The sequence below is a fragment of the Nocardia sp. NPDC057668 genome, from assembly GCF_042799795.1.
Lineage (GTDB): Bacteria > Actinomycetota > Actinomycetes > Mycobacteriales > Mycobacteriaceae > Nocardia.
In genome coordinates this window covers 689,193-746,262 of sequence record NZ_JBHVIC010000005.1, presented here as the reverse complement: position 1 = coordinate 746,262, position 57,070 = coordinate 689,193, and the positions used below count along the sequence as shown (strand labels likewise).

Sequence of the window (57,070 nt, the reverse complement as noted above, 5' to 3'; positions counted from 1 at the left end):
CGCCGTCCCGCGCTCGGAGGAGATCCGCTTCACCCAGATGCTCGACGCCCGCGAACTCCCGTGGGTGCGCATCGGCGTGGTCGACCAGGGCTCGGATTCGGTCGAGGTCCAGGGCCAGTTCAGCGTGCCCCTGACCGAGCTCCGCACCACCTTCGAAGGAACCCTCCCCGCCCTGTTCGGCGCCTTCGAACACTGAAAACCGCACTGACATAACGGAAACCACCCCGCCCGACCCGGACCCCTCGAACAACCGGGTAGAGCGGGGTGGTTCCGTTCTCCAGCGCGACAACCGATTTGGTTCCGGCCGGGGTAACTCCGGGGGACCCCCGAAATCGCGCCTCGCTCCCAACCGCACCACGCGTGCCCGGCCGGCGACGGCTCCTCAACAGTGCGCTGCGTATTCGGGGAGGCGGACCAGCGGGGTGGTGTCGTTCGCCAGCGCGACAACCGATTTGGTTCCGGTCGGGGTAACTCCGGGGGCACCCCCGAAATCGCGCCCCGCTCTCAACCGCACCACGCGTGCCCGGCCGGCGACGGCTCCCCAGCCGTGCGCTAGGAATTCGGTGAGGCGAAGCCGCTGCGGCGTGTCCATCGATGGCGCAGGGGGCCGGCGAACGGGCGCGCCTGGACCAGCGGGCCGATGAACTGGAACACCGGGGGCATCATCTGGAGCTGCTGGGTCAGCTGGACCATGGGAGGCCGTTCTCTCCGGCGCGCCGCTGGGCCTCGTGCATGTCGCGAATGACCTTCGCCAGGGTGAACGTGCTGCTCACCAGGAACAGGGCCGTCATCGCGAGGAACCCGCGCTGCCAGATGTCCAGGGGCAGCTTCACGATCCCGATGATGGTGGCGGTGAAGCTGACGACGAAGGCGATGGCGGCCTGGGCCAGAAATGCCATGGTGCTCTTGGTCTGTGGGCCGTTGGTGCTCATGGGAATCGAGTCTGCTGTGCGCCGCCGCCCGCGAACCCCGTACAACTACTCGAGTGCCGATGGGTAGATGCAACGGCTGGGGATAGCTGTGGATATCCCGGCGCGGGGCCGCGCGGGCGATACCCGGCGGGTTGCCGCGATGGTGGCTCTCACACGCGCAAGTCCCCGGATTCGGGCGGGCTGCGGCCATACTTGACGGGTGCTGGACTCCGCTCGTGCCTTGAGACGGCTGCGCATCAGGGGCGCGGCGCTGGTCAGGCACGGTTGGGGACGGCGGGTCGCGGTCGCGGCCCGGCGGGTCGAAGAGATCATCGACCTCAATCACACGGGGCTCGTGGTGGCGACGCTGTTCTTCGCGTGGTCGGTCACGCCGTCGCTGGTGCCGCGCGACTGGCTGTTCCAGGGCCTCATCTCCGGCATCAACGCCGCACTCGGCTACGGCGTCGGCTGCGTGCTGCAGTGGCTGTTCTTCCTGTGGATCCGGCCGCGGCTGAAGTTCGCCGGACCGCCGGAGTGGGTGCGCTACGCGGTCAAGGTCGCGATCGTGCTCACCTGCGCGCTCGTCGCCGCCTACATGCTCGTGCTCTCCGCCGACTGGCAGCGCGAGATCACCAGCCTGATGGGGATGGAAGGCACCACGCGCGCGGCCTATCTGCGCACCGGCGCACTGAGTTTCGCGGTCGGGGCGCTCGTGGTGGCGGTCTATCGCACACTGCGCGAACTCGTGCGCTACCTCGGCCGCCAGCTCAGCCGCTGGGTCCGGATCCCGGCCGGGCTCGCGCCCGCCACCGGGGCGCTGCTGCTCACGGTCCTCATCGTGACCCTGTTCAACGGCGTCGCCACCCGCGCCTTCTTCAGCGTCGCCAACTCCGCCTTCAGCGCGCGCAACGACAAAATGACGCCGTTCGCGGTGCAGCCCACGCTGCCCGAACGCTCGGGCAGCCCGGAATCGCTCGCCAAATGGGAGACCCTGGGCTCGGAGGGACGCTGGTTCGTCTCGCACGGACCCGACCCCATGTTGATCACCGCCGCCACCGGAAAGCCCGCGCGCCAGCCGATTCGGGTGTACGTCGGCCTGCAGTCCGCGACCCCGGAGGTCACCGAGGAACAGCTGGCGGTCGCCGAACTCGAGCGCACCGGGGCCTTCGACCGCAAGGTTCTGGTCATCGTCACCACCACCGGCACCGGGTGGGTCAACACCATGAGCGCGGCCGCGCTCGAGTACATGTACAACGGCGACACCGCGATTCTCGCCTCGCAGTACTCGTACCTGCCCAGCGTGCTGTCCTTCCTCGCGGACCGCGAGAAGGTGGCGGTCGCCGGGAAGAAGATGTTCGACGCGGTGTACGAGCGCTGGTCCGCGCGCCCGCCGGAGTCGCGGCCCAAACTGCTCGTCTACGGCGAGAGCCTGGGCTCGCAGGGGTCCGAGGCGGCCTTCACCGGGCTCGCCGACCTGCGCTCCAAGGTCGACGGCGCGCTCTGGGTCGGCCCGCCGAACTCCAATCGCCTGTGGGAGCAGTTCATTTCGCGCCGCGACCCGGGCACCCGCGAGGTGCAGCCGATCTACGCCGACGGGCTGGTGGTGCGCTTCGCCGCCGCCGCCGACGACCTCGCCCAGCCCTCGGACGATTGGCGCCGCCCCCGCATCGCCTACCTCATGCACCCGTCCGACCCGATCGTCTGGTGGTCCACCGATCTCCTGACGTCGCAACCGGATTGGCTCTCCGAACCGCGCGGCTCCGATGTCTCGTCCCAGATGCGCTGGTGGCCCTTCGTCACTTTCTGGCAGGTCGCCGCCGACCTCACCAATGCCCAGGGCGTCAGCGACGGCCACGGCCACCGCTACGGCTCCCTGGTCCTGGACGGCTGGGTGTCGATCGCCGCCCCACCCGACTGGACCCCCGAACTCGGCGAAAAGATCCGCACCCAAATCGAATTGGCGGAGATGTTCGAACGAACGGTGAAATAAGGTGCCCCGCCGCGCCGGTGCGGCCCGAACGGGCCGCGGACGGTCGCCGCACGGCCTGTCCGGGGTCGAGCCGCTCGCCTCGACGACCGTGTACGACAGCAGGTGGACCGGCGAGGTCCGGGCGAGCGCGCGGTGACGGCGCGGACGGGTGGGGCGATTCCCCGGTCGGGCACTGGTCGGGACGAACCGGCTTCGACGCCGGCGGCCGGGGTGAGACTTGCTGCGGCCGTGGGGCTTCCGGTGGTGTGGAGCAACGTCGTGCTGCCCGCGCTCGAGTTGAACGTGCGCGGGCGGACCACCGCCAACGCGGTGTTCGCCACCGCGTACGCGCTCGCGCTGGGCGGGCGGCCGCGGTGGGTGTCCCGGCGCGGGCTCGGCGCCGGGGCGGTCGCGGCGGGCGTGGTCGCGGGCGGTTACGGTGCGGCACTTGCCGTTCCGCGGGTGCGGCGGCACCTGGCCGAGCTGGCCGATCGCGGGCCGGACGTCTCCGCCGCCGAATGGACCGCCGTGCACATCCCGATCGGGACCGTCTACGCGGAGGAACTCGTCTTTCGCGCGACGCTGACGCCGCTGTTGCGCGAGCGGCTGGGCCGGCCCGGAAAATGGCTGGGGGCACTGACTTTCGGGCTGGCCCATATTCGGCCCGCACGGTCGGCGGGCGACCCGGTGGCCGGGACCGTCGGCGTCACCGCCCTGGCCGGGGTCGTCCTGGACCACCTCTACGAGCGGACCGGCAGCGCGCTCGCGCCCGCGCTGCTGCACACCGCGATCAACGCCGGGGGCGCGGCGCTGCCGATCGTGGCGCGGCTGCTCACCCCGCCGGTGCACTCGGACTCGACCCCGGTCGAGCCACCGGCGGACGCGGACACCACGCGCTCCGGCGAGGCCGATCTACTGCCCTGAGCGTGCCCCGGCCACGACCGCCGGGCTGGTGCGCACGCCGCGACCTTCGCCACCGCGCCGTGTCTTCGGCCGCGGTGACGTGGCGTTGCCCTGTGCGTCCCGCCGGGCGCGCGGCGCTGCCGATGCGCGATGGAACCGGCCGAACGCGTCGCACGGGCGCTACGCAGCCGCCCTGTCGGGCCGCGCCGGTAGCCTCTGGACCGTGGCAGCACGAGGGAAGGTCGATCCGGCGGAGGTCAGGGCCGCAGTCGAAGCGGTGGGGGAGTGGCTGCGGGACGAGACCGCGGCCGCGCCCGGACGCAAGGAGCTGGGCGCCGCCGTCCGGGGTACCGCGCGGGCTCTCGCGGCGGACGCACCCGGGGGCTCGGTCGAGGTGCGGGTGCCGCCGTACGTGGCGGTGCAGTGCATCGAAGGGCTGCGGCACACCCGGGGGACGCCACCCAATGTCGTCGAAACCGATGCTCGCACTTGGCTTCTGCTCGCCACCGGACTGCTGGCATTCGACGACGCACTCGACTCCGGCGCGCTCACCGCATCCGGCAGCCGGGCCGGCGACATCGCCCGCTGGCTGCCCATCGCCCCGCTCTGAGCCGGGCGCGCACCGGTGGCCGGACCCGGGCCGAGATCGTGCCGCCCATGCCGCCGCCCTTCCCGGAGCTGCCCGGGTCGCCGCGATCGGACCGTAAGTCCCGGGGAATCGGAAGCTCCTGCGCGCAGGTGACCACGATCGAGTGGGGAGCCCTTGTGCGTGAACCCGGCGAGTCGGGAGCCCCTGCGTGCGAACCCGGCGGGCCGGGAGCCCTTGTGCGTGAACCCGGCGAGTCGGGAGCCCCTGCTTGCGAACCCGGCGGGCCGGGAGCCCTCGCGCGTGAACCCGGCGGGTTGGGAGCCCTTGTGCGTGAACCCGGCGGGTCGATCAGGCCGGGGTCGCGGCCTCGGCGGAGGGCTTGCGCTCCAAGCCTTTGCGGTCGTAGTAGGCGGTGATTCCCAGACCGAACACCAGTCCGATGGCCAGCCCGAGCGCCGACATCCAGAACCCGCGCGCCAGCCCGGCCTGCGCGTTGCCCTCGAAATACAGGATCGAGCGGGTGCCCAGGAACACCTGGTGCATGGGCTCGAAATTGGCCAGCCACCCGAAGTACTTGGGCGTCGCCTCGATCGGCACCGTTCCGCCCGAGGACGGCAGGCCCAGGATGATGAAGATGATCAGGTTGATGATCAGGCCCGCCGTGCCCACCGCCGCGAGCGTCGAGGTGCACGTCACCCCGACCGCCGTGATCACGAACGCCCCGTAGATGAACAGCAGCAGCGGTTTGTCGATCGGCATGCCCAGGCCCTCGGCGATCGCCATCAGCGCCGCCGAGACCAATACCGCCATGGTCACCACCGCGGCCCATTTCAGCAGCAGCGTGCGCACCCGGGAGATCGGCGCCTTCGGGTAGTGCACGTACCAGGGTCCCCATTCGGTGGGCAGGAACCCGAGCGCGGAATCGATGAGCTGATGAATGATCATCGCGCCGACCATGCCGATCAGCAGCAACAGCAGGCTGTAGAAGAACGCAGTCAGGCCCTCTCCGGAACCGCCCGGCAGCGGCCGGAACTGGTCCACGACGATATCGAGCGGTTCGGCCAGCACCAGCGTCGTGGCCGCGGTGAGCTCCGGCGCGGGCGGACCGCCCGGCGCCGGCGCGAGCTCGGCCTTGACCTGCTCGGTGAGCTGCTTACCCACCTGCTCCTGCACCTGCGACAGCGCCTGCTCACCGAACTTCTGGGTGATGGCGGTCGCGAAAGCTCCGGTGCGCGGGTTGGTTTGCAAGGTGATGACGGGTTTGGAGATCTCGCCGGGCACCACACTGCCCACCCCGAGAATGCCGAGCCGCTTGGAGAAGTCGCTCGGAATGATGATGGTCCCGTACACCTGCGCCGACTGCATCTGCAGCTGCGCCTCGTTGATGCCGAGCACTCGAAGATCGATCTTGTCCGAGGGCACCGCGTCCTGCAGGCCCTTGGCGACCTGATCGCCGAAGTTCACCTTCTGCGGCTTCTCCGGCGTCCCCAGATCGTCCCCGTCGTCCTGATTCACCAGGGCGATCGGGAAGTCGTGGAGATTCTTCTCCGGATCGACGATGTAATCGAGGTACATCACGCCCAGCAGTGAGGCCAGCAGGGTGACCACCACGATCGGCAATGCCCACCGAATCGGGGTGAGATGCCGGGCCTTGGGACTCGATGCCGAATTCTCCGTGCTCGCCACCGTCGAACGCTAACAGCATTCGCGGTCTCGTTCCCGTTATCCCAGCGGTGGGTTGCGCGATGGTTACCCGTAGGATGGGTCCTGCCCCCCGCCCGCCTAACAGGGAGCAAACGGTGACCCAGCCCCCCGAAGCCACCACCCCCGATCAGCCCGAGAACGAACCTCGCGAAGAATGCGGTGTTTTCGGTGTCTGGGCTCCGGGCGAGGATGTGGCCAAGCTCACGTACTACGGACTCTACGCACTGCAGCATCGGGGCCAGGAGGCGGCGGGCATCGCTGTTTCCGACGGCTCCCAGATCCTGGTCTTCAAGGATCTGGGCCTGGTGAGCCAGGTCTTCGACGAACAGACCCTCGCGGCGATGCCCGGCCATGTGGCCGTTGGCCATTGCCGCTACTCCACCACCGGGTCCACCAGCTGGGAGAACGCCCAGCCGATCTTCCGCACCACCGCGGTCGGTACCGGACTTGCCTTGGGGCACAACGGAAATCTCGTGAACACCGCCGAATTGGCCACTCGCGCACGCGAACTCGGCCTCATCAGCGGACGGCTGGCCGGTCCGATCGCCGCCACCTCGGACTCCGACGTGATGACGGCGCTGCTCGCGCACGCCGCCGCCGACAAGAGCATCGAACAGGCGGCCATGGAGCTGCTGCCGACCGTGAAGGGCGCGTTCTGCCTCGCCTTCATGGACGAGCACACCCTCTACGCCGCGCGTGATCCGCACGGTGTCCGCCCGCTCTGCCTCGGCCGCCTGGACCGTGGCTGGGTGGTCGCCAGCGAGACCGCCGCCCTCGACATCGTCGGCGCCTCCTTCGTCCGCGAGATCGAACCGGGTGAACTCCTGGCGATCGACGCCGACGGTGTGCGCTCCTCGCGCTTCGCCAACCCGACGCCCAAGGGCTGCGTCTTCGAATTCGTGTACCTCGCTCGCCCGGACAGCACCATCTCCGGCCGCTCGGTGCACTCGACCCGCGTCGACATCGGCCGCCGCCTCGCCCTGGAACACCCCGTCGAGGCCGACCTCGTCATCCCCGTCCCCGAGTCGGGCACCCCGGCCGCGGTCGGCTACGCCCAGGGCTCGGGCGTGCCGTACGGGCAGGGCCTGATGAAGAACGCCTACGTGGGCCGCACCTTCATCCAGCCCAGCCAGACCATCCGCCAGCTCGGCATCCGGCTCAAGCTGAACCCGCTGCGCGAGGTCATCCGCGGCAAGCGGCTCATCGTGGTGGACGACTCGATCGTGCGCGGCAACACCCAGCGCGCCCTGATCCGCATGCTGCGGGAGGCGGGCGCCCTGGAGATCCACGTGCGGATCGCCTCGCCGCCGGTCAAGTGGCCCTGCTTCTACGGCATCGACTTCGCCTCGCGCGCGGAGCTGATCGCCAACGGCGCGGGCACCGGTGGCATCGCGGGCACCAGCGTCGACGACATGGTCGAGGGCGTGCGCCGCTCGATCGGCGCCGACAGCCTCGGCTACATCTCCATCGACGAGATGGTCGCCGCCACCGAACAGCCCCGCTCGCGCCTGTGCTGCGCCTGTTTCGACGGCCAGTACCCGATCGAGCTCCCCGCCGAGTCCGCGATCGGCAAGAACGTCCTGGAAAGCGTCCTCGGCGGCGCGAAGGAGTCGGAACTCTTGGCGGACAACGCAAACGCGAGCGCCCTGAGCCGCCCGTAAATTCGCATGAAGCCACCTCGTGCCCGCCCGCGGATACCGCGGGCGGGCACGAATACTCTGTGCGGCCCCGTTCGACGAGGCGATGGCTGATTTGGTTCCGGTCGCGGTAACTCGTGGGGCACGCCCAAAATGGATGCGGTTGCTATCGCAACTACGCGTGCTGGAAGGGTCGACGGCTCCAAGGCCGTGCGCTGAAGTAATCGGGGAGGCGGTACTGTGATCAGGCATCTATCCACCCCGATTCGGCTTGGAGCTCTCCCCGACAATGACTGAACAGACACCCAGTGGCGCCGGTGCTTCCTACGCGGCGGCCGGAGTGGACATCGAAGCCGGCGACCGCGCAGTAGAACTGTTCGCACCGCTGGCCAAGAAGGCCAGCCGGCCCGAGGTACAGGGTGGACTCGGCGGATTCGCCGGACTGTTCGCACTCAAGGGTGGCTACAAGGAGCCGCTGCTGGCCGCCTCCACGGACGGCGTCGGCACCAAGATCGCCATCGCGCAGGCCATGGACAAGCACGACACCGTCGGGCTCGACCTGGTCGCCATGGTGGTCGACGATCTGGTGGTGTGTGGCGCGGAGCCGCTGTTCCTGCAGGACTACATCGCCGTCGGCAAGGTCGTGCCCGAGCGCGTGGCGCAGATCGTCTCCGGCATCGCCGAGGGCTGCATCCAGGCAGGCTGCGCGCTGCTCGGCGGCGAGACCGCCGAACACCCGGGCCTCATGGGCGCGGACGACTACGACATCTCCGGCACCGGCGTCGGCGTGGTGGAAGCCGACGCCGTGCTCGGCCCCGACCGCGTGCGCGCGGGCGACGTCGTCATCGCCATGGGCTCCTCGGGCCTGCACTCCAACGGCTACAGCCTGGCCCGCAAGGTGCTGCTCGACATCGACCGCATGTCCCTGGCCGGGCACGTCGAAGAATTCGGCCGCACCCTCGGCGAGGAACTGCTCGAGCCGACCAAGATCTACGCCAAGGACTGCCTGGCCCTGATCGCCGAGACCGACGTGCGCACCTTCTCGCACGTCACCGGCGGCGGCCTGGCCCAGAACCTGGCCCGCGTGCTCCCGCCCGGCATGGTCGCCGAGCTCGACCGCGGCACCTGGAACCCGGCCCCGGTGTTCAAGCTCATCGCCCAGCGCGGCCGCGTCGAGCGCGCCGAGATGGAGAAGACCTTCAACATGGGCATCGGCATGGTCGCGATCGTGGCCCCCGAGGACGCCGACCGCGCCCTGGCCGTCCTGACGGCCCGCCACATCGACTGCTGGACCCTCGGCACGGTGAAGAAGGCCAAGGACGCCGACGCCGTCCGCGCCGTCCTGCTGGGCGAGCACCCGCGCTTCTGAGCCTCCCCCGCCTCTCCGGGAACTCGAGCCTGACTCGGGCGGTACTGCGGTTGCGTCGGCCGCCGGCGGTTGGGTGCGGGGCTCTCCCGCCTCTCCGCGAATTCGAGCCAGACTCGGGCGGTGGGACAAGTTGCGTCGGCCGCCGGCGGTTGGGCGCGGGGCCAATTAGCCCGTACCCCTGGAGTTACCCCGATCCTTGCGAGATCAGTGGCGCGGATGCGATGAAGACATCGGCGAGCAAGGCTTAGGCGAGCGAAGCTGGGCGACGAAGACATAGCAGAGGCCCCGAGCACTTTCGAGTGCTCGGGGCCTTGCTATTTGTCTGGAATGTCGAATTCCGGTGTGGGGGTAGTTGATCCGTTGCGGCTGGAGGCTCGCAGCGCGTCAGCTACCGAGAACACACGTCTGCGCCTCACCCTGGTGGGTGAGACGCGTGTGAATCGGCTATCCGGAAAGAATGTCGTCGAAGACTCGGGGCGACGTGCCGAAGGGGCAGACCGTACACGGGCCTGCCCCTTGGAACGTCGAGAAAATCCGAGTCAGCGGCGCCAGTCGTCGTAGTCGTCTTCGTCCCAGCGCGACTGCGAGTCCTTCGCGTCGTGCTCGTCGGAAAGCACTGGGCTCCGAGGCAAGTCCGCGGGACTTCCTGACAGCTCACTCCCCGACAGCTCGCGCTGAAGGTTCTTGAAGTCGGTAGGCGCCGAGCTGTACTTGAGCTCGCGCGCTACCTTGGTCTGCTTTGCCTTAGCCCGGCCACGGCCCATGGCTGACCCCCTCGCGTCACTGCGGGGCGGCCTGGGGTGGTTTGGCGGCCCCGTTCGAATTAATAATCTTCCTGACAGACACTTTAGCGTGTGTCAGGCGGTCTCGCTTCCAGGAGTGGGGCAGAAAGCGCCGAAGTGCCGCCCGGGACCGCCGCCGAGAGGCGTTCCGGGCTGTCGAACGAGAATCGGGCCGATGGGATTCCGGGGTCAGAGCACCCCCGGAATCGCGCGAATGACACCCACCCGGGCGCCGCCGCCGAGCACCGGGGTGGCCGCCAGCTCCACGTGCTCGTCGGTCCACTCGATACCCATACGCTGCAGAATGGCCGTGGTCAGCGGCAGTCGCGCGCGATCCGCGCCGTCGTCGATCTTGTAGGCGAAGGCCGAACCGTCGGGCAGCGCACCCGCGTGCACCCCGTCCGCGCCGATCTTGCAGAGCAGCCCGGGGGTCGCGGTCATGATCCGCAGATCGGGACCGTCCGTGCCGGAAATCACTCGCGGGTGCGCGCGAATCGCGTCCGCCACGGCGCGTTCCGGGCTACCTTCCGGCGCGGTGGTCAGCGTGGCGTAGGCCCGGGCCAGATTCACCAGCGATACCGGCACGATCGGCAGCCCGCAGCCGTCGATGCCCAGATCGGTCTCCGGCTCACCGGTGACATCGGCGATCGTCGCGAGCACCGACTGCTGCAGCGGATGCCCGAGCTCCATGTATCCGCTGGTCGGCCAGCCATTGAGCTTGCAGGTCGCGAGCATGGCGGCGTGTTTGCCGGAGCAGTTCATGAAGATCGGACGTGCCGCCTTGCTGCGCTCGCGCCCCGCCAGCACCGCCGCGCGCGAAAGCTCCTCCGACGGCAGGTCCGGCGGGCACTCCAGGTCGTCCTCGGTGAAGCCGAAGCGGTCCAGCAAACGCTGCACCAGCTCCACGTGATCGGGCTCGCCGAAGTGCGACGCGGTGGTGATGGCCAGCTCGGCCCGGTCCAGCGGCTCGAAACCGTTGCGCAGCAGGCCCAGTGCCTGCAGCGGCTTGTTGGTCGAGCGCGGGAAGATCGGGCCGTGCACGGCGCCCAGCTCGACCAGCGGCTCACCGTCGGGGCGCAGGATCACCAGCGACCCGCGGTGCACGCACTCGCGGAACCCCGAGCGCACGACCTCCACCAAATCCACGCTCACGCGTTCGCTCCCTCCGACGGCCGGGATGCCCGGGCCGCCGCGTTGTCGTGCCGCCGCCGATGGCGCTCGATCTGCATGCGCACATCGTCGGAGACGGTCGGCTCGGACCGGAGCAGCAGCTCCAGGCGCGCCATGTCGGCGCCGGTGAACAGATCGCGCACGGTGACCCCGTGCGCGGGCTCGGACAGCACTCGCACCGCGTCGCCCGCGCCGATCGTGCCCGCGGTGATCACCCGGAAGTAGGCGCCCGTATTCGCCTGTGCGGTGAACCTTTTCACCCACTGCTGCTCACCGCTCCAGCGCTGGAAGGTGGCGCACGGCACGCGCGGCGCCGACACCTCCAGCACGGTGTCGCCGATGGCCCAGCGCGCGCCCAGCACGGCGTCGCTCACCGGCAGGCCGGAGACGCGCAGATTCTCGCCGAACCAGCCGGCCGGCAGCTCCCGGCCCAGCTCCTGCGCCCAGCGCCGCGCGTCCTCCTCCGCGTAGGCGTAGACGGCCTGGTGCACACCACCGTGGTGCTCGACATCACAGACGTGGTCGCCCTCGAGACCGAGCGGGCGCACCGGAACCCGGTGCGGCACCGGCCGTTTGTCGATGGCGGTGCGGCCGACCCGGCCGGGGTTGTCCAGCTCCTCGAAGACCACGCACACCGCGAGCACCTGCCCGGCCGAGCCGGGCACGGGTGCGTTCATCGACCGCGCAGCTTCTCGACGGCGAGCCGGCCGGCCTGCGGTTCGTCATGGGCGGGAACCGAATCCGCGTCGATGGAGGCGGCGCTCGGGCCCACCGTCAGCGCGGTGTCGGCGGGGATGTTGCGTTTGATCAAAGCCAGTGCGACGGGGCCGAATTCGTAGTGATCGACGACGGTGCCCAGCACGCCCACCGCGCGGCCGCCGGCGGTCACGGCTTCGCCCGGCTCGGGGCGCGCGTCCGCCGAGCCGTCCAGGTGCAGCAGCACCAGGTGCCGGGGCGGCTTGCCGAGATTGTGGACCCGCGCCACCGTCTCCTGGCCGCGGTAGCAGCCCTTGTTCAGGTGCACCGCGCCGAACTGCTCGATGCCGCCGATCCAATTCGCCTCGTGCGGAATGGTGCGGTCGTCGGTGTCCAGGCCGATGCGCGGGCGCAGCGCCACCACGCGCAGCGCCTCGAAGGTCCAGCTGCCCGCGGCCTCGGCGCCCGCCTCGCGCAGGCGCGTCCACCAGGTGGCGAGCTGATCGCGCGGGATGATCAGGTCGAAGGAGTCCGCGGTGGGCCAGGGCATGCGGCGCAGGAAACCGCCGCCGGGCAGGGCCACCGCCCGGTACACCTCGGGCAGGGCGTCGATGCCCAGGGCGCCGGTCAGCTTCGCCGCGTCCGGGCCGATCAGGCTCAGCACCGCGTGATCGGGCGCGGCCACCGGCTTGGCGTCGGCCCAGAAGACCATCTTCTGCAGGAAGTTCAGGAGTTCGGGCCCGCGGTCGGCCTCGGTGTCGATCCACACCGTGCCGTCCAGCTCGGTGAGCACGAAGTGGTGCAGCACCCGGCCGTTGAGATCGAGATCGAGGTTCTCCGCGGACTGCCCGTCGCCCAGATCCGCCACGTGCTGGCTGGAGATGGTGTGCAGCCACGTCAAGCGCTCTTTACCGGTCATGGCCAGCACGAATCGGTGCGAGCGATCGATCACCGCCACCCGGTGCACCGCGGCGCGTTGCTCGCCCAGCGGATCCCCGTAATGCCACGCGACCGCCGCGTCGGGAGACCCGGGCGGCCCCGCGACAGCCCCCGGAAACTGCAGAATCGGACTGGGTGCTACCTCGAAGGACACCCCACCACATTAGCGGTGCTCGATCGCGGGCCTCCGGCCGCGTGTTGGATCGCACCCCGTCGACGGGCCGATCGCGGGCGTCGCGCGGGGGCGATGGCGGGGGTGACAGCGGGCCGGTCGGGGGTGTCGCGCGCGGGCCGGCGCGGCCCGCGCGACAGGTCCGGCCCGCGGTCCCGGCGACGCGGTTATCACTCCGTGACGCGCGCGCTGTCCTAGGCTCGGCTGCATGGTGGAACGGGTTCTGGTGACTCTTGACGGCGCGATCCGGGATCCGGACGCGCCGCTGTTGTATGCGGACGACATCGGTGCGCTGCGCGGTGACGGCATCTTCGAGACGGTGCTGGTGCGCGACGGCGTGGCCTGCGCGCTGGAGCTGCATCTGGCGCGCCTGCGGCGTTCGGCGCAGGCCCTCGAACTGCCCGCGCCCGACCTGGACGCCTGGCGCTTCGCGGTGGAGCTGGCGGCCGAGGAGTGGGGGCGCGAGCGCGAGGGCATGCTGCGCCTGACGCTGACTCGCGGCCGGGAGAGCGAACAGGGTTCAGGCAAACAATCAGCTAACAAGGCCGGTGGCATGTCCGCCGCCGAACCCCCAACCACCGGATACGTTTTGGTGCAGGCCGTGGCCGATCGGGTGAAAACAGCTCGCGCCGAGGGTGTTTCGGTAATCACACTCTCGCGCGGCATCTCGGTCGATCTGGCGCAGGCCGCACCCTGGCAGCTACTGGGCGCGAAAACCCTCTCCTACGCCACGAACATGGCCGCGCTGCGCTTCGCCCAGCGCATGGGCGCCGACGACGCCATCTTCACCAGCACCGAGCACCGGGTGCTGGAAGGCCCGCGCTCGACAGTGGTTGTGGCGCGCGACAACCAGCTCATCACCCCGCCCGCGCGCATCGGCGTCCTGCCGGGCACCACGCAGCGGGCGCTGTTCACCCAGGCCGAGAAGGCGGGGTGGGACTGCCGGTACGAGCCGCTGTTCACCGCGGATCTGATCACCGCCGACAGCGTCTGGATGCTCTCCAGCATCACCCTGGCCGCCCGGGTCAAATCCCTGGACGGGCTGCGCATGTCGGCCCCCGACAATGCCGCCGAGATCGCCGCGCTGGTGGACCGCGGCATCGCGCTGCCGGGGAGCGTCGCGGACTGGTAGTTCGAGCGGGAATGCGGAATCCGGCCGGGTCCACGTGACCGGCGCCATGCTCGCGCGGCGCTGAACAGGACTTCGGTCGGATCTGCTATCACACTCCAGCAAACTTTTGGCGCACTATGGCGCGGCACACGTTGATCTGACGACGGCAAGGCGTACTGTTCGGTACTACGTCATGTCGTAGATCGGCCTGGAGGTCGGATGAGCGTCGTGGATCTAGCGCGCTGGCAGTTCGGTATCACCACCGTGTATCACTTCATTTTCGTGCCGCTCACCATCGGTCTCGCCCCGGTCGTAGCCGGAATGCAGACCGCATGGGTGATCACGGGAAAGGAGCACTGGTTACGGCTCACGAAGTTCTTCGGGAAGCTCTTCCTGATCAACTTCGCACTCGGTGTTGCCACCGGCATCGTGCAGGAGTTCCAGTTCGGCATGAACTGGAGCGAATACTCCCGCTTCGTCGGTGACGTCTTCGGCGCACCCCTGGCCATGGAGGCGCTGGTCGCCTTCTTCCTGGAATCCACCTTCCTCGGACTGTGGATCTTCGGCTGGACCCGGTTGCCGAAGAAGGTGCATCTGGCAACCATCTGGCTGGTCGCCATCGGTGTGAACGCCTCGGCGTACTTCATCATCGCGGCCAACTCGTTCATGCAGCACCCGGTCGGGGCGAAGTTCAATCCCGAATCCGGTCGCGCCGAGCTCACCAGCATCTGGGCGCTCATCACCAACAACACCACCCTCGCCGCCTTCCCGCACGTGGTCGCCGGAGCGTTCCTCACCTCGGGCACCTTCGTCGCGGGCATCGCGGGGTGGTGGATGGTGCGAAAGGCGCGTCAGGCCAAGGCCGAAGGGTCCGAGGCCCCGCTGCACGAGGCCCGCACCATGTGGCGCTCGGCCTCCCGGGTCGGCGCCTGGATCGTGCTGATCGCCGCGGTCGCCCTCGTCTACACCGGCGACGTGCAGGGCAAGCTCATGTTCAAACAGCAGCCCATGAAGATGGCGTCGGCGGAATCGTTGTGCCACACCGAAACCGATCCCGACTTCTCGGTGCTGACCGTCGGCACGCACAACAACTGCGACAGCGTCGACCACCTCATCGAGGTGCCGTACGTGCTGCCGTGGCTGGCCGAGGGCCGGTTCAACGACGTCACCCTCGAAGGCGTCGTCGATCTGCAGCAGTCCTACAACGAGAAGTACGGCCCCGGCGACTACCGGCCCAACCTCTTCGTCACCTACTGGTCCTTCCGGGCGATGATCACCTGGATGGCCGGGTCGCTGCTGCTGGTGCTGGCCGGGTTCTGGGTCACCCGCCGCGGCCGCATCCCCGATCAGAAATGGTTCTCGTGGCTGTCGCTGCTCGCCATCGCGACACCGTTCCTGGGCAACATGTCCGGCTGGGTCTTCACCGAGATGGGCCGCCAGCCCTGGGTGGTCGCACCCAACCCGGACGGGGACCAGTCCATTCGAATGACCGTGCAGGAGGGCGTATCCGGCGTATCGGCCGGCACCGTAGTCACCTCGCTGGTGGTCTTCACGCTGCTGTACGGGCTGCTCGCGGTCGCCTGGTTCTATCTCATGCGCCGCTACGTCGTCGCCGGACCGGAAGCACCGGCCCCCGTCGACACCGGGCCGCGCATGACCGGGGATCCCGGGGATTCCGTCGACAAGCTTTCCTTCGCCTACTAGGAGCCCGGGATGAGTCTCCCTGAATTCTGGTTCTTGCTGATCGCGGTGCTCTTCACCGGCTACTTCGTGCTGGAGGGCTTCGACTTCGGCGTCGGAATGCTCATGCCGATCCTCGGGAAGGGCAACGAGACCCGAAAGCGTGTGGTGCTGAACACGATCGGGCCGGTGTGGGACGGCAACGAGGTGTGGCTGCTCACCGCCGGCGGTGCGATGTTCGCCGCCTTCCCGGAGTGGTACGCGAGCCTGTTCTCCGGGTTCTACCTCGCGCTGCTGCTGATCCTGGTCGGGTTGATCGTGCGCGCCTGCGCCATCGAATGGCGCGGCAAGATCAACGACGACCGGTGGCGGCGCTGGTGCGACATCGGCATCGGGCTCGGCTCCTGGATTCCCGCGCTCGCCTGGGGTCTGGCCTTCGCGAACATCGTGCGCGGGGTGAAGCTCAACGAGCGCAGGCACATCGAGGGCAATCTGCTCGATCTGCTGAACCCGTACGGGCTGCTCGGCGGGCTCACCACGCTGCTGCTGTTCCTGCTGCACGGCGCGGTGTTCATCACCCTCAAGACCGGCAACGAGATGCGGGACTCCGCACAGGCGATGGTGCGCAAGCTGTTCGTGCCCACCGCCGTGGTGGTCGCCGCCTTCGGCATCTGGACCCAGCTCGCCTACGGGAAGGGCTGGACCTGGATTCCGCTGGCGCTGGCCGTGATCGGACTGCTGGTCGCGGGTTTCGCGGCCACCCAGGGCCGGGACGGCTGGGCCTTCACCGGCACCGCGCTCACGATCGCCTCGGCGACCGCGCTGCTGTTCGGCGCACTGTTCCCGAACGTGCTGCCCTCCACCATCGACGCGGCCTTCAGCCTCACCGTCGACGGGCGGGACGGCACGGTCTCGGCCAGCTCGACCCACTACACGCTGGTGGTCATGAGCTGGGTGGCGGTGGCCATGGTGCCGGTGGTGCTGATCTACCAGGGCTGGACCTACTGGGTGTTCCGGCAGCGGCTGACCGTGGAGCAGATCCCGCCCTCGATCGGGCTGCCCGTGGAATCCACCTCGAAGTAACGACGACAGTACGGATTCGAACCGATGGCACGACCGGTAGACCCGCGCCTGTGGCGGTACGCCCGCTCGGCACGCATGTATCTGGCGCTGAGCGTGGCGTTGTCGCTGCTGACCACGGTGAGCATCGTGGCCGCGGCGCTCGCCCTGGCGCGGGTGCTCGCCGGGGTCATCACCGATCCGAGCCGGCGTGACATCGGTTCGTGGCGTGCCGAATTGGCGATCTTCACGATCGCCGTGCTGTGCCGGGTCGCCGCCACGTGGTGGCAGTCCCGGCTCGCGCACCGCGCGGGGGCGCGGGTGGTCGCCGAACTGGAGACCGCCGTGCTCACCGCCGGCGCGCAGCTGCCGCCGCGCGAATTGGAGTCGCGGCGCACCGAATTGGCGGTCGTGGTCGGCTCGGGACTGAGCGGGCTGCGCGCCTACCTCGCGGGATACCTGCCCGCCCTGCTGCTTTCACTACTGGTTCCGCCGATCGTGCTGGTGGTCATCGCCACCCACGACTGGATCTCCGGCGCGATCATCCTGGTCACCCTGCCCCTGATCCCGATCTTCATGATCCTGATCGGGCTGCTCACCAAGGGACGCGCAGAGCAAACCCTGACCGCCACCACCCGGCTCTCGGATCAACTGCTGGACCTGTTCGCCGGCATGCCGACCCTGCGCGCGCTCGGCCGCGAAGGCGGCCGCGACGGTGCGGCGGCAGTTCCTATCGCACCGCACCGCTACGGCGAGCCGGCTCCGATGCGCGCTCGCGCGACCGAATCGACGACCGGACCCGACGCCGAGACGCCGTCGGTCGCCGACCGCACCACCATGCAGCATCGCGTGCGCCGCCTCGGCGACGATCTGCACCGGCGCACCATGTCCGCGCTGCGCATCGCCTTCCTGTCCTCGATGGTCCTCGAGGCCCTCGCGACGCTGTCGGTCGCGCTCGTGGCGGTGTCGATCGGCCTGCGCCTGGTGTACGGCGAGATGGGTCTCTACGCGGGCCTGCTGGCGCTGATCCTGGCCCCCGAGGTGTACCTGCCGCTGCGCGCGGTCGGCGAGCGCTTCCACGCCGCCCAGGACGGAATGGCGGCCGCCGAGAAGGCTTTCGCCGTACTCGACCCGGACACGATCGGCCCCCGCACCGCCGTGCCGGAGGCCCGCACCCCCGGCGCTGCCGGAGCCGGGGTGGGGCAGGGCTCGGTCGATTCCCGAGAACAATCCGGTCACATAGAGATTCGCGGACTGTCCGTCGCGGCTCGGGACGGCATGGCCCCGCACGCGCTGTCGGGCACGATTCGCCGGGGTGCGGTCACCGTGCTGGCCGGAGCCAACGGCAGCGGCAAATCGACCGCCCTGCAGGCGATCCTGGGCCTGGTGCCGCCCGCCGCGGGCGCGATCACCATCGACGGCGTTCCCGTGGCCGAACTGGACCCCGACGCGTGGTGGTCGCGGGTGGCGTGGCTGCCGCAGCGCCCGGTGCTCGTCCCCGGAACCCTGCGCGACAACATCGAACTCCTCGGCCCGCCCGCCGCCGCCGATCTCCTGGACGCTGCCTGCCGCGCAACCGGTTTCGACGAGGTCCTGGCCGAACTCCCAGACGGCTGGAACACGCGGGTGGGCGCGAACGGCGCCGGTCTGTCCCTCGGTCAGCGCCAGCGCCTCGCCCTGACCCGCACCCTCGCCGCCGACCGCGCCGTCCTCCTCTTGGACGAGCCGACCGCCCACCTGGACCCCGACTCCGAGGCCCGCGTCCTGCGGGCGTTGCGCGCCCGCGCGGCGGCGGGCGCGACCGTCGTTCTGGTCGGCCACCGTCCAACCGTCCTCGCCATCGCGGACGAGATCTTGCCTGTCGACGCTATCCACGCCGTGTCCCCCGACTCGGCACCTGCGGCAGTACCGACCACGGATGTCGATTCGGCCCGGCCGGTCGCGCCCGGGCCCGGCCCGGCAGCCGGCGACAACGTTTTCGGATCCCGGCCGATGAGTTCGAACGCGGCCCGAGCGGGCGTCCACGTGTCGAACGCGATGGCGAGCGGCTCATCTCGCCACTTGATGGGTGATGCCGGCGCCATGACGACGAGTTCGACTGCTGGGCACGGGGATCGGTAGGCGGGAGCGCGATGAAGAGCATGCTGGCGGATTTTCGGGGGGTGCGGGAGCTGTTGGAGCTTTCGCGGTGGCGGATGGCCGTGTCCATCGGGTGGGGGACGGCCGCGCTCGGGAGCGGGTTCGCGCTGGCGGCGCTGGCGGCGTGGTTGATCGCGCGGGCCTGGGAGATGCCGCCGGTGCTGGACCTGACCATCGCGGTGGTCACCGTCCGGGCGCTGGGGATCGCGCGGGGACTGTGCCGGTACCTCGAGCGGCTGGCCACGCACGACGTCGCCCTGCGGTCCATGAGCCTGGCGCGGACCAAAACCTATCGGGCGCTGGCGGGAGCCGACATCTGGCGACCGCGGCGCAGCGGCATCGAAGCCGATGCGGGACAGGGCGATCCGGCGCGACTGCGCCGGGGTGAACTGCTGGGGCGGGTCGGGGCGGACATCGACGACCTCGGAGCCGTGGTCGTACGGGCCTTCGTGCCCATCGCGGTCGCGGCGGTGCTGTCCCTGGCCGCGGTGGGGCTGCTCGCCGTCATCTCCATCCCGGCGGCGCTGATTCTCGCGGCGGCACTGGCGATTTCCGGGATCCTCGCGCCGTGGCTCTCGGCGCACGCGGCCCGCGACGCCGAGATCGCGGTGCGCGCCGACCGGACCGCGTTCACCGCCGAAGCGCTCACCGTGCTCGACCACGCACCCGAACTCCGCGTCGCCGGAAGGCTTTCCGGCGCCATCGAGGCCGCACAGGCCGCGGGCGGACGCGCGGTGGACGCCGAGGACCGGGCCGCGGCACGCAGCGCCTGGGCGGCCGCCGTGCTACCGCTCTCCATCGGCGCCAGCGTGCTGGGCGCGCTGCTGATCGGTATCACCCTGTACGGCAACGGCTCCGGCGACCGCGTGCTCGGCTTCCAGACGGTGCAGCCGGGCGGCATCAGCCCGATGGCGCTCACCGTGCTCGTGCTGGTCCCGCTCTCGGCCTTCGAAGCGGTCGCGGTCCTGCCCGCCGCCGCCCAGGCCCTCACCAACGGCCGGGCCGCCCTGCGCCGGCTGCGCCGCCTGGAACGGTCCGAAACCGGCGCTCCGGCAACGGAACCGCCGCCGCTGCCGGACGGCCGCCGCATCGCGGTCACCGGCCCCAGCGGTGCGGGCAAGACCACCCTGCTCATGTCCTGGGCGGGCCTGTTCGGCACCCCGCGCCCCGGCGTCACCTTCTTCGCCGAGGACGCCCACCTGTTCGGCACCAGCGTGCTGGAGAACCTGCGCGCGGCCCGCGGCGACATCACCGCCGCCGAGGCCGAGCACACGCTGCGCGCGGTCGGCGCGGGGGAGTGGCTGGACGCCCTGCCCGATGGCCTGGACACCGATCTGGTCGGCGGCGCGGCCGCGGTCTCGGGCGGTCAGCGCCGCCGGCTGCTGCTGGCCCGGGCACTGCTCTCCCCGGCCACCGTGCTGCTGCTGGACGAGCCGACCGAACACCTCGAAGCCGAAGCCGGCGCGGAACTCCTGCGCCGCTTGCTGGACGCGGACAGCGGCCTGGCCGACCCCGCCCGCACGGTCGTGGTCGTCACCCATCAACTGCCCCCGGACCATCGCGCGGACACCCTCGTCGAAGTCGACCCGAATGGAACCGTGAACATCCGCCGGACTATTCCCGTATCCCGGTCCTGACCTGCCATTTCGCGGTCCGAGAAAATACGTTGCCGCCGGTCGATCACGCGACTAGTTTCGTGTGTACACAAGGAAGGAGGTGATTCGAGTAATGGTTTATTCGAGGACGCGTGAGGTGGCTGCCCGCTAGGCACCCATCGCTGCACACGGATTCACGTAGCGCGAAGTGCTGAGCGAATCCCAGGCAGCCACCCGGCCCCCGAGTCCCGGATCACGTCCTGATCCGGATCGCGTGAGTTGCATCCGCGATACGACTCGGGGGCCGTTCCTGTTCCGCCTCTCCGCGAATTCAAGCATGACTCAGGTGCGCCGAAGGTTGCGTCGGCCGCTCTCCGTTCCAGCGTTGAAGAGTCAGCCCGTACCCGGTGAGTTACCCCGATACTCGCGAGATCACGAGTTGCTTTGGGGGAAAGAACGATTACCTACCCGATGTAGCGCTGCAGGCGGGCCGACAGGCGGGGTTCCAGGACGCCGTCGGGGCCGATGCGCTCCTCGACGTAGCCGAGGTCGCCGCCCTCCACGATGCCGTAGAGGCGCTTGGCGCCGCCCACCACGATGCCGGACTGGCTGCGGATCACCACGTCGGTGGCGAGCTCCCAGGACGACTGGGTCAGGGCCTGGCCGTAGAACAGTTCGACGATGCCCGAGGAATGGGTGAGCAGCAGCTCCAGCACCTCGTCGTCACCGTCGATGCCGACCCGCCAGAAACCGCTCTCACGCAGATCCGGGCCGGTGTACGTGCCGTCGGTGTCGATGACCCACGAACGGGCCTCCCACGTCAGGTAGTCGCCGCCGTCGTGCGAGACGATGATCTGCTGACCGAAGCGATAGTCGCCGGTCTCGGGATCGTTGCCTTCGCCCTCGCCGCGCCAGACACCGACCAGCGGCAGCAGCGCGAGCATGGAGGAACTCAGGTCCGGACCCTGCCGCAGATTCGCGGTATCGATCGGTAGCGGGAGATCGGGGAGCGAGGGGATGTTCCGCGGCGCGGTCGACTTCGCCCGCTCGACCGCTTCGGCGACCGCTTGGTCACCGCTGCGGCGGGGCGACTCGTCCACACGCGCGGAAGCGTCGCGACCACCGGCGGACGCGTCCTGCGTCGTACCGTTGGCCACGTGTTCGGCGTTCTCGCTCGCCGACTCGCTCACGACTCGGTGAACAGCCGGTAGAGGACGTACAGACCGAACCAGGCGATCAGTAGCGATACGACGACCAGGAGGATCTCGAAGGCAAGCACCACGCCTCGGAGTCTAGCCGTCCGATTGCCGAGAACTGAAAACGACCCCGGGAAAATGAATCCCGGGGCCGTTCCCTGTATTTCACTTCTTACTTGGCGACCGTGACGTCCACGTTGTGGATGCCGTTGCCCTCGGGGGCAACCTCGGCGGTGCCGTTGCCCGACGCCGAGAGCGCGCGAATGGTCCACGCGCCCGGCGCGGCGAAGAAGCGGAAGTCGCCGGTGCCCGAGGCCACGACCTCGGCGGTGAAATCGCCATTGCCGTCCAGCAGGCGGACGAACGCGCCACCGACGGTCTGGCCGTCAGCGGTCAGGACGCGGCCGGTGATGACCGTCTCCTTCTCCACGTCGACGCCCGCCGGAATGGCCTGTCCCTGGGTAGGTGCTGCACACATATTTGATTACGCTCCCAACTCGATCGGTGCACCGACGAGGGAGCCGTACTCGGTCCAGCTCCCGTCGTAGTTCTTGACGTTCTTGTGGCCCAGCAGCTCCTGCAGCACGAACCAGGTGTGCGAGGAACGCTCGCCGATGCGGCAGTAGGCGATGGTCTCCTTCTCGCCGTCCAGGCCCGCTTCCTTGTAGATGGCGGCGAGCTCGTCGTCGGACTTGAAGGTGCCGTCCTCGTTCGCGGCCTTGGACCACGGCACGTTGATGGCGGTCGGGATGTGGCCCGGACGCTGCGACTGCTCCTGCGGCAGGTGGGCCGGGGCCAGGATCTTGCCGGAGAACTCGTCGGGCGAGCGCACGTCGACCAGGTTCTTGTTGCCGATGGCGTTGATGGCCTCGTCGCGGAAGGCGCGGATCGACAGATCCTGCTCCGACGCCTTGTAGGCGGTGGCCGGACGGGTCTTGATGTCCTTGACCAGCGGGCGGGCGTCGAGCTCCCACTTCTTGCGGCCGCCGTCGAGGAGCTTCACGTCCTGGTGGCCGTAGAGCTTGAAGTACCAGTACGCGTAGGCCGCGAACCAGTTGTTGTTGCCGCCGTAGAGCACCACGGTGTCATCGTTGCCGATGCCGCGGGCGGACAGCAGATCGGAGAACTGCTCGCGGTTGACGAAGTCACGCCGAACCTGATCCTGCAGGTCCTGCTTCCAGTCCAGACGGACGGCGCCCTCGATGTGGCCGAGGTCGTAGGACGAGGTGTCCTCGTCGACCTCGACGAGGACGACGCCGGGGGTGTTCAGGTTCTCTTCGACCCAGTCTGCGGAGACCAGGACCTCGGAGCGAGCCATGTTGTTCCTTTCGGTGGTGCCGGGGTCAGGCGGTAGTGATGCGTTGGTTGGGATACAGGGTGGTTCAGGGGTTCTGGGTCGCGGTGGCCGCGGACTTGGGCAGCAGGCGCGCGGCGACGGGATAGATCAAGCAGCCCAGGCAGATTCCGAAGGCGGCGTTGAGGAAGGCGGCGAAGAGCGCGAAACCGGTGAAGATCGAGCCCGCCACCGGACTGCCCGCGGCGAAGCCGATGACACCGAGCGCGGCGAAGACGAAGCCGACCAGCTGCGCGAACCGCAGCGGGGCAACGGGTTCGACCTCGGACGCGGGCCCGATGCGCGGCGCGACCAGGGCGGCGAAGATCCGCCCGTAGGGGCTGCGACGTGGACCGGAGAGCGCGCCGGCCGCGAAGACCACGGCCTGCACGGCCAGCAGGATCGCGGCGGCGGGAACGGAGAACACGGAGATCACGAGCACGAGCGCCAGGACGGCGGTGGTGATCCAGGCCGCGAAGCGCGGCCCGCGTACATCCACCTGACCATTGGGCGGTTTACCGGGATTGGGGTTCGACATGTGTGTGCTCCTGCGCTGAAGGGATTTCGGCCAGATCGCCGGAGGATCGAAACGACCTCATCTACGGCGGGGCATGTACCGGTCGGCGTCAGAAGTGAACGAAAGGCCGACCGGCTAGCGGCACAGGCAGCAACAACCACCGAGGCGGCACAGGTCTACCGTGCGGCGTCGGGTGAGCATCAGCTCGCGGTTGGATTGCACGAAGGGGAGTTTACCCGGTTTTCGGGGGAAATTGGACCCGGGGCCCGTAATACTGGTCACTCGACCGCCCCGGAAACCGTTAGCGAAGCCAATGACCTGCGGATATCCGCCGCTTTCGGAACACCCGAAATCCGGAAGCGCTCCTGCCCCGCGGCGTCCAGGACGAAGGTCGTGGGCAGCGAGAGCACGTTCAGCACCCGGGCCAATTCCGGATTGGCGTCGATGTCGAGTTCCAGATCCAGCGGTGCGTCCGGTTCCCCGGCGAGCTCGCCGGCCACGCCCGCCACGACTCGGCGCACGGCCGCGCAGGGGCCGCACCAGTCCGCGGAGAAATGCAGAACAGTCGGACGGCCGGGCAGTACGCCCGCGGCGGCGAGCAACGCCGCGCGTTCGTCACCGGCCCGCTCGGGGGCGGCGCTCGCGCGCACCCGGCCCTCGTTGCGGCGCAACAGCAATCCCGCGCCCACCGCGGCGGCGAGCGCGACCAGCAGTACGGCCAGCGCGGTCACGGCTGCTGTAGCCGATCCAGATCTACGGTCACATCATCGCCTTTGCCCTCGACCACGATCTGCCCGCCGATCGCCTCCACCTTCGTGGGCACGATGCCGAACGGGAGATCCCGAGTATCGATGGTACGGGTGAACATGGCGAGCACCCTGGGCTTGTCGGCCTCGGAGATCACCCGGGGGGAGGTGTCCGCGCCGCTCAGCACGGTGTTCTCGGTGCCCCGGTAGATATCGGTCGCGGTGATCTGAATCTGATCCCCGACCAGGCGCAGCGTCGCCAGCACGCTCACCGCCTCCTTGCTGCGGGTGCTGACGGTCAGCGGGCCGGGGGACTCCGGGGCCGAGTCCAGGGGCAGGGTGCCGGTGAGGATGATCACGCCGTCGTTGGTCATACCCGATCCACCGGAACCGCCGAGGCCGTCGGACTTGTCCGCGGGCGGGCCGAACACCTGCAGATCCGGAATCTTGAACAGCCGGCCGAGTTCGTTGGGCTCCACGCGCATCCGGGCCTCGACCAGGTCCACCGGCACCTTGCTGACGTTGCCGTCGGTGAGATCCCCGAACGGCAGATGCACGCCGCGCAAGTTGGCTTCGACCCGAATTTCGCCCGGAATGTCGGGACGCACCGCACGCGCCCGAATGTCCACGTTCTGGAACTCGCCGTTCATGGCCTGCAGTACGAAGGGGAAGCCGTGAAAGGTCACCTCGGGGTCCGCGCCCAGGTCCGAACCCTCGCGCAGCAGCCGCGACACCCGGTATTCGGAATAGGCGGCCATGCCGAAATCGAGTACGACCGCCAGCCCCGCCAGACAGAGCAGGCCAATGATCACCCTCCGGAAACCCATGCCCGCAACCCTAATGGGGGCGGGCGCGGTCGGTCCCGGCCGCGGTCGCTCCGGTCGCGAATGCCGGTGTTTCGATAGCCGAGCCCCGCTGGGCCGCCTCGATGACTCGGCCCGGCGGCGGGACACGCTAATGTAGCAACCGACTTACCTGTGATAACCAGCATGATGTCGTGGCGTACAGAGCGGTTGCCACGCACGTGCCAGATGGGATGGAGGGCCCCCATGGAGCTGCTCCTGCTGACCTCCGACCCCAACCCCGAGGCGGTCCTGCCGTCGCTGGCGTTGTTGCCGCACCACGTGCGGCCCGCGCCGACCGAGGTCGCGTCATTGCTCGAAGCCGGATCCGCCGATGTCGCACTGGTCGACGCCCGGACCGACCTGGCCGCCGCGCGCGGACTGTGTCGTTTGCTGGGCAGCACCGGTTCCTCGGTGCCGGTCGTGGCGGTGCTCACCGAAGGCGGTCTCGTCGCGGTGAACGCGGACTGGGGGCTGGACGACATCCTGCTGCCCGGCACCGGCCCCGCGGAACTGGACGCCCGGCTGCGGCTGCTGGTCGCCCGCAACGGCGGCGTCGCCAGCCCGGAGAACACCGGCAAGATCACCCTCGGTGAGCTGGTGATCGACGAGGGCACCTACACCGCCCGGCTGCGCGGCCGCCCACTCGATCTGACCTACAAGGAGTTCGAACTCCTCAAGTACCTCGCACAGCACGCGGGCCGGGTCTTCACCCGCGCGCAGCTGCTGCAGGAGGTCTGGGGTTACGACTTCTTCGGCGGCACCCGCACCGTGGACGTCCACGTGCGGCGACTGCGCGCCAAGCTCGGCAGTGAATACGAGTCGCTCATCGGCACCGTCCGCAACGTGGGCTACAAGGCGGTGCGCCCGGCGCGCACCGCGGCCGGCAAGGGCGAGACGGTCACCTTCCCCGATTCCGAAGGCGCCGACGACGAATTGACCACGGCGAACGGTTCTCTCTGATGTCTTCCCCGGCCGACCGCCTGCCCGCCGAGACCGCCGGGGTGGTGCGGGAACTGATCGAACGCGCCACCGCGGCCGACGGCGTCGCGCCCATCTCGGAACAGGCCGTGCTGTCACTGACCGCGGACGACATCGAGGCCAGGCATTTCGTGACGGTCCGGGACGGCGTGCCCGCCGGATACGCGAATCTGGCTCCCGCGCACGGTGATCACCCCGCCATGGCCGAGGTCGTCGTCGATCCGGAACGGCGCGGGCAGGGTATCGGCTCCGAGCTGGTGCGCACGGCGCTCGCCGCGGGCGGACCCGGTGCGCGGGTCTGGGCGCACGGCGATCTGCCTCCGGCCAAGGCGGTCGCGGCCCGGCTGGGGCTGCGGGTCGCACGCGAACTGTGGCAAATGCGCCGGGATCTCGCTACTACCGAGCTACCGGAACTGACGGTGCCGGACGGCCTGGAATTGCGCACCTACGCGGGTCCGGCGGACGACGCCGAGATCCTGCGAGTCAACAACGCCGCCTTCTCCTGGCATCCGGAGCAGGGCGGCTGGACCGAGCGCGACATCGCCGCGCGCCGCGCCGAATCCTGGTTCGACCCCGAGGGTTTGTTCCTCGCCGTCGACCCCGCCGATCCGGACCGAGTTCTCGGTTTTCACTGGACCAAGGTCCATCACGATGAAAAGCCGCCGCTCGGTGAGGTTTACGTGGTCGGCGTCGATCCGGCCGCGCAGGGCCGCGGCCTCGGGCGGGTGCTGACGCTGGCGGGATTGCGGTATCTGCGCGACCGCGGGCTGCCGCAGGTGCTGCTCTACACCGAGGCGGACAACACCGCCGCCGTGCACACCTACACGAAGCTGGGTTTCGCCCCGGCGCACGTGGACGTGGCCTACACCGCCGGATAGCGGATTCTCGCGCGGTGTCGTAAGCGCCGCCGTGAATGTCCGGACTTCGAGCCTCCGGCTACCCTGAGGCAATTGTCACAGAACGTGCAGCGTAATCGCGCCGGGTTGTTCATCTCCCGTTCACCTGCCCAGGTCCAACTGGCCACCAGCCCCCCTTACTTTGCTTGTGGGCGGTACCGAACTGCCCGGTGCGCGAGTTCCCAGCGAACAGCCACCAATCATCGCGCCCGTCCGACCGTTGAGGGGTTGGGCGTGCGGACCGTGATTCGCGGAGGAACCAAGTGAATCTCAAGCGCAGCAGCGCCCTGATCGGTGTGCTGGCCGCGGCCGGCGCCCTTACGCTGACCGCCTGTGGCAGCGACGAGAACGACGTCGCGGGCGGCGTCGAGAAGCAGGCTGTCGAGTGTGGCGGCAAGAACGCCCTCAAGGCCAGCGGCTCGTCGGCGCAGAAGAACGCGATGGATCGTTTCGTCGCCGCCTACGAGAAGAATTGCGACGGATTCAAGCTCGACTACACCTCGTCGGGCTCCGGCGCCGGTGTGAAGGAATTCCTCGGCGGCCAGACCGATTTCGCCGGTTCGGACTCCCCGCTCTCGGCCAAGAAGGACGAGACCAAGCAGGCCGAGACCCGCTGCGGCGCGCCCGCGTGGAACCTGCCGACCGTCTTCGGCCCGATCGCCGTGACCTACAACCTGCCCGGCGTGACCGACCTCGTGCTCGACGCGCCGACGATCGCCAAGATCTTCAACGGCACCATCACCACCTGGAACGACACCGCCATCAAGGCGCTGAACTCGGCCAAGGCCGACAAGCTCCCGGGTGACAAGATCGCCGTGATCTACCGCTCGGACGAGTCGGGCACCACCGACAACTTCCAGCAGTACCTCGACGCCGCTTCCGAGGGCGCCTGGGGCAAGGGCGCCGGCAAGGCGTTCACCGGTGGCATCGGCGAGGGCGCCAAGGGCAACGAGGGCACCTCGGCCGCGGTCAAGAACACCCAGTTCTCGATCACCTACAACGAGTGGTCCTTCGCCAAGGCCCAGGGGCTGTCCATCAGCCGCATCCTGACGGCGACGACCTCCAACGACCCGAAGCCGGTCGAGCTGACCTCCGAGACCGCCGGTAAGGCGATCAACGGCGTGAAGATCTCCGGTCAGGGCAACGACCTGGTGCTGGACACCTCCTCGTTCTACAAGCCGACCGTCGGCGGCGCGTACCCGCTGATGATGCCGACCTACGAGATCGTGTGCTCCAAGTACAGCGACAGCGCCACCGCCAAGGCGGTCAAGGCCTTCCTGACCTCGGCGACCGGCAACGGCCAGCAGGGACTCTCGGACGCCGGCTACGTGCCGATCCCGGACGAGTTCAAGACCAAGCTGACCACCGCGATCAACGCCATCTCCTGATCGACCCGATCGAGAGCACATCATGACCGTGCACGACGAAATAGCATCCGCGGGCCAGTCCGTTTCGACCGGCCCGCGGGGGAACCGTGCCCAGCCGCCGGGGGATACTGCGCTCATGCCGACCGAACCCAGCACGAAGCCGGCCGCGCGGCGCGGCGTCTCCAAGTACGGCGCGGAGTTCGTCTTCCGCTCCGCGGCCACGGCGGCCGGCGCCGTCATCGTCGGTGCGATCGCCTTGATCGCGCTGTTCCTGTTGATCAGGGCGGTGCCGTCGGTACTGGCGAATGACGCGAACTTCTTCACCAGCACCGAGTTCAACACCTCCGATGCCAACCATCTGCGGTTCGGCATCAAGGACCTGTTCATGGTCACGGTGCTGAGTTCGATCGTCGCGCTGGTGATCGCCGTGCCGATCGGCGTGGGCATCGCGTTGTTCCTGACGCAGTACGCGCCCAAGGCGCTGGCCCGCCCGTTCTCGATGATCGTCGACTTGCTCGCGGCGGTGCCCTCGATCGTGTTCGGCCTCTGGGGATTCCTGGTGCTGGCTCCGAAGCTGGAGCCGGTCCAGACCTTCCTCAACGACAAACTCGGCTGGTTCTTCCTGTTCGCCGACGGCAATGTGAGCATCGCCGGCGGCGGCACGATCTTCACCGCGGGCATCGTGCTCGCGGTGATGATCCTGCCGATCATCACCTCGGTGAGCCGTGAGGTCTTCGGCCTCACCCCGCGCACCCACATCGAGGCCGCGCAGGCCCTGGGCGCCACCAAGTGGGAGGTCGTGCGCATGACGGTGCTGCCGTACGGCCGCTCCGGCATGATCGCCGGTTCCATGCTGGGCCTGGGCCGCGCACTCGGTGAGACCATCGCGGTGCTCGTGGTGCTGCGCACCTCGGCGCAGGCCGGGCACTGGTCGGTCTTCGACGGCGGGTACACCTTCGCCTCCAAGATCGCCTCGGCCGCTGCCGAATTCAGTTCCAAGCTGCCGACCGGCGCCTACATCGCCGCCGGCTTCGTTTTGTTCGCGCTGACCTTCGTCGTCAACGCCCTGGCGCGGCTCGCCGCGGGCGGGAAGGTGAACGGATGACCACCACCCTCGACAAGCCGGTCAAGGCCCCCACCTTCCGGCACACGAGCACGAGCCGGCGGATTCGCAACAACGTCGCGACCGGCACGGTGTGGGCCTGCTTCGCCATCGCGCTGGTGCCGCTGCTGTGGGTGCTCTACACCGTCATCGAACGCGGTTGGAGCGCAATCGCTTCGGCGGACTGGTGGGCCAAGTCCCAGAAGGGCGTGCTGCCCGAGGTCGAGGCCGGCGGTGTCTACCACGCCATCTACGGCACCATCGCCCAGTCCGCGGTGGCCGCGATCATCGCGGTGCCGCTCGGCGTGATGGCCGCTGTCTACCTGGTGGAATACGGTCGCGGCTGGCTGGCCAAGACCACCACGTTCATGGTGGACATCCTGGCCGGTGTGCCCTCGATCGTGGCCGCGCTGTTCATCTTCGCGCTGTGGATCGCCACCTTCGGCGCCCCGCAGAGCGCGCTCGCGGTCTCGCTGGCCCTGGTGCTGCTCATGCTGCCGGTGGTGGTGCGCAGCACCGAGGAGATGCTGAAGCTGGTTCCCGACGAATTGCGGGAAGCCTCCTACGCGCTCGGCATTCCCAAGTGGAAAACCATTGTGAAGATCGTGGTTCCGACCGCGGCGCCCGGCATGATCAGCGGCATCCTGCTGTCGCTGGCCCGTGTCATGGGTGAGACCGCGCCGGTGCTGGTCCTGGTCGGCTACTCGAAGTCGATCAACTACAACATCTTCGACGGCAACATGGCCTCGCTGCCGCTGATGATCTACCAGGAGCTGGCCAACCCCGAGCCCGCCGGCCGGGCGCGCGTGTGGGGTGCGGCCCTGACGCTGATCCTGCTGATCGCACTCCTGTACGTCGCCGCTGCGGCGGTCAACAAGCTGCTGACGCGGAATCGATAGAGGGAACGGAAAAGACTGATGGCCAAGCGCATCGACGTCAAAGACCTCAATATCTACTACGGCAAGTTCCACGCCATCTCCAACGTGGGGCTGACCGTGCTGCCGCGCAGCGTGACCGCCTTCATCGGCCCGTCGGGCTGTGGCAAGTCCACCGTGCTGCGCTCGCTCAACCGCATGCACGAGGTGACCCCCGGCGCTCGCGTCGAGGGCGCGGTGCTGCTGGACGGCGAGGACATCTACGGCGCGAACATCGACCCGGTCGGCGTGCGCCGCACCATCGGCATGGTGTTCCAGCGCCCGAACCCGTTCCCCACCATGTCCATTCGGGACAACGTGGTGGCCGGGCTCAAGCTCCAGGGCGTGCGCGGCAAGAAGGAGCTCGACGAGGTCGCCGAGCGTTCGCTGCGCGGCGCCAACCTCTGGAACGAGGTCAAGGACCGCCTCGACAAGCCGGGCGGTGGCCTGTCCGGTGGTCAGCAGCAGCGCCTGTGCATCGCCCGCGCGATCGCGGTGTCGCCGGACGTGCTGCTGATGGACGAGCCGTGTTCGGCGCTGGACCCCATCTCCACGCTCGCGATCGAGGATCTGATCTCCGAGCTGAAGAAGGAGTTCACCATCGTGATCGTCACGCACAACATGCAGCAGGCCGCGCGCGTGAGCGATCAGACCGCCTTCTTCAACCTGGAAGCGCAGGGTAAGCCGGGCAAGCTCGTCGAGATCGACGAGACCGAGAAGATCTTCTCCAACCCGACCCAGAAGTCGACCGAGGATTACATCTCGGGCCGCTTCGGGTAGGAAGCGCTCGTTCGCGGCGGCCCTCGTTCCCGGTGGGAACGAGGGCCGCCGTCGTGAGAGCCGATCGCTATGGCGAGGTGCGCGGCTTACGCCGAGCCGGGTGATCCGGCCACGCGCCGCCGCCTTCCATCTGGCCCCGGACCAGTCGGTCCGGGGCTTTTCTCGGCCCTATCGGCCGTTCGCGCGCTGTGTGCTGAGTCATAGCGGGCTCGCAGTATTGTATGCAACCGTCAGTTACATCTAACCTATTCCGAGACGGTAAACCGATCGGTCTAGTAGGAGGTGTCGGGTGACGGTTTCAACGGCGAAACACGAAGCCGGGACCGCGGGATTGAGTCAGCGCGGCAAGATCGCGGCGCTGATCGCCATCTGTCTCGCGGAACTGCTCGTGGTCCTGGACAACACGCTCGTGAATGTGGCGCTGCCATCGATGGCGGTGCAGCTCGAGGCTGATATGAGCGGCCTGCAGTGGATCGTGGACGCGTTCACCCTGGCCTTCTCGGGCCTGCTGCTCGCCATGGGTCACCTCGGCGACCGGTACGGGCGGCGCAAGTTCATGATCATCGGCCTGGCCGGCGTGGCGGCCATGTCCGCGGCCGGTGCACTGGCCTCGGGCCTGGGTCAGGTGATCGCCGCCCGCGCCGGCATGGGCGTGTTCGCGGCCGTGGTCTTCCCGGCCACCCTGGCCCTGCTCACCAATATCTTCACCGAGGCGCGGGAGCGGGCCGCGGCCATCGCGCTGTGGACCGCCATGGCCGGCATCGCCATCGCCATCGGGCCCACGGTCGGCGGCTGGCTGCTCGAGTACTTCTCCTGGCATTCGGTGTTCTGGATCAATGTGCCGGTGGCGCTGCTGGCCATCGCCGCGGTGCTGCTCACGGTGCCGGAGTCCAAGGGCGCGCATCCGGGCCGGCTGGACAGGGTCGGCATCGTGCTCTCGCTGGCGGGCATCACCGCGCTGGTGTGGTCGATCATCGAGGCCCCCAAATACGGCTGGTTCGCCGCGCAAAGCCTTGCCGGATACCTGCTTTCGGTGATCGCGCTGGCGCTGTTCGTGACCTGGGAACTGCGGGTCGAGTCGCCGGTGCTCAATATGCGGCTGTTCCGCATCCGGCGCTTCGCGGTGCCGTCGGCGGCCATTACCGTGTCCTACTTCTGCGCCTTCGGATTCCTGTTCCTGATCACCCAGTACTTCCAGGGCGTGAAGGAACTGACCCCGCTCGAATTCGGCATCCATTCCCTGCCTTTCGCGGTCGCGGTGGGTGTGGGCGCGCCCCTGGCGACCATGCTCGCGCAGCGGCTGGGGACGACGGCGATGCTGGTGAGCGGACTGCTGATCCTGGCGGTGGCCATGTACATCGCCGGCCGCACCACGGTCGACACCCCCTACGTGGGACCGGTGGTGGTGTCGATGATCCTCATGGGCCTGGGCTTCGCGGTGGTGCAGGGCCCGGCGACCGAATCCATCATGGGCTCGGTGCCTTTGAACGAGGCGGGCGCGGGGTCGGCGGTCAACGACACCACCCGCGAGGTGGGCGGAGCGCTCGGGGTGGCCCTGCTGGGCTCGATCATGACCTCGGTCTACGCGAGCAAGGTCAGCGATCGGATCGCCGGCATTCCGGCCTCGATCATGAACGACCGGCAGAAGGAATTGGCGAGCAACACCCCGATCAGCGTGCTGGAGATCATCAAGGCGCCGGTGAATCCCCTGGTGGCACAGGCGAAGACCGAGCTGATCCAGGCGATGAAGGTGGCCTCGCTACAGGGCGCCACGGCGGCGTCCTACGTCGCGGTGGGCACGCTGGTGGTCTGTGCCGCGGTCGTCGCGGTGGCGCTGCCCTGGCGGCCCGAACGCGGGCAGTCGATTCTGCTGGGCTGGCGCGAAAAGGATTCCGCCGCCGCCGAATCCGAGGCCCGCGACTGATCCGTCACGCGGCAGCGTTCGGGCCGGGGGCGAAAACCTCCGGCCCGCAACGACGGAACCCCGGCCCGCGCACCGTGTCGTGTGCGTCGGCCGGGGTTCCGGGTTTCACGGTGTTCGGCACACCGCGGGCGTCGTCCGGGGTGTGCCCGAAGGCTCAGCGCCTCAGATGCTTTCCTTCTCCGAATCCGGATCGGGCGGCAGCACGCCGGTCACCAGGAACACCACGCGGCGCCCGATCTCCACGGCGTGGTCGGCGAAGCGCTCGTAGTAGCGGCCGAGCAGCGCGACGTCCACGGCCGAGGCCACGCCGAACTGCCAGTCGCGGTCCATGATCAGCGTGAACAGATGCTTGCGCAGATCGTCCATCGCCTCGTCGTCGTCGTTGAGCTTGGCGGCGCGCTCGGGGTCGCGGGTCTCGAGGACGTCCTTGGCGGTCGCGCCCATCTTGACCGCGATGCGGCCCATCTCCGCGAAGTAGCTGTTGACCGCTTCCGGCACGGCGTGGTTCGGGAAGCGGCGGCGGGTCATCTTGGCCACGTGCAGCGACAGCACGCCCATGCGGTTCACATCGGCGACGATCTGAATGGCACTGACCACCTGGCGCAGATCACCGGCGACGGGGGCCTGCAGGGCGAGCAGCGCGAACGCCTTCTCCTCGGCCAGCTGGATCATCTCGGCGATGCGGTCGTATTCGGTGATGACCTGTTCGGCGAGCTCGAGGTCGGCACCCAGGAGCGACTGGGTCGCCCGCTCCATCGCGGATCCGGCGAGGCCGGCCATACCGCCGAGTAGATCGGCCAGTTCGGCCATTTGTTCGTTGTAGATGACACGCATGAGTCAAGACAGTAGTGGTAGCGCCTGACCAAGTCACCAACGGCAGGTGAATCGTCCGTGCCGGTCGCTCCCGGGCCGGTCGGAGCGTACCGGCCCGCCGCCGGACCCGCTATTTGCAGGTCTCGTCGGCCGCGTTGACGTGCTCGAGATCGGAGGGCAGTGTGACCGGCGCCGCATTGGCCGCTTCGGCGGGGGTGTCGGGCAGCACCTGGCCGAAGGCGGTGGGGGTGCGCACGGTGCCCAGGTAGTCGCTGCCGACCACGACCTCGACGATGCTGCCGAGCCCGGCGGTGGACTCGAGGGTCGCGCCCGGGATCGAGCTGGCGACCGTGGCCGCGGCGGCCTCGTGCCCGCTGGAGTAGCGGACCTTGGTCTTGTCCACGGTGCCGTCGGCATTGTTGCCGGTGCTGTAGATGTTGAAGCCCTGATTGGAGAGCTTGGTCGCGGTGGTGGAGGCCAGACCGGCCTTGCCCGAGCCGTTGGAGACCTGCAGCGAGATCGTGCTGGGGTCGACCGCGATCAGCGTGGGCTTGGTGGGCGGGGCCTCGGTGGTGGACTCGGGGGTCTCGTCCTTCTTCTCGCCCGGCAGCGGCTGGTCGTCGATGACCGCGCGGAAGATGGCCTTGATGTCGGATTCGCGCGGAATCTCGTTGCCGTAGGACGTGGTTCCCGCGGTGGGCACGGTGAGGAAGGTGATGGCGCCCGCGTCGACCTTCTGCAGTGAGCGGCCCAGGGTGAGCAGGTCCTTGGTGGTGACGTTGTCCATGAAGGAGTGCTCGGAGAAGGCGTTGATGACGCTGTTCAGCTTGCCCGCGTTGAAGAGCACCTTGCTGGACATGGCGCCGCGCAGCAGCGAGGACAGGAAGCGCTGCTGCCGGTTGATGCGGTCGTAGTCGCTGCGCTCCTCACCGACGACGTGGCGGGCGCGCACGTAGTCCAGCGCGGTGGAGCCGTTGACGACCTGCTTGCCGGGGGTGGTGAGGATGGTGCCCAGGATTTCGTCGACGAGTGGCTTGGTGGAGCACACCTCGACGCCGTCGATGGTGTCGACCATGGCCTCGAAGCCCGCGAAGTCGATGCCCACGAAGTGGTTGATGCTCAGGCCGGACATCTTCTGGATGACCTTGGTCAGGCATTTGGGCCCGCCGAGCGCGTAGATGGCGTTGAGCTTGTCGCCGGGGGCGGCAGGGAAGGTCTCCTTGGTGTAGGCGCCCTTGTCGTTGTCCCAGCCTTCGCACTGCGGCCGGGTGACGTCCAGGTCGCGCGGGAAGGACACGGCCACCACGCGGTCGCGGCTCTTGGGGATGTTGACCAGCATGACGGTGTCGGCGCGCGCGCCTTCGGCGTCGTCGGTGGTGCCCGCGCCCAGTTGGGAGTTCACGCCCGCACGGGTGTCGGTGCCGACGATCAGGAAGTTCTCGTCGCCGTACTGCAGGTTCGGGTCGATGATGTCTTCGGAGTCGGTCTGGACCGCGTCGACGGTGTTGAACGCGTTGTCCTTGACGTGCAGGTAGCTCCAGCCGGTGCCGGTGATGAGCAGCGCGATGGCGGCGACCACGATCAGGGTGGCGCGCCCGGCCATCTGCATCTTGCGATTGCGGCGGCTGCGCCCGGCGGCCAAGCGGGACAGCGGTTTCCCGATGGCCGTCGGCAGCGCGGTGGTGGGGTAGTCGGCGGGGGACTCGACGGCCCGGGTGGCCGGGCGCACGGCCTTGACCCGCTCGCGGGGCGGGTCGGTGATGACGGGTAGCTCTTCGGTGGGCGGATCCGCCGGCGCGGCGCGGCGTGCGCCGCCCGCGGTCTCGAGCGGGGGACGAGAAGCGTTGGGGGCGACCGGTTCCGGGGGTACCGCGCGCCGGGATCCGGTGGCGGCGGGGGATTCGGGGGGTACGGCGCGGCGAGAACCGGTGGAATTGACCGGATCCTGGGGTACCGCGCGCCGGGAACCCGTCGAGTTGACCGGGTCCTGGGGGACCGCGCGGCGAGATCCCGTGGAGTTCACCGGGTCCTGGGGCGCGGGTCGCCGGGTCACCGTGCTGTCGGCGGCCTCGGGGCTCGGCGTGCGGCGGGCTCCGGTGCCGCCCGGGTCGCTCGCGCCGCGTTCGGCCTCGGGCCAGCCCGCGGAGTTGGCGGGGGCGGGGGTGGCGGGGTCGGAACGCCGGCGGCGCCGGGAGCGGCGCTCGCTGTCCACGCGCTCGACCAGATCCTGCACCGAGATGGGCGCGGAGCCGGGCGACGAATTGTCGTTGTGCCGGGCCCGGCGCGAGGTGGATGGCTGGTCGTCCGCGTCGTCGTCCGTGGCGTAGCGCTCCCACGGGGCGCGACCTCCGGGCCGAGGCGTACGCCCGTACCGATCGTCACCCACCAACGAACCTCACTTTGCTTTTCGATGCCGACCGTCATGATAACGATTCCGCCACGATCGACCACTCGAACGGTGATCCATCGTGCGCAACTCACATTTCTCGCGGCCCCGAATTCGGGCCGTACCGCGGTGGGCCGGAAAGCTCCCACCCCGGAAATTCTGCCAGGCTCTGCGCGATCGGTTCGGGAACACGATCGGGTCGTTCGCGGGCGGTGCAGCGTAAATCGTGGCGGGTCGCCGCGTTTACCAGTGTGAATCGGTGAAAAAAGCGCCGGACGGCGGCGAGCGCGAACCGTCCGGAGAAGTGAAAACGGTTCGGCGATAAAGCCGTCCATCGCCGTGGAGCGCGCGGATCGCGTGCCCGGGGGCGGTGCGATTTCACGGCGCGAATGCGCCGCCGTCGCGGTCCGCGCGGAGTGGAACTCTAGCCGCCGCTGTGCATGACGTCGGCGGCGCAGGGGACCGTGGGATCCTCCGGGTCGTCGAGCCAGCCGTCGGGCAGCGCGACCTTGCCGGGGGAGCCCTGGCGGCCGCGCGGACCCTCGGCGTCCTTGGGGAAGGGCACCTCGGGATCGAGTTGGCCGATCAGGTCCACGAGCTGGTTCATGCTGCCGACGGTGGCGAAGCTACGCCGCAGATCGCCGCCGATCGGGAAGCCCATCAGATACCAGGCCATGTGCTTGCGGATGTCACGCATGGCCTTGTCCTCGCCGTCGTGCGCGACGAGCAGTTCCGAATGTCTGCGCAGGATCTCCCCGACCCGGCCCAGGTTCGGGGCGGCGGGCAACTCCTCGCCGCGCAGCGCGGCCTGTAGCTCGGCGAAAAGCCAAGGGCGGCCCAGGCATCCGCGGCCGACGACGACGCCGTCGCAGCCGGTCTCGGCCATCATGCGCACCGCGTCGGCGGCGCTGAAGATGTCGCCGTTGCCCAGTACCGGGATGGTGGTGACGGCTTCCTTGAGGCGGGCGATGGCGGTCCAGTCGGCCTCGCCCGAGTAGCGCTGGGCGGCGGTGCGCGCGTGCAGCGCGACGGCGGCGACGCCCTCGGCCTCGGCGATGCGGCCGGTGTCGAGGTAGGTGTGGTGCTCGTCGTCGATGCCGATGCGGAATTTCACCGTGATGGGGACGCCGACGGGTTCGGCCGCGCTCACCATGTTCCGCACGATGTCGCGGAACAGCTGCCGCTTGTAGGGCAGGGCCGCGCCGCCGCCGAGCCGGGTCACCTTGGGCACCGGGCAGCCCAGGTTGAGGTCGATGTGGTCGGCCCAGCCCTCGCCGACGATGATCTTGACGGCTTCGCCGACGGTCTTCGGGTCGACCGCGTACAGCTGCATCGAGCGCGGGCTCTCGTCCGCGTCGAACGCCATCATGTGCAGCGTCTTCTCGTTGCGCTCGACCACCGCTCGCGCGGTGATCATCTCGCACACGTAGATGGAAGTGCTGCTGCCGAATTCGCGGCACAGCTTCCGGAAGGCGACGTTGGTGATACCCGCCATCGGCGCCAGCACGACCGGCGGATCAACCGGGTAGGGGCCGATTCGCAGCGCGGTCGTCGAGGCATCGAGCGAGGTCGTCACGCCGACCAGTGTAGGTTCCGCGCGAAAGTGCCCCGGGACACGTCCCGGTTCTCCGCGCATGACCACCCCTTCGGGGGTCCGGGGGCTGGGCCCCCGGTTCCTCCCTCACGGGGGTTCGGGGGCGAAGCCCCCGGGACCCGTCGTCAGACGTTCGCCATTTCCTTGTCCCGCTTGGCGGCCTCGCGGGCCAGCATGCGGTCGCGCTGCTCCTCGAACTTGAGCACGTCGCCGCCGAGCTTCTCGAGGAAGTTCCCGAGGCGCTCGCGGGTCTCCTCGCCGCGCGCGGTGAAGTCGTCGCGCTCGAAGATGCGCCACTTCTTCAGGACCGGGTTCACGACCTCTTCCAGGTGCTGGCGCAGGTCGTAGATGCCGTGCTTGGCCATCAGGACGCCGTTGCGGCGGAAGTTGGGCATGCCGGCGCCCGGCATCTGGAAGTTCTCCAGGATGAGGGTGATGGCTTCGATGGTCTGGTCCGGCGAAAGGTCCAGCGCCGCACCGCACATGTTGCGGTAGAAGATCATGTGCAGGTTCTCGTCGGCGGCGATGCGCTGCAGCAGCCGATCGGCGATGGGGTCGTCGCACACGCGCCCGGTGTTGCGGTGCGAGACGCGGGTGGCGAGTTCCTGGAAGGTCACGTACGCGACCGAGTACAGGAAGCCGGCGTCGACTTCACCGTCGGTGACCGTTGCGGGCGAAGCGAATCCGTTGGTCATGTGGATCATGCGCGCCTGTTCGAGCGCGACGGGATCGACGCCGCGGGTGACGACGAGGTAGTCGCGCATGGCGATGCCGTGCCGGTTCTCCTCGGCGGTCCAGCGGCCGACCCAGGTGCCCCAGGCGCCGTCCTGGGAGAAGTTCTCGGCGATCTCCCGGTGGTAGGAGGGGAGGTTGTCCTCGGTGAGCAGGTTGGTGATCATGGCCGCCTTGGCCAGCTCGCTCAGCTTCGACTGTTCGGGATCCCAGTCGATGCCGCCCATGGCCGCGAAGTTACGTCCCTCGTCCCACGGCACGTAGTCGTGGGGATGCCATTCCTTGGCCAGGGACAGGTGCCGATCGACGTTCGCCGCGGCAACCGGCTCCAACTCCGTGAGCAGCTCGAGTTGAGTCAGATCCTTTGCCATACATAAGCCCTTCGTATCGTGCGATCTAGCTGGTCGTACCCTCGCTGGTCTGCCGCCGCGGCCCATACCTTACGTCACCGTAGGGTGATGTGAAACTCATCCGGTTGCCATTGCGCGGCCAGTGATGGATGTCATAAGAGTTGCGACCCGGGGCGATGGTCTATCGCCGCGGGCCGCAATTCGTTAGCCGCACATTGTGATCGGGTGCGACCTACTTCTTGCCGCCCAGCAGGCCGCCCAGCACGTTGCCGAGGACACTGCCCGCGTTCTGCCCGACGGCCTTGCCGAGAATGTCTCCGAGACCGCCGGCGCCACCCTTGCCTCCGGTGGCTCCACCCAGCAGGCTACCGAGAATGTCGCCCAAAGGCCCGGCGCTGCCGCCCGCGGCGGCGGTTTCGGTCGCGGGCGCGCCGCCCGCCGCGCCGCCGCCGAGCATCTTCTTGCTCAGGTAGGCCAGCACGATGGGGGCGAGCAGGGGGAGCAGCTTCGCCATGAGGTCCTGACCGTTGCCGCCGCCGACGCCGCCGAGCGCGCTGATCACCGTGTTCTTCTCGGCCCCGAACGTCTGGTCGACGATCTGGTTGCCGCTGTCGGTATCGACCTGGTCGATGTCGACGCCGCCGTCGAGCAGCGTGGCGGGCTGGTTGGCGACCTCGCCCTCGAGATTCAGGCCGACGTCGGGGTTGCCGGCCTGCGCCTGGAAACCGCCGAGGAGAACGGGGATCGCCGCGTTGATCGCGGTGGTTGCGGTCGCTTCGTCAACTCCGAGTTTGGAGGCGATCTGTGCGACGGGGACGTTCGAGATCAGGTCATCGAAGGAAGTCATGAACTCCGCCTGTGTGTTGGCATCCCGGAAAAGCCGTACCGGGGTCACGGTAGGCGAAAACCGGACAGATTGCCACGGATTCGCGGATGTCCGGGATGTGTCGAGGGGCCCGGATTCGGCGTCCGGGCCCCTCGGCGGAAAGGTGCCCCCACCAGGGCTCGAACCTGGGACCTGCGGATTAAAAGTCCGTAGCTCTACCAACTGAGCTATAGGGGCGCGGCGGTGAGTTTAGTGGGTTGAGCGCACAAGTACTAAACGAGTATCCGGTTGCGTTCGGCGGTGCGGTGTTTGCGCTGGTCATGGTGGTTTGTCCGGGCGGGTGGCCGGGGCGTCGAGCGTGTCGGCGGCGTGGGCGGCGGGATCGGGGGCGGTGGAAGGGGTGGTTGTGGCGGCGGGCGGGTCCGCCCAGGGGGCGTCGCCGGGGCGGTGTGCGGGCGGCGCGGGGGCGGTGCGAAGCGTGCGGACCGGTCGGCGGGGGATGGGTGGGCGCGTAGGGGATTCGATCGGGGGGCCGGGCGGGCGCGCGCCCGGCGTCGACGCGGCGTTGCGCCGGGCCGGCGGAGGGGGCCCGGCGGCGGCGAGGTGAGCGCGCGCTGACGTACCGGCCGGCGACACCGGAGCAATCGCGTTGCCACTCAGATTGTTTCGATATGGGCACGTGTGAATATCATCCAATGGTGATGTGTGGCAAGCTATTTGGTGCAGGAGGTGGGGACCGGTCTTTGTCGCGGCGTGGGCCGGGACGGGGGCCGGTGGCGGATGCGGTGCGGGCGGGGCTGATTACGGCAGGGGTGATCAATGAGCCGAACACCGGTGGGATATCGATGAATTCAGCTATTCAGACCAATCGCCCAGCTGGTAGCTGGGGAATTGCCCTATGTGATAGGGGGCATGCTGGCTAACTGACTCGCCGGTACACCTCACGCAGGGTGCGCTTTCCGGGTACGGTGACCGACTGGTGAATTCCTGAAGAACCGGGATTGCCCCGGACGCACGGGATTCGGCTTATCGTTGATGTGCCCGAACGTGTCGCGGACGGTCTGGCCGATCGCGACTCCATCAGATGTTGCTGCGGGAGGCCAATCCAGACAAGAGGAACGCCCGGGTGCGCACCCCCTGCGGCGCACCCGGGCGGGAAAAACTATACCAGTTGGTGTGTTTCAAGTTTTTCGCGCTTTTTCGTACCAAGAGTTTGGTAATTCGGGCAAAAGCCCGTTCTGAAGTATTTGAAAGACACGTAACTTTGCGTCGAGGACACAGCTAACGCGTCCGCGACGGTAGCTAGCTTCGGAGGCGTTTCGAGCATGGCACGGCAGCAAGAGCGGGCCCGCCGGACACGCGCGGCGATCATCAGGTCCGCCGCCGTTGAGTTCGGGAAGAGCGGCTATGCCGCTGCATCGCTCAACCGCATATTGGAAGGTTCACGCGCCACCAAGGGCGCCATGTACTTTCACTTCGACTCCAAGGAGGATTTGGCCCGCGCGGTCTTGGAAGCGGCAGTCGACCGCTACCGCGTGTCCACTGAAAGATGGCTCGGCCGAGCGGATCTCGGCCCCCTGGACGTCCTGCACGGCATGATCGACGAGATCGCGCTGCGGCTGGAGAACGACATCATCATCCAGGCCGAGTTCCGGCTCATCATCGAACCCGAGTTCTACCGCGACATCCAGGCGGGTGGCGGGCGCATTCTGGGCCGGTCCATCCGCCAGCTCGCGGTCCGCGCCACCGAGCACAAACAGTTGCGCGGTGACTCCGACCCGGATCGCTTCACCCGGACCCTGGCGGCGGCCCTGGCGGGCCAGCGCCACATCGCCGATGTCCTGGGTGGTCCCGCCGATCTGCGTTCCCGTTTCACCGAGGCGCTCGAGGTGGTCGTGGATGCCACCGCGACACCGGAGTGGATCGAGGAGTTCCGGCGGGTCGGCTGGCGGGTGTCCGCGAAGCTGGAAGATCTCAATTTGGCGATCTGACCAGCGGATTTGGGAATCACACGGATGCTGTCATAAGCTATCTCCGCTCCCAACGGAAGCCGTTGAGCAACGGTCCGGAGAAATCCGGCGGGCCCCCTTCGTCTAGCGGCCTAGGACGCCGCCCTTTCAAGGCGGTAGCGCGGGTTCGAATCCCGTAGGGGGTACAACGATGGTGACATCGTTGTAGTTGGAGCAAGCAAGGCCCTGTGGCGCAGTTGGTTAGCGCGCCGCCCTGTCACGGCGGAGGTCGCGGGTTCGAGTCCCGTCAGGGTCGCAAGACTATAGCTTGGCATTCGTTCCGGGTGCCCCGGCCAGGTAGCTCAGTTGGTACGAGCGTCCGCCTGAAAAGCGGAAGGTCGCCGGTTCGATCCCGGCTCTGGCCACAAGATCGGCAAAGGCCGCATCCACCAGGATGCGGCCTTTTTCGTGTGTTCACCCACCCCGGCCGATCTTGATGAGATGCTGGAGTCATGTCTGATGACAACGAGTGGTACTACTGCATCGAGCATCACCGGGCGGAACAGGGCAAACAGTGCTGGGTGGGCGGCCGCATGGGGCCGTACCCCGACAAGGCCACCGCGGAGCGCGCACTCGAAATCGCAAAGGCCCGAAACAAAGCCGCCGACGCCGAAGAAGACTGACGACCCGCGGGAAAAGGTTGTCGCGCGTGAGCTAGGGTTTCTTGGGCGTATGGCCATGAATGCGAGCGGGAGGGCGACCCTTGAAGGTAACCGTGGTGGTGCCGACCTACAACGAGCGGGAGAACCTGCCGGTGGCGGTGGAGCGACTGACGGCGCTCGGGGTCGACGACCTGCACGTGCTGGTGGTCGATGACAACTCACCCGACGGCACCGGCGAGGTAGCCGACAAGTTGGCGGCGGATCTGCCCAACGTCGTCAGCGTGCTGCACCGTACCGAGAAGGACGGGCTGGGCCGCGCGTACATCGCCGGCATCACTCGCGCCCTGGAGGACGGCGCCGACGTGGTGATCCAGATGGACGCGGATCTCTCGCATCCGGCCGAGGTCATTCCGGCCATGCTGGAGAAGCTGGCGACCACCGACGCGGGCGTCGTGCTCGGATCCCGGTATGTGCCCGGCGGTTCCACGGCCGAGGAGTGGAAGTGGTACCGCAAGGCGCTGTCCGCCTGGGCCAACTTCTACGTGAACCTGATCCTGCGCCTGGGCGTCAAGGACGCCACCGCGGGCTTCAAGGCGTGGAAGGCCGATACGCTGCGCGCGATCGACGTGTCCTCCATCAAGAGCAACGGGTACTCGTTCCAGGTGGAGATGAACCACCGCACCGTGCGCAAGGGCATCGCCATCGCCGAGGTGCCGATCAGATTCGAGGAGCGCACGCTGGGCGACTCCAAGATGAGCCTGAAGGTGCAGCTCGAATCGGCCCTGATGCCGTGGAAGCTGTTGTTCGGCAAGCAGGTCTGAGCTCCCCCGCCTCCCCGCATATTCAGCGCACGGCTGAGAGCCGTTCACTGACCCGCCTCCCCGCATATTCAGCGCACGGCCGGGAGCCGTTGCCTGTTGGGGACGCGTGACTCGGTGGGGAGCCGCGTCAATTTTGGGCGTACCCCGGGAGTTACCCCGATTCTTGCGAAATCAGTTGTCGCGTTGGGAGACTGCGGGGGGTTCGGGCCAGTTCAGTAGGGTGTTCTGCATCAGGGTGCGGACTGCCTCTATCTGGGTGTCCATGGCGGTTGGGTCCCAGGTGCTTACGTCTATCGGGGGTAGGACCGCCACGTCGACCACGCCCTTGCGGACGACCGCCGAATTGCGCCAGGCGATTTCGCCCGCGTTGCGGATGACCACCGGGATGATCGGGGCGCCCGCCTGTAGGGCTATGTGGAACGCGCCCTTCTTGAAGGGACCTATGCGCGGGGTCAGGGAGCGGGTGCCCTCGGGGGCGATCACGACGGACAGGCCGCCGCGCAGAGTCTCGACCACCGGGGCGAGCGCGGCCCTGGCGGCGATCTTGTCGGTGCGGTCGATGAAGGTGACCTCGACCAGGCGCATCAGCGGTCCGAAGACCGGGTTGTTGGCGACTTCCTTCTTGGCGACGCCGGTGAAGCCGGTGTCGAGCACCTCGGCCAGCACGATGATGTCGAACTGGCTCTGGTGATTGAAGATGAAGACCGCGGGGCGCGGGGCGCGGGTGTGTTCGCGCCCGCTGACCCGGACGCGGACCCCGCTGCCGCGCAGGGTGGAGTCGGCGGCGTGCACCAGCATGGAATCGGCCATCTGCCTGCGCTTCTTGGTGGCGGCCTTGGCCGCGACGCCGAACAGCGCCCCGCCGATCAGGCCGCCGAACGCGCCGAAGGTGCGCAGGTAGTCACCGGTGCGCGGCGTGCGGCGCGGCCGGAAATGCAGGACGGGCCAGTCCTTTTCGGTGGCCTCCAGCACCACGCGCGGATCCGGGTTGACCGCGGTGGGCCGCCCGGCCACCTGCAGCAGCGGTAGATCCGCGGCGCTGTCGGCGTAGACCCAGCTCTCGCCCAGGTCGATGTCGCGGGCGGCGGCGAAGCGGCGGACCGCGTCGGCTTTGCCGTTGCGCCAGAGCGGTTTTCCGGCGACGTGCCCGGTGAGCACGCCGTCCTGCACCGACATGGTGGTGCACAGCACGTGCGCGATGCCGAGTTCGTCCGCGACCGGCTGCACCTGGTACCTGGTCAGCGAGCTCACCAGTAGCACGGTGTGCCCGGCGGTTTCGTGTTCGCGCACCAGCCGCCACGCTTCGGGGAACAGGTGCCCGTGCACGGTCCGCTGGAACAGTTCGGCCCCGAGCTCGGCCAGCGTGTGCTCGGGCACCCCGGCCCAGGTGTACATGGCCTGCTGCAGGAAGCGCTCGTACTCGCCCTCGCTGCGCGCCCCGCGGATGCTGGAGAGCAGGCTGGTGGCCAGGGCCCGGGCGGCGGGGCGGCGGGCCAGGCGCGGCAGCAGGCCGGGCGGGTCGAAGCCGGCGACCACGGTGCCGCCGAAGTCGAAGACGGCGGCCACGCGCGGTCCCCGCGGCCCGGAACGGATGGCGGCGACCGCGGCCTCGATGTCCGTGGCGCCCGGGGCTGCGCGGGTGATGCCCGCGCCGGGTAGGGGCGGGTGCAGGTCCCCGCTCGCGGGGTGGGTCATCGCGGGTCCAGCCGGTTGGACGGGTCCAGGGTGGCGGCGCGGGAGATGCGCGCGGAGATGTCGCGAAGCTCGGCGGCGAAGCGCACGCGGCGCTCGACGAGGTCCGCCGGGTCGTCGCCGGGGGCGAGCAGATTGTGGTTGGCGGCGAGTTTGAGTGCGCTGCCGAACAATTCCGACGACACCGATTCCGGGCTGTGCAGCCGCTGTTGCAGCAGCATCTGTTTGCCGACCTGCAGGCATTCGTCCAGGAACGCCTTCTTGTCGACGGGGATCGCGGGGTCGTGCGCGGCGAGCCGTTCGGCCATCACCAGTTGCGCGTCGAAGAACGAGCGCAACACCCGGTGCGCCATCATGAAGCCGGAATCGGCGAGCTGGGCCAGGATTTCGCTGCCGACGGTGCCCGCGGCGGTGCGGCGATGCCAGTGCGGGTCGACCCGCAGCATCTCCGCGGTGAGCTGGCTGGTGAACTCGGCGCGCTCGGGGAAGAAGAATTCGAATTTGAGCAGATCGCGCAGCCGGTAGGCCGCTTCCCAGCCGACCCGCAGCTGATCGCCCTCGGGCGCCTCGACCGCGCTGAGCACCGCGAGTTCGAGGATGGCGCGATTGGCGAACCAGTGCACGGCGCTGTTGCGGTAGAACGCGGCTTCCAGGTGCGCGCCGGCCCCGATGGAGTACACCGGTTCCAGCCCGCCCCGGTACACGGTGACAACCTTGGCCACGGCGAGCTGTTCGAGCACCACCGACAGCCCGTGGTCGGTGCGCAGGGTGCCGAGTTCGCCGCGCGGCAGGTCCCGGCTCTCGATGTAGCCGAGCACGGGTGCGATGGCCGCGCCCAATTCGGTTCGGGTGAGCGCCCGTTCGTGCACGCCGAGCAGTACCAGGGTGGTGAGGGCGTTGACGGTGATGGGGGTGACCTCGTTGATGCCGACCGCGACCTCGAAGGCCAGGCGCTGCACCGCGCGCTGTTCCAGATCGGCCTGTTCGGGGTTCTCGGCGGCGGTGGGCGGCCCGAGCGGATCACCGTGTGCGGCCAGGCGTTCGCGGCCCGACAGCGGCGTGCCGAAGCGCACGTACACGTGCCCGGCCGAATGCTGTTGATTGCGAACGTATCGCGCGAGCCAGGCCAATCCCTCGGCCTGTTTGCGCCCGCCGGTCTGTTCGTCGGCAATGGCGCCGATCTCGTTGAGCCGTTCGTAGGTAATGGAGACCGGCACCAGCATGACATCGTCGATGCGCGATGAACGCAGAGCCGCCGCAAGGTAATTCAATAAGCCGTAGCGCGGTGGCCGGAGTTTTCCGGTGCGGGTGCGCCCGCCTTCGAAGTACCACTCCAGATTGAATCGTTTGGCGAGCAGATAGGCGAAGTATTCTTCGACGACCGCTTTGTACACTTCGTCGTCGCCGAAACTGCGCCGGATGAATACCGTTCCGGTGCGCCGGGCGATGGAGCCGAGCGGCCAGAAACTCAGATTTGCCCCGCCCACCACATGATTGGGCGGAAAGTCGTTGCGGGCCAGAATGTCACCGAGCACGAACGCGTCGACATAGGACCTGTGCGAGGGCAGGAATACCAGGGGATAGCGGCGATTGAGCGCGCGCAGGCCGTCGAGTCCGGCGGGGTCGTCGTCGACCTTCCAGGTGGAGGCGTGCACCGGCCGCATCGCCTGGGTGAACAGATCCGAGACCAGCCGGCTCTGCGCGGCGACCAGTTCGCGCAACGCCTTCTCCGCGCGCCGGTACACCTCGCGCGCGGGCAGCTCCGCAGCGGCGGCGACGGCGTCGAGCCTGCGCAGGAAGGCGGGGGAGTCCAGGATCTCCTCGACCACCAGGCGCGGCACCTTGTAGCGGTCGCCGATGACGGCGCGCTCGGCGCGTTCGAGGGCGACGATGCCCGCGCGCACGATGGCGCGGGCGAACGCCTCGGGCGCACCGGCCGCGCCCGGATTGTTGGCGCGCAGCTCGCTCAGCCGGGCGGGGGCGCCGGTGAGCACCAGGTGCCGGTCGGGGGCCTTGGTGACCAGGCGCCGCTGCATGAACCGGTTCGGCTTGCGCGGGTTGGACATGGTGAGCAGATCGCCGAAGCTGGTGCGCCGCACGCCGTCCCGTTCGGGCGGGAGCCACAGGACGCGGACGGGCACCACGAGCGGGTCGTCCTGGCGGCCGACGAGGCGGTTGCTCACCGCGCCCGGATCGAGGTCCAATTGGGTGACGGGCGCGGTGGTTCCGAACTCCTGCGCGATGCCGCCCGCGGCGAGCCAGTTACCGATGAGCTCGCGTTCGACCCGGCCGGCGGCGTCGACCAGTGCCACCACCGAACCCGGGGTGGTAGCCGCTGCCGGGAGCCGGCTGTAGTGATCGAGCATCTCTGGATCCCTCCGCACGTGAACCGCCGCAATCCATTGAAGCGGAAACGCGGGCGCGGGGTGGGAGGTCGCACAATTCACGGCCCGGTTCGAAGTATGCGCGGACGAGGGCAGAGGTGATATTGCCCATGGCGTCCGACTTCGCCATAAACGGAAAGGTAATGCTAACCTCACTCATTAAAGTAAGGTAAGCATAACCTTGGAGGTCTGGTGTCGGCCACGGACGAACGGGTACGGCTCGATGGCGAGCAGCGCTGGGGCGAGTACGTCACCGATCCGGTCGCGGCGGTGTCCGCGCTGGCAGCAACGGAACGTTTCGGCGAATACGTAGTCTATGAACGGCCCGGCGCATGGGTTTTCGCCGCGGATCCGATCGGCGGCGTGGAGCTGGACGCGGACGAGCTGCGGGTTTCCTGGGAAGGGAACATCACCACCGGAACGTGGGATGGCAGTCCCGCGCAGGCCGTGGATCGCGCTCTCGCCGGGTTGCCGCTGGGCGCTCGTAACGCGTACGGCTGGATCGGTTTCGAGTTCTGCGCGTGGTCGCTGGGCGCGACCGCGCACGTGCATCCGCGAGCCACCCTGGCGCATCTGATGATTCCCCGCATCGAGGTCCGCATCGACGCCGCCGGTGTGCGCGTGTCCGGCGCCTCGCCCGCGGAGACCTCCGACATCCACGAGCTGATCGCGGCCTCGCAGGGCACCGCGCTGCCGGTCGCGCATCCGGTCGATGTGACCGTGGACCCGACCGGGTACGCCGATCGCGTCGCCACCGGCGTCGCCGAGATCAACGGCGGCAAGTACCAGAAGGTCATCCTGTCGCGCAAGGTGGAACTGCCCTTCGCGGTGGACGTTCCGGCCACCTATCGCCTCGGCCGGGCCAACAACACCCCGGCCCGGTCGTTCCTGCTACGCCTGGGCGGCCTGGAAGCCGCCGGGTTCAGCCCGGAGCTGGTGGCCTCGGTCGACAGCGACCGCGTGGTCACCACCGAGCCGCTGGCCGGCACCCGCGCCTTCGGCCGCGGTAGCGACGTGGACATGGCGGCGCGCGCGGACCTGCTCAGCGACCCCAAGGAGATTGTCGAGCACGCGATTTCGGTGCAGACCTCCTTCTCGGAGATCGCCGCGGTCGCCGAGCCCGAGACCACCGCCGTCTCGGATTTCATGGCGGTGCGCGAGCGCGGCAGCGTGCAGCACCTGGCCTCCACGGTGCAGGGCCGGCTGGCCGCGGACCGCAGCCCGTGGGACGCGCTGGAAATGCTCTTCCCGTCGGTCACCGCCTCGGGCATCCCGAAGGCAGCCGGCGTGGACGCGGTGTTCCGGCTCGATCACGACCCGCGCGGGCTGTATTCCGGCGCCGTGGTGACGATCTCGCCGGACGGCGCGCTCGAGGCGACGCTGGTGCTGCGCGCGGTCTACCAGAGCGGCGCGGACGCCTGGCTGCGCGCCGGCGCGGGCGTTGTCGGGCAGTCCCGGCCCGAGCGCGAGTTCGAGGAGACCTGCGAGAAGCTCGGCAGCGTGGCGCCCTACGTGGTGCGCGCACCCGAACGGGACTGATCAGACCCGCAGTTCCACACCTGTCGACCGCTCGGCCAGCTCACAGAGCTGACGGGCGGTTTTCTCGTCGTGCGAGGCGGCGCTGGACGCGGTCTCCACCGGATGCCCGCGCCACCCCCACCAGGAGTCCGGCCCGTAGTACGCGCCCGGCCGGGCGGCCGCGACCGCGGCGTACAGCGTTGGCAGCGCACCCATCTCGACACTCTGGGCCAGCACCCGGTTGCCGATGTCGATGAACTGCTCGAGGAAGTTCTCGGCCTTGGAGTTGATCTCGGTCGCGGCGTAGCCGGGATGGGCGGCCACCGCGAGCTTGGGCGAGCCCGCGCTGTCGAACCGGCGCTGGAGTTCGTAGGTGAGGTGCAGCAGCGCGAGCTTGGTCTGCGCGTACGCGCCGAACCGGCTGTAGGCGCGCCGCTCCCAGTGCGGATCCTCGAGATCGATGCGCCCGATGTAGTGGGTGTGGCTGGAGACGTTCACCACGCGCTCGGAAATCCGGTCCAGCAGTAGGCCGGTCAGCGCGAAGTGACCGAGGAAGTTGGTGCCGAAGTGCGTTTCGAAGCCGTCCGCGGTGCGGCCCCTGGGCACCGCCATCACCCCGGCGTTGTTGATCAGCACGTCCGCGTGCTCGACGGAGTCGGCGAAGGCGCGCACCGAGTTCAGATCGGCCAGGTCCAGTGCCCTGATCTGGACCCGGCCGCCGGTGATGGTGTGCGCGACCGCCTGCGCCTTGATCTCGTTGCGGCAGGCCATGATCACCTGGGCGCCGGCCTCGGCGAGCCCGCGCGCGGTGGCCGCGCCCAGCCCGCTGGTGGCCCCGGTGACGATGTACGTCCGCCCGGACAAGTCGGGAATGTTCGCTGTGTTCCAGCCGCCCATAGCATCACTCTATGACGCTTCGGGCGTGTGCGCCCGTGGTAGCGCGGTGCGGAAATTCACACGCGCACAAAAGATTCGAAGCGGGCGATCGGGATACGCACGCGCGCGATTCGTGCTCGCGCGTATCCCGGCGCGGGTCTCAGGCCCCGCGCAGCGCCTTCTTGTCGATCTTGCCGACCGCGGTGACGGGCAGCGTGTCCGCCTGGCGCAGCACGTCCGGCAGCTTGTAGGTGGCCAGGCCGCGCCCGGTCAGGAAGGTCTTGATCTCCGCCAGCGACGGCATCGCGTCCTCGACCACCAGTACCGCGCAGGCCTTTTCGCCGAGCACCGCGTCGGGCAGCCCGACCGCCGCCGCGTGCCGGACACCCGGGTAGGCGAGCAGATGTTCCTCGAGTTCGTCGCAGGAGATGTTCTCGCCGCCGCGGTTGATCACGTCCTTGATGCGGCCCGAGACGATGAGGTGCCCGCTCGGCAGCTGCCGCACCAGATCGCCGCTGCGGTAGAAGCCGTCGGGGGTGAAGGCCCGCGCATTGTGTTCGGGCGCACGGTAATAGCCGCGCAGGGTGTAGGGCCCGCGGGTCAGCAGTTCGCCCTCCTCGCCCGGCAGCACGTCGTTGCCCTCGCCGTCGACCACGCGCACTTCGTCGGCGGGGGAGAGCGGGCGGCCCTGGGTGGTGCAGACCAGATCGTCCGAGTCCTCGGCGCGGGTGTAGTTGAGCAGCCCCTCGGCCATGCCGAAGACCTGTTGCAGGCGCACGTTCAGTGCCGGAACCACTTCGCGCGCATTGACTTCGGCCAGGCGCGCGCCGCCGACCTGGAGCAGGCGCAGGGTGGACAGGTCCGCGTCCTCCCAGTCCACCGCGGCGGACCACAGCTGGGCCAGCGGCGGTACGACGGCGGTGACGGTGACGCCGTGCCGTTCGATGGCGGCGAAGGCGCTCTCCGGGCTGGGATCGGTGATGAAGGCCATCGCGCCGCCGGTGGCGATGGTGCCCAGTACGCCGGGGCAGGCGAGCGGGAAGTTGTGCGCCACCGGCAGTGTCGCGAGGTAGACGTCCTCGGGGCCGAGTTCGCACACGGCCGCGCTGGCCTTCGCGTTGTAGGCGTAGTCGTCGTGGGTGCGGGCGATCAGCTTGGGCAGGCCCGTGGTGCCGCCGGAGACCAGCATGAGCGCGATATCGGACGCGTCCACCTCGGGCAGCGAATCGCCGTCGGCGGGAACGCTGTTCAGGTCGGTGAACTCGCCCGGGTCGCCGAGCACCAGCACGTGCGCCAGGGTGGGCGCGGCGGCGCGGACCTCGGCGGCCAGCACGCGGTAGTCGAAATCGGCCGCGCGGTCGGCGATCACGTAGGCGACCGCGCCGGACAGATTGGTGAGGTGCTCGATCTCGGCCCGGCGGTGCGCGGGCAGGGTGAGCACCGGGATGACCCCGGCGCGCAGCAGGCCGAACAGGACCGTGATGAACTCGGGGGTGTTGGGCAGCTGCACCACGACCCGGTCGCCCGGCGCGATGCCGAGGGCGAGCAGGCCGTGCGCCATGCGATCGGCCGCCGCGTCGAGGTCGGCGTAGGTCGCCGCGGGCCGGTCCGGCGTGGCCGCCAGGGCGGTGCGCTCGGGCCACCGCAGGGCCGCGGCGCGCAGCAGTTCGCCGAGCGGATCGCCCGCCCAGTAGCCCTCGCGCCGGTACCGCTCGGCGAATTCGGCGGGGAAGGGGACGAAGCCGGCACGGTGATCCGGTGCGGCGGTGGGTATCGATGTCACTGCTCAGGCCTCGCGTAAAGGGGATAAGGGTCTCATTACAAAGGTTAGGCAACCCTATCTCAATGGGTTACGCTCCTTCCGAACCCATCCGGGAATCCCGGGTCGGGACGGGCACCAGACAAGGAGTACCAGCGGAAATGGAGTCATCGCAGGGCGCGGGCGCGACCATTGCCAGGGACGAGATCCGGGCCGCGGTCGCCGGGCACCTCGGCCTCGAACCGGACGCCATCGCCGACCACGACGACCTCATTCAACTCGGTCTGGACTCCATCCGCACGATGAAGCTCGCGGGCTCCTGGCGCAAGCGCGGGCTGCCGGTGAACTTCGCCCAGCTCGCCGCCGAACCCAGCGTCGCCGCCTGGCATCTGCTGCTCGGTGGATCTGACGCGCCCGCCGAGACGACCGCCGCACCCGCCACCGGCGAGCCGGCTGCCGAGCCCGCCGCTGCCGCCGAGCCCGCCGCCCCGGCGCTCGTCGATGACGGCACCCCCTTCGGCCTGGCGCCCATGCAGCACGCCTACTGGGTCGGCCGCGGTGAGGGCCAGCAGCTCGGCGCGGTCGCCGCCCACCTGTACGTGGAATTCGACGGCGCGGACGTGGACGCCGAACGCCTGGAAACCGCCGCCGCCGCCCTCGTCCAGCGCCACCCCATGCTGCGCACCCGCTTCCTGGGCGACGGCACCCAGCAGACCCTGGACCGCCCCGGCCGTCCGGTGTGGAGCCTGACCGATCTGCGCGCCGCCGACGCCGAGACCGCCGAGCGCACCCTGGAAGCGTTGCGGGACAAGCGCACCCACCAGCTGATGGCGGTGGAGGACGGCCAGGTCATCGACATCGCGCTGACCCTGCTGCCGGACGGTCGCACGCGCCTGCACCTGGACGTCGACATGCTGGCCGCGGACGCCATGAGCTACCGCATCCTGATCTCCGACCTGGCCCGGCTCTACCACGGTGAGCAGTTGCCCGCGCAGGACTACACCTTCCGCGAGTACCTCGCCCGGCACGCCGAACCCGCGCCCGAACACGAGAACGACCGGCGGTGGTGGCAGCAGCGGCTGCCCGACATGGCCGGTGCGCCCGAACTTCCGCTCGCCACCGCGGCCGGTGACACCGCCGCGCGGACCGTGCGCCTGCACCGCTGGCTCTCGCCCGAGGCCAAGGCGCGCGTGTTCGCCGCCGCGCACGCCCGGGGCATCACCCCGGCCATGGCACTGGCCTCGGTGTTCGCCGAGACCATCGGCGGCTGGTCGTCCCAGCGCCGGTTCCTGCTGAATCTGCCGCTGTTCCACCGGGAGCCGGTGCATCCGCAGGTGGACGGGGTCGTCGGCGACTTCACCTCCTCGGTGCTGCTCGAGGTCGACGTGACCGCGCCCGCCACCGTGACCGAGCGCGCGCAGGCCCTGCAGCGCGAATTGCACGCCGCCGGTTCGCATTCGGGCTACTCCGGCCTCGAGGTGCTGCGCGATCTGGGCCGTCAGCGCGGTGAGCCGGTGCTCGCGCCGATCGTCTACACCAGCGCCATCAACCTCGGCGAGCTGTTCGCCGGGCAGGTCACCGAGACCTTCGGCGACCCGGTCTGGATCATCTCCCAGGGCCCGCAGGTGCTGCTGGACGCCCAGGTCACCGAGGTGCGCGGCGGGATCCTGTTGAACTGGGACATCCGCGAGGACGCGTTCCCCGCGGCGATGGTCGAGACGATGTTCGCCCGCTACATCGACGCGGTCCTGCGCCTGGCCGAGGTGGACGCCGACGGCCGCGAACACGCCCCGGCGGGCGGCGCGGGCTGGGACGCCGACGCCGCGGTGCGAATCCCCCTGGAACAGGCCGTGATCCGCGCCCAGGTGAACGCCACCGACGGCCCGGTGACCGGCCGCGCCCTGCACACGGGCCTGTTCGACCACGCCGCCGCGAACCCCGGCGCTCCCGCGGTGATCTGGGAGCGCGACGCGAGCACCGACCACATCGCCGCCACGGTGTCGTCGACCGGCGGCGCGGCATCGAACGGCAGCGCGGCATCGAACAGCAGCGCGAGCTCGAACGTCGACACGGGTTCGAGCGTCACTGCGGCGTCGAACAACGCGGGATCGAACGCCGCTACGGCGTCGACCGAAAGTGCGGCGTCGACCGGTAGCGCGTCGGTGGACGGCAGCGCGGGATCGAGCGTCGCTGCGGGGTCGACCGGCCTTGGGCTTCCGGGCGGAAATGGGGCATCGACCGTCGCTGCGGCGCAGGGTGATTCCGGCGCATCGGACCCGGTCGTGGAGACGCTGACCTACGGCGGGCTGGCCGCGCAGGCGCTGGCCATCGCCGGGGCCCTGCGCGCGGCGGGCGTCCGCCCGGGCGACGCCGTCGCCGTGCAGCTGCCCAAGGGGCCGGACCAGATCGTGGCGACCGTGGGCGTGCTGGCCGCGGGCGGCGTGTACGTGCCGATCGGCTTCGACCAGCCGGCCGCGCGGCGGGCCGAGATCCTGCGGACCGGCACGGTGGTGGCGGCGCTGACCGCGGGGGCGGTGGTGCCCGAGGCGCCGACCCTGGACCTGGCGGACGCGCGCGTGTACCCGGAACCCCTGGATGAGCCGGTGATCGGCGACCCCGAGGGCATCGCCTACGTGCTGTTCACCTCCGGATCGACCGGTAAGCCCAAGGGCGTGGAGGTGCCGCATCGCGCCGCCATGAACACCATCGACGACCTGAACGAGCGCTTCGAGATCGGCCCGGCCGACCGCGCGCTGGCGCTGTCCGCCCTCGAATTCGACCTCTCGGTGTACGACATCTTCGGCCTGCTCAGCGTCGGCGGCGCGGTCGTCGCGGTGAACGACGCCCAGCGCACCGATCCGGCCCGCTGGGTGGAACTGCTGCGGCGGCACGGTGTTTCGGTGCTGAACTGCGTGCCCAGCCTGCTGGACATGACGCTGGCGGCCGCCGCCGGTCAGCGCCTCGACAGCCTGCGCATGGTGATCCTGGGCGGCGACTGGGTCGATGTGGCGCTGCCCGGCCGGCTGGCCGCGGTGGCCCCGCGCTGCCGCTTCGCGGGCCTGGGCGGCGCGACCGAGACCGCCATCCACTCCACGATCTGCGAGGTGGTCGGCGCGCAGGTGCCCGCCGAATGGTCGGCGGTGCCGTACGGCACCCCGCTGCGCAACGTGCGCTGCCGGGTCGTCGGCCCGTCCGGCAACGACTGCCCGGACTGGGTCACCGGCGAGCTGTGGATCGGCGGCGACGGCGTGGCCGCGGGCTACCGCGGCGACCCCGAGCGCACTGCGGACCGCTTCGTCGCGCACGAGGGCCTGAACTGGTACCGCACCGGCGATCTCGCGCGCTACCTGCCCGACGGCGGCCTGGAGTTCCTGGGCCGCGCCGATCACCAGGTGAAGATCCGCGGCTACCGCGTGGAACTCGGCGAGGTGGAGAGCGCCCTGCGCGCGCTGCCCGGTGTCCGGCACGCCATCGCGGCCATCATCGGCACGGCCGCGCCCAAGCTCAGCGCCGTGGTGGTGCCCGATGACGGTGTGACCCTGGCGGTTCCGGAGCTGCTGACCGCGGCCGCGGAGCTGCTGCCCGGCTACATGATCCCCACCCGGGTGGAACTGCTCGCCGAACTGCCCTTCACCTCGAACGGCAAACCGGACCGCAAGGCCATCGCGGGGCTGCTCGCGGCGGAGGACGAGACCGGTGAATTCGTCGCGCCCGCAACCGATCCCGAGCGGGCGGTGGCGGACATCGTGGCCACCGTGCTGGATCGCGACCGGGTCGGCGCGACGGACGACTTCTTCGCCCTCGGCGGCGACTCGGTGCTGGCCACGGCCGTCATCGCCCGGGTCCGCGACTGGCTCGATTCGCCCGACGCCGTGGTGGCGGACTTCTTCGCCGCCCGCACGGTCGCGGGCCTGACCGGGCGGCTGCTGGACCGCGAGCAGCGCGCCGGGCAGGCGGGCCGCCTGGCCAAGGTGGCCGCGCTCTACCTCGAGGTGGCCGCGATGACCGACGACGAGGTGCTCTCACACTCCTGAGAGCTGACGACTCTCTTGCGAAAACGGTGATCCCCGTGCCTGTTTCGGCGCGGGGGTCACTGTGCTGTCCGCGCCGGCGCGAGCGGGTGTCCGGCTCGGCGCGAGCGGACCGTCCGGCTCAGTGCGAGTCCGGCAGCACGCAGCCGCCCTGCAGAATGCCGAGATCGTGCGGCAGCCGATAGCAGGCGGGATCGTCGGGCAGCTTCCAGTGGAAGCCCTCCAGGAAGAACGTCGCCACCAGGTTCACGATGATCACCAGCGCCAACAAGCCCAGTGCCGCCGCGCCGATCGCGCGATGCGGGCGGTCCGGCAGGTCGGTGGCGGCCGTGCTGTGCGAGAAGGCCAGCGCCACACCGACGGTCGTGACCGCCGCGACGAACAGCACCAGCGCCCACACGTACAGGTGCAGACCCAGATACGCGCCGCCGTAACCCTTGTCGCCCGGCAGGATGTGCAGCATGGTCTGACGCCAGGCGGTGAAGCCGCCGCCGAAACAGGCCACGATGGCCAGGCCCCAGCCGACGGCGTAGTCACGCGGCGTGATGCGCCCGTTCATGCCCTTGCGCACGATGTAGGCGCCGCCCAGCGCCGCCAGCATCATGAAGTAGCGCTGCAGCATGCACAGCGGGCACGGGTACTCCCAGTTGCCGAACTGGAAGCCGAGCCCGCCGCAGACCACACCGGCCCAGCCCACCACGAAGATGACGGCCAGCCAGTACTGCACCTGCCCGAGCGCGCCGGTGGCCCGGGCGCCGGTCGTGGCGGCGGTGGCGCTCACCATGTCAGCCCCAATCCGAGCCCGCTGGTGATGTGCAGCCTCAGCAGGAGGCCGCACGCGAGGAAGGCGAGGAACCAGCCGGTCAGAACAGACCGCCGGGAACTGTCTCGGAGGATCAGGAAAAGCACGCACAGCAAACCCATGAGTATGAGCGTGTCCATCTCGCGGACGCTACCTATTCGGCCGGTCGGTTCGGGTGGAACGCGCGCGGACACGCCGCTGCCGCGACGTGACTCGAAGGGTGTGGCTAACTCTCGGATACATGAACGTTCCGGCGGGTTGAATTCGACACCCGGCGGCCGTACCCGGACCACCCTAAACTCGATCCGGTGAGTGGTTGGGACATCGCGGACATCCCGGATCAGACCGGTCGGACGATCGTCGTGACGGGCGCCAACAGCGGGCTCGGCAAGGTCACCGCCGGCGCGCTGGCGCGCGCGGGCGCGCAGGTGATCATGGCCTGCCGCAACGAGGTCAAGGCTCGCGGCGTCGCCGACGAGATCGGCCACGGCGCGCAGGTGCGCCGCCTGGACCTCGCCGATCTGACCTCGGTGCGCGAGTTCGCCGACGGCGTCGACACGGTCGATGTGCTCATCAACAACGCGGGCATCATGGCTCCGCCCGCGGGCCGCACCGCCGATGGTTTCGAAACCCAGTTCGGCACCAATCATCTCGGTCATTTCGCGCTGACCGGGCTGCTGCTGGATCGGGTCCGGGAGCGGGTGGTGACGGTGTCCAGCGGCGCGCACGCCGCCGGAAAGATCGATCTCGCGGACCCGAACTGGGAGCGCCGCAAGTATCAGCGCTGGCCCGCCTACGGCCAGTCCAAACTCGCCAACCTGATGTTCGCCTACGAATTGCAGCGCAGGCTCA

48 protein-coding genes and 4 tRNA genes (2 of these 52 only partly in view) are annotated in these 57,070 nt (G+C 69.1%); 27 read left to right on the top strand and 25 right to left on the bottom strand.

The window, feature by feature from the left end:
• On the top strand, nt 1–196 hold the end of the coding sequence (purL, locus tag ACFVBH_RS30610) for a phosphoribosylformylglycinamidine synthase subunit PurL (RefSeq protein WP_379006878.1). The gene continues 2,099 nt to the left of window position 1, outside the view; the window shows 196 of its 2,295 coding nt (coding positions 2,100–2,295); the start codon falls outside the window, past its left edge; its stop codon occupies nt 194–196.
• Nucleotides 197–552: 356 nt separating this feature from the next.
• Here purL and ACFVBH_RS30605 read toward each other — a convergent pair whose 3' ends face one another.
• Both ACFVBH_RS30605 and ACFVBH_RS30600 read right to left on the bottom strand, forming a co-directional pair.
• Nucleotides 553–693 (bottom strand): hypothetical protein, encoded by a 141-nt coding sequence (locus ACFVBH_RS30605; protein WP_379006875.1) that lies wholly within the window; start codon nt 691–693, stop codon nt 553–555.
• On the bottom strand, nt 681–932 hold the full coding sequence (locus ACFVBH_RS30600) for a YiaA/YiaB family inner membrane protein (protein WP_354985854.1): 252 nt from the start codon (nt 930–932) through the stop codon (nt 681–683). The genes ACFVBH_RS30605 and ACFVBH_RS30600 overlap by 13 nt, the downstream gene beginning before the upstream one ends.
• Nucleotides 933–1,131: 199 nt before the next feature.
• Here ACFVBH_RS30600 and ACFVBH_RS30595 point away from each other — a divergent pair, with 199 nt between their 5' ends.
• From ACFVBH_RS30595 to ACFVBH_RS30585, 3 genes are all read left to right on the top strand, one after another.
• Nucleotides 1,132–2,901, top strand: coding sequence for an alpha/beta hydrolase (locus tag ACFVBH_RS30595; protein ID WP_379006872.1), 1,770 nt, complete (start codon nt 1,132–1,134; stop codon nt 2,899–2,901).
• Between the two features lie 228 nt (nt 2,902–3,129).
• On the top strand, nt 3,130–3,804 hold the full coding sequence (locus ACFVBH_RS30590; RefSeq protein ID WP_379006869.1) for a CPBP family intramembrane glutamic endopeptidase: 675 nt from the start codon (nt 3,130–3,132) through the stop codon (nt 3,802–3,804).
• 202 nt (nt 3,805–4,006) lie between these two features.
• Nucleotides 4,007–4,393: a sterol carrier family protein gene (locus ACFVBH_RS30585; RefSeq protein WP_354985851.1), complete on the top strand. Its 387-nt coding sequence runs from the start codon at nt 4,007–4,009 to the stop codon at nt 4,391–4,393.
• A 327-nt stretch (nt 4,394–4,720) separates the two neighbouring features.
• Here ACFVBH_RS30585 and ACFVBH_RS30580 read toward each other — a convergent pair whose 3' ends face one another.
• Nucleotides 4,721–6,058, bottom strand: a complete 1,338-nt coding sequence (locus ACFVBH_RS30580) for a YhgE/Pip domain-containing protein (protein WP_379006866.1) — start codon at nt 6,056–6,058, stop codon at nt 4,721–4,723.
• 113 nt (nt 6,059–6,171) lie between these two features.
• Here ACFVBH_RS30580 and purF point away from each other — a divergent pair, with 113 nt between their 5' ends.
• Together purF and purM are read left to right on the top strand one after the other, a co-directional pair.
• Nucleotides 6,172–7,737: an amidophosphoribosyltransferase gene (gene purF, locus ACFVBH_RS30575; RefSeq protein ID WP_354985849.1), complete on the top strand. Its 1,566-nt coding sequence runs from the start codon at nt 6,172–6,174 to the stop codon at nt 7,735–7,737.
• Between the two features lie 265 nt (nt 7,738–8,002).
• Nucleotides 8,003–9,082, top strand: coding sequence for a phosphoribosylformylglycinamidine cyclo-ligase (gene purM, locus ACFVBH_RS30570; RefSeq protein ID WP_354985848.1), 1,080 nt, complete (start codon nt 8,003–8,005; stop codon nt 9,080–9,082).
• Nucleotides 9,083–9,621: 539 nt separating this feature from the next.
• Here purM and ACFVBH_RS30565 read toward each other — a convergent pair.
• The 4 genes from ACFVBH_RS30565 to ACFVBH_RS30550 all read right to left on the bottom strand — a co-directional run bounded on the left by ACFVBH_RS30565 (nt 9,622) and on the right by ACFVBH_RS30550 (nt 12,823).
• Nucleotides 9,622–9,846 carry a DUF3073 domain-containing protein gene (locus ACFVBH_RS30565; protein WP_354985847.1) on the bottom strand — a complete coding sequence of 75 codons (225 nt, stop codon included), beginning with the start codon at nt 9,844–9,846 and terminating at the stop codon, nt 9,622–9,624.
• 207 nt (nt 9,847–10,053) lie between these two features.
• On the bottom strand, nt 10,054–11,016 hold the full coding sequence (locus tag ACFVBH_RS30560) for an asparaginase (protein ID WP_354985846.1): 963 nt from the start codon (nt 11,014–11,016) through the stop codon (nt 10,054–10,056).
• Complete coding sequence (locus tag ACFVBH_RS30555; protein WP_354985845.1) at nt 11,013–11,711, bottom strand: MOSC domain-containing protein; 699 nt, start codon at nt 11,709–11,711, stop codon at nt 11,013–11,015. The genes ACFVBH_RS30560 and ACFVBH_RS30555 overlap by 4 nt, the downstream gene beginning before the upstream one ends.
• Nucleotides 11,708–12,823 carry a folate-binding protein gene (locus ACFVBH_RS30550; protein WP_354985844.1) on the bottom strand — a complete coding sequence of 372 codons (1,116 nt, stop codon included), beginning with the start codon at nt 12,821–12,823 and terminating at the stop codon, nt 11,708–11,710. The genes ACFVBH_RS30555 and ACFVBH_RS30550 overlap by 4 nt, the downstream gene beginning before the upstream one ends.
• A 226-nt stretch (nt 12,824–13,049) precedes the next feature.
• Here ACFVBH_RS30550 and ACFVBH_RS30545 point away from each other — a divergent pair, with 226 nt between their 5' ends.
• The 5 genes from ACFVBH_RS30545 (at nt 13,050) to ACFVBH_RS30525 (ending at nt 20,467) form a co-directional block, all read left to right on the top strand.
• On the top strand, nt 13,050–13,973 hold the full coding sequence (locus ACFVBH_RS30545) for an aminodeoxychorismate lyase (RefSeq protein ID WP_354985843.1): 924 nt from the start codon (nt 13,050–13,052) through the stop codon (nt 13,971–13,973).
• A 198-nt stretch (nt 13,974–14,171) separates the two neighbouring features.
• Nucleotides 14,172–15,656, top strand: a complete 1,485-nt coding sequence (locus ACFVBH_RS30540; protein WP_354985842.1) for a cytochrome ubiquinol oxidase subunit I — start codon at nt 14,172–14,174, stop codon at nt 15,654–15,656.
• Nucleotides 15,657–15,665: 9 nt separating this feature from the next.
• Complete coding sequence (gene cydB / locus ACFVBH_RS30535) at nt 15,666–16,715, top strand: cytochrome d ubiquinol oxidase subunit II (RefSeq protein ID WP_354985841.1); 1,050 nt, start codon at nt 15,666–15,668, stop codon at nt 16,713–16,715.
• A gap of 24 nt (nt 16,716–16,739) precedes the next feature.
• Nucleotides 16,740–18,812, top strand: a complete 2,073-nt coding sequence (locus ACFVBH_RS30530; protein ID WP_379006858.1) for an ABC transporter ATP-binding protein/permease — start codon at nt 16,740–16,742, stop codon at nt 18,810–18,812.
• Nucleotides 18,813–18,823: 11 nt separating this feature from the next.
• Nucleotides 18,824–20,467, top strand: a complete 1,644-nt coding sequence (locus ACFVBH_RS30525) for an ATP-binding cassette domain-containing protein (protein WP_379006856.1) — start codon at nt 18,824–18,826, stop codon at nt 20,465–20,467.
• Between the two features lie 422 nt (nt 20,468–20,889).
• Here ACFVBH_RS30525 and ACFVBH_RS30520 read toward each other — a convergent pair whose 3' ends face one another.
• From ACFVBH_RS30520 to ACFVBH_RS30495, 6 genes are all read right to left on the bottom strand, one after another.
• Entirely contained in the window at nt 20,890–21,525 is a 636-nt protein-coding gene (locus ACFVBH_RS30520; protein ID WP_354985894.1) for an FABP family protein, read from the bottom strand.
• Nucleotides 21,526–21,793: 268 nt separating this feature from the next.
• Entirely contained in the window at nt 21,794–22,099 is a 306-nt protein-coding gene (locus ACFVBH_RS30515; protein WP_354985838.1) for a DUF1416 domain-containing protein, read from the bottom strand.
• Between the two features lie 6 nt (nt 22,100–22,105).
• On the bottom strand, nt 22,106–22,939 hold the full coding sequence (locus ACFVBH_RS30510; protein ID WP_354985837.1) for a sulfurtransferase: 834 nt from the start codon (nt 22,937–22,939) through the stop codon (nt 22,106–22,108).
• A gap of 64 nt (nt 22,940–23,003) precedes the next feature.
• The gene (locus ACFVBH_RS30505; protein WP_379006852.1) at nt 23,004–23,492 is read right to left on the bottom strand and encodes a DUF4395 domain-containing protein; all 489 of its coding nucleotides are present in this window, start codon (nt 23,490–23,492) and stop codon (nt 23,004–23,006) included.
• Between the two features lie 257 nt (nt 23,493–23,749).
• A complete protein-coding gene (locus ACFVBH_RS30500) occupies nt 23,750–24,202 on the bottom strand; it encodes a thioredoxin family protein (protein WP_354985835.1) in 453 nt (150 codons plus the stop codon).
• Nucleotides 24,199–25,044 carry an LmeA family phospholipid-binding protein gene (locus tag ACFVBH_RS30495; protein WP_379006849.1) on the bottom strand — a complete coding sequence of 282 codons (846 nt, stop codon included), beginning with the start codon at nt 25,042–25,044 and terminating at the stop codon, nt 24,199–24,201. Before ACFVBH_RS30495 ends, ACFVBH_RS30500 begins: the two co-directional genes overlap by 4 nt.
• Nucleotides 25,045–25,266: 222 nt before the next feature.
• Here ACFVBH_RS30495 and ACFVBH_RS30490 point away from each other — a divergent pair, with 222 nt between their 5' ends.
• The 7 genes from ACFVBH_RS30490 (at nt 25,267) to ACFVBH_RS30460 (ending at nt 33,023) form a co-directional block, all read left to right on the top strand.
• A complete protein-coding gene (locus tag ACFVBH_RS30490) occupies nt 25,267–26,022 on the top strand; it encodes a response regulator transcription factor (protein WP_354985833.1) in 756 nt (251 codons plus the stop codon).
• Entirely contained in the window at nt 26,022–26,918 is an 897-nt protein-coding gene (gene mshD / locus ACFVBH_RS30485; RefSeq protein ID WP_379006846.1) for a mycothiol synthase, read from the top strand. The genes ACFVBH_RS30490 and mshD overlap by 1 nt, the downstream gene beginning before the upstream one ends.
• Nucleotides 26,919–27,199: 281 nt before the next feature.
• Nucleotides 27,200–28,324 (top strand): phosphate ABC transporter substrate-binding protein PstS, encoded by a 1,125-nt coding sequence (pstS, locus tag ACFVBH_RS30480; RefSeq protein ID WP_354985831.1) that lies wholly within the window; start codon nt 27,200–27,202, stop codon nt 28,322–28,324.
• Nucleotides 28,325–28,439: 115 nt separating this feature from the next.
• Nucleotides 28,440–29,408, top strand: a complete 969-nt coding sequence (gene pstC / locus ACFVBH_RS30475) for a phosphate ABC transporter permease subunit PstC (RefSeq protein ID WP_354985830.1) — start codon at nt 28,440–28,442, stop codon at nt 29,406–29,408.
• Nucleotides 29,405–30,304, top strand: a complete 900-nt coding sequence (gene pstA, locus ACFVBH_RS30470) for a phosphate ABC transporter permease PstA (RefSeq protein WP_354985829.1) — start codon at nt 29,405–29,407, stop codon at nt 30,302–30,304. The genes pstC and pstA overlap by 4 nt, the downstream gene beginning before the upstream one ends.
• A gap of 18 nt (nt 30,305–30,322) precedes the next feature.
• Nucleotides 30,323–31,099 (top strand): phosphate ABC transporter ATP-binding protein PstB, encoded by a 777-nt coding sequence (gene pstB / locus ACFVBH_RS30465; RefSeq protein WP_354985828.1) that lies wholly within the window; start codon nt 30,323–30,325, stop codon nt 31,097–31,099.
• 289 nt (nt 31,100–31,388) lie between these two features.
• Nucleotides 31,389–33,023: an MFS transporter gene (locus tag ACFVBH_RS30460; RefSeq protein WP_379006841.1), complete on the top strand. Its 1,635-nt coding sequence runs from the start codon at nt 31,389–31,391 to the stop codon at nt 33,021–33,023.
• 162 nt (nt 33,024–33,185) lie between these two features.
• Here ACFVBH_RS30460 and phoU read toward each other — a convergent pair whose 3' ends face one another.
• The 6 genes from phoU to ACFVBH_RS30430 all read right to left on the bottom strand — a co-directional run bounded on the left by phoU (nt 33,186) and on the right by ACFVBH_RS30430 (nt 39,961).
• Complete coding sequence (gene phoU, locus ACFVBH_RS30455; RefSeq protein WP_354985827.1) at nt 33,186–33,857, bottom strand: phosphate signaling complex protein PhoU; 672 nt, start codon at nt 33,855–33,857, stop codon at nt 33,186–33,188.
• 109 nt (nt 33,858–33,966) lie between these two features.
• Entirely contained in the window at nt 33,967–36,222 is a 2,256-nt protein-coding gene (locus ACFVBH_RS30450; protein ID WP_379006837.1) for an LCP family protein, read from the bottom strand.
• Nucleotides 36,223–36,646: 424 nt separating this feature from the next.
• On the bottom strand, nt 36,647–37,798 hold the full coding sequence (gene dusB, locus ACFVBH_RS30445; protein WP_379006835.1) for a tRNA dihydrouridine synthase DusB: 1,152 nt from the start codon (nt 37,796–37,798) through the stop codon (nt 36,647–36,649).
• Between the two features lie 143 nt (nt 37,799–37,941).
• On the bottom strand, nt 37,942–38,919 hold the full coding sequence (locus ACFVBH_RS30440; RefSeq protein ID WP_354985824.1) for an acyl-ACP desaturase: 978 nt from the start codon (nt 38,917–38,919) through the stop codon (nt 37,942–37,944).
• Between the two features lie 211 nt (nt 38,920–39,130).
• Entirely contained in the window at nt 39,131–39,745 is a 615-nt protein-coding gene (locus tag ACFVBH_RS30435) for a DUF937 domain-containing protein (protein ID WP_354985823.1), read from the bottom strand.
• Nucleotides 39,746–39,888: 143 nt separating this feature from the next.
• Nucleotides 39,889–39,961, bottom strand: a tRNA-Lys gene (locus ACFVBH_RS30430).
• A 1,088-nt stretch (nt 39,962–41,049) separates the two neighbouring features.
• Here ACFVBH_RS30430 and ACFVBH_RS30425 point away from each other — a divergent pair.
• The 6 genes from ACFVBH_RS30425 to ACFVBH_RS30400 all read left to right on the top strand — a co-directional run bounded on the left by ACFVBH_RS30425 (nt 41,050) and on the right by ACFVBH_RS30400 (nt 43,156).
• The gene (locus tag ACFVBH_RS30425; protein WP_379006831.1) at nt 41,050–41,715 is read left to right on the top strand and encodes a TetR family transcriptional regulator; all 666 of its coding nucleotides are present in this window, start codon (nt 41,050–41,052) and stop codon (nt 41,713–41,715) included.
• A gap of 91 nt (nt 41,716–41,806) precedes the next feature.
• Nucleotides 41,807–41,879 (top strand) — tRNA-Glu (locus tag ACFVBH_RS30420).
• Nucleotides 41,880–41,915: 36 nt separating this feature from the next.
• A tRNA-Asp gene (locus ACFVBH_RS30415) sits at nt 41,916–41,989 on the top strand.
• 35 nt (nt 41,990–42,024) lie between these two features.
• Nucleotides 42,025–42,098: transfer RNA gene (locus tag ACFVBH_RS30410), tRNA-Phe, on the top strand.
• Between the two features lie 87 nt (nt 42,099–42,185).
• Nucleotides 42,186–42,356 carry a hypothetical protein gene (locus ACFVBH_RS30405; RefSeq protein ID WP_354985821.1) on the top strand — a complete coding sequence of 57 codons (171 nt, stop codon included), beginning with the start codon at nt 42,186–42,188 and terminating at the stop codon, nt 42,354–42,356.
• Between the two features lie 59 nt (nt 42,357–42,415).
• Nucleotides 42,416–43,156, top strand: a complete 741-nt coding sequence (locus ACFVBH_RS30400; protein WP_354985820.1) for a polyprenol monophosphomannose synthase — start codon at nt 42,416–42,418, stop codon at nt 43,154–43,156.
• Nucleotides 43,157–43,327: 171 nt separating this feature from the next.
• On the opposite strand, the gene ACFVBH_RS30395 is transcribed toward ACFVBH_RS30400, so the two are convergent.
• Together ACFVBH_RS30395 and ACFVBH_RS30390 are read right to left on the bottom strand one after the other, a co-directional pair.
• On the bottom strand, nt 43,328–44,851 hold the full coding sequence (locus ACFVBH_RS30395) for an HAD-IB family hydrolase (RefSeq protein WP_379006828.1): 1,524 nt from the start codon (nt 44,849–44,851) through the stop codon (nt 43,328–43,330).
• The gene (locus ACFVBH_RS30390; RefSeq protein ID WP_379006826.1) at nt 44,848–47,214 is read right to left on the bottom strand and encodes a glycerol-3-phosphate 1-O-acyltransferase; all 2,367 of its coding nucleotides are present in this window, start codon (nt 47,212–47,214) and stop codon (nt 44,848–44,850) included. The genes ACFVBH_RS30395 and ACFVBH_RS30390 overlap by 4 nt, the downstream gene beginning before the upstream one ends.
• 210 nt (nt 47,215–47,424) lie before the next feature.
• Here ACFVBH_RS30390 and ACFVBH_RS30385 point away from each other — a divergent pair, with 210 nt between their 5' ends.
• Nucleotides 47,425–48,771: a salicylate synthase gene (locus ACFVBH_RS30385; RefSeq protein WP_379006824.1), complete on the top strand. Its 1,347-nt coding sequence runs from the start codon at nt 47,425–47,427 to the stop codon at nt 48,769–48,771.
• On the opposite strand, the gene ACFVBH_RS30380 is transcribed toward ACFVBH_RS30385, so the two are convergent.
• Nucleotides 48,772–49,647, bottom strand: coding sequence for an oxidoreductase (locus tag ACFVBH_RS30380; RefSeq protein ID WP_354985816.1), 876 nt, complete (start codon nt 49,645–49,647; stop codon nt 48,772–48,774).
• 139 nt (nt 49,648–49,786) lie between these two features.
• A complete protein-coding gene (locus ACFVBH_RS30375; RefSeq protein WP_379006821.1) occupies nt 49,787–51,409 on the bottom strand; it encodes a (2,3-dihydroxybenzoyl)adenylate synthase in 1,623 nt (540 codons plus the stop codon).
• A 137-nt stretch (nt 51,410–51,546) separates the two neighbouring features.
• Here ACFVBH_RS30375 and ACFVBH_RS30370 point away from each other — a divergent pair, with 137 nt between their 5' ends.
• Nucleotides 51,547–55,419 (top strand): amino acid adenylation domain-containing protein, encoded by a 3,873-nt coding sequence (locus tag ACFVBH_RS30370; protein WP_379006818.1) that lies wholly within the window; start codon nt 51,547–51,549, stop codon nt 55,417–55,419.
• A 118-nt stretch (nt 55,420–55,537) separates the two neighbouring features.
• Here ACFVBH_RS30370 and ACFVBH_RS30365 read toward each other — a convergent pair whose 3' ends face one another.
• Both ACFVBH_RS30365 and ACFVBH_RS30360 read right to left on the bottom strand, forming a co-directional pair.
• Complete coding sequence (locus tag ACFVBH_RS30365; RefSeq protein ID WP_354985813.1) at nt 55,538–56,200, bottom strand: disulfide bond formation protein B; 663 nt, start codon at nt 56,198–56,200, stop codon at nt 55,538–55,540.
• Nucleotides 56,194–56,358: a DUF5993 family protein gene (locus ACFVBH_RS30360; protein WP_354985812.1), complete on the bottom strand. Its 165-nt coding sequence runs from the start codon at nt 56,356–56,358 to the stop codon at nt 56,194–56,196. Before ACFVBH_RS30360 ends, ACFVBH_RS30365 begins: the two co-directional genes overlap by 7 nt.
• A gap of 168 nt (nt 56,359–56,526) precedes the next feature.
• On the opposite strand from ACFVBH_RS30360, the gene ACFVBH_RS30355 reads away from it, so the two are divergent.
• On the top strand, nt 56,527–57,070 hold the 5' portion of the coding sequence (locus tag ACFVBH_RS30355; RefSeq protein WP_379006813.1) for an oxidoreductase. 341 nt of this gene lie beyond the right edge of the window; 544 of the gene's 885 nt are visible here — the first part of the coding sequence; it begins with the start codon at nt 56,527–56,529; its stop codon lies off the right edge, out of view.

What these genes read in the sequence shown, in the direction of transcription:
- ACFVBH_RS30605 (WP_379006875.1), bottom strand. Translation starts at nt 693, where the DNA reads ATGGTCCAGCTGACCCAGCAGCTCCAGATGATGCCCCCGGTGTTCCAG.
- ACFVBH_RS30370 (WP_379006818.1), top strand. Translation starts at nt 51,547, where the DNA reads ATGGAGTCATCGCAGGGCGCGGGCGCGACCATTGCCAGGGACGAGATC.
- ACFVBH_RS30360 (WP_354985812.1), bottom strand. Translation starts at nt 56,358, where the DNA reads ATGGACACGCTCATACTCATGGGTTTGCTGTGCGTGCTTTTCCTGATC.
- ACFVBH_RS30540 (WP_354985842.1), top strand. Translation starts at nt 14,172, where the DNA reads ATGAGCGTCGTGGATCTAGCGCGCTGGCAGTTCGGTATCACCACCGTG.
- ACFVBH_RS30530 (WP_379006858.1), top strand. Translation starts at nt 16,740, where the DNA reads ATGGCACGACCGGTAGACCCGCGCCTGTGGCGGTACGCCCGCTCGGCA.
- ACFVBH_RS30380 (WP_354985816.1), bottom strand. Translation starts at nt 49,647, where the DNA reads ATGGGCGGCTGGAACACAGCGAACATTCCCGACTTGTCCGGGCGGACG.
- ACFVBH_RS30555 (WP_354985845.1), bottom strand. Translation starts at nt 11,711, where the DNA reads ATGAACGCACCCGTGCCCGGCTCGGCCGGGCAGGTGCTCGCGGTGTGC.
- mshD (WP_379006846.1), top strand. Translation starts at nt 26,022, where the DNA reads ATGTCTTCCCCGGCCGACCGCCTGCCCGCCGAGACCGCCGGGGTGGTG.
- ACFVBH_RS30440 (WP_354985824.1), bottom strand. Translation starts at nt 38,919, where the DNA reads ATGGCAAAGGATCTGACTCAACTCGAGCTGCTCACGGAGTTGGAGCCG.
- ACFVBH_RS30435 (WP_354985823.1), bottom strand. Translation starts at nt 39,745, where the DNA reads ATGACTTCCTTCGATGACCTGATCTCGAACGTCCCCGTCGCACAGATC.
- ACFVBH_RS30525 (WP_379006856.1), top strand. Translation starts at nt 18,824, where the DNA reads ATGAAGAGCATGCTGGCGGATTTTCGGGGGGTGCGGGAGCTGTTGGAG.
- ACFVBH_RS30400 (WP_354985820.1), top strand. Translation starts at nt 42,416, where the DNA reads ATGCGAGCGGGAGGGCGACCCTTGAAGGTAACCGTGGTGGTGCCGACC.
- ACFVBH_RS30515 (WP_354985838.1), bottom strand. Translation starts at nt 22,099, where the DNA reads ATGTGTGCAGCACCTACCCAGGGACAGGCCATTCCGGCGGGCGTCGAC.
- phoU (WP_354985827.1), bottom strand. Translation starts at nt 33,857, where the DNA reads ATGCGTGTCATCTACAACGAACAAATGGCCGAACTGGCCGATCTACTC.
- ACFVBH_RS30425 (WP_379006831.1), top strand. Translation starts at nt 41,050, where the DNA reads ATGGCACGGCAGCAAGAGCGGGCCCGCCGGACACGCGCGGCGATCATC.
- ACFVBH_RS30505 (WP_379006852.1), bottom strand. Translation starts at nt 23,492, where the DNA reads ATGTCGAACCCCAATCCCGGTAAACCGCCCAATGGTCAGGTGGATGTA.
- ACFVBH_RS30565 (WP_354985847.1), bottom strand. Translation starts at nt 9,846, where the DNA reads ATGGGCCGTGGCCGGGCTAAGGCAAAGCAGACCAAGGTAGCGCGCGAG.
- ACFVBH_RS30405 (WP_354985821.1), top strand. Translation starts at nt 42,186, where the DNA reads ATGTCTGATGACAACGAGTGGTACTACTGCATCGAGCATCACCGGGCG.
- pstC (WP_354985830.1), top strand. Translation starts at nt 28,440, where the DNA reads ATGCCGACCGAACCCAGCACGAAGCCGGCCGCGCGGCGCGGCGTCTCC.
- ACFVBH_RS30490 (WP_354985833.1), top strand. Translation starts at nt 25,267, where the DNA reads ATGGAGCTGCTCCTGCTGACCTCCGACCCCAACCCCGAGGCGGTCCTG.
- ACFVBH_RS30495 (WP_379006849.1), bottom strand. Translation starts at nt 25,044, where the DNA reads ATGGGTTTCCGGAGGGTGATCATTGGCCTGCTCTGTCTGGCGGGGCTG.
- ACFVBH_RS30395 (WP_379006828.1), bottom strand. Translation starts at nt 44,851, where the DNA reads ATGACCCACCCCGCGAGCGGGGACCTGCACCCGCCCCTACCCGGCGCG.
- ACFVBH_RS30545 (WP_354985843.1), top strand. Translation starts at nt 13,050, where the DNA reads ATGGTGGAACGGGTTCTGGTGACTCTTGACGGCGCGATCCGGGATCCG.
- ACFVBH_RS30510 (WP_354985837.1), bottom strand. Translation starts at nt 22,939, where the DNA reads ATGGCTCGCTCCGAGGTCCTGGTCTCCGCAGACTGGGTCGAAGAGAAC.
- cydB (WP_354985841.1), top strand. Translation starts at nt 15,666, where the DNA reads ATGAGTCTCCCTGAATTCTGGTTCTTGCTGATCGCGGTGCTCTTCACC.
- purM (WP_354985848.1), top strand. Translation starts at nt 8,003, where the DNA reads ATGACTGAACAGACACCCAGTGGCGCCGGTGCTTCCTACGCGGCGGCC.
- ACFVBH_RS30390 (WP_379006826.1), bottom strand. Translation starts at nt 47,214, where the DNA reads ATGCTCGATCACTACAGCCGGCTCCCGGCAGCGGCTACCACCCCGGGT.
- ACFVBH_RS30365 (WP_354985813.1), bottom strand. Translation starts at nt 56,200, where the DNA reads ATGGTGAGCGCCACCGCCGCCACGACCGGCGCCCGGGCCACCGGCGCG.
- pstB (WP_354985828.1), top strand. Translation starts at nt 30,323, where the DNA reads ATGGCCAAGCGCATCGACGTCAAAGACCTCAATATCTACTACGGCAAG.
- ACFVBH_RS30600 (WP_354985854.1), bottom strand. Translation starts at nt 932, where the DNA reads ATGAGCACCAACGGCCCACAGACCAAGAGCACCATGGCATTTCTGGCC.
- pstA (WP_354985829.1), top strand. Translation starts at nt 29,405, where the DNA reads ATGACCACCACCCTCGACAAGCCGGTCAAGGCCCCCACCTTCCGGCAC.